The 55439-nt window shown below is 72.3% G+C and carries 55 protein-coding genes and 3 pseudogenes (1 of these 58 running past the window's edge); 25 read left to right on the top strand and 33 right to left on the bottom strand.

What is annotated here, in order from left to right; genetic code table 11:
* Positions 1-6, top strand: the 3' portion of a protein-coding gene (locus ACFC2L_RS13865; RefSeq protein WP_375824871.1) for a VOC family protein. Its footprint begins 435 nt before the window's first position; the window shows 6 of its 441 coding nt (coding positions 436-441); its start codon lies off the left edge, out of view; its stop codon occupies positions 4-6.
* Positions 7-19: 13 nt separating this feature from the next.
* Here the strand turns inward: ACFC2L_RS13865 and ACFC2L_RS13860 are convergent, their stop codons facing one another.
* From ACFC2L_RS13860 to ACFC2L_RS13840, 5 genes are all read right to left on the bottom strand, one after another.
* The gene (locus ACFC2L_RS13860) at positions 20-388 is read right to left on the bottom strand and encodes a DUF2200 domain-containing protein (protein ID WP_375824870.1); all 369 of its coding nucleotides are present in this window, start codon (positions 386-388) and stop codon (positions 20-22) included.
* A gap of 83 nt (positions 389-471) precedes the next feature.
* On the bottom strand, positions 472-1050 hold the full coding sequence (locus ACFC2L_RS13855) for a DUF6580 family putative transport protein (RefSeq protein WP_375824869.1): 579 nt from the start codon (positions 1048-1050) through the stop codon (positions 472-474).
* Positions 1047-1520, bottom strand: a complete 474-nt coding sequence (locus tag ACFC2L_RS13850; RefSeq protein WP_375824868.1) for a DUF4430 domain-containing protein — start codon at positions 1518-1520, stop codon at positions 1047-1049. The genes ACFC2L_RS13855 and ACFC2L_RS13850 overlap by 4 nt, the downstream gene beginning before the upstream one ends.
* A gap of 64 nt (positions 1521-1584) precedes the next feature.
* Positions 1585-2229, bottom strand: a complete 645-nt coding sequence (locus tag ACFC2L_RS13845) for a cation transporter (protein WP_375824867.1) — start codon at positions 2227-2229, stop codon at positions 1585-1587.
* A gap of 2 nt (positions 2230-2231) precedes the next feature.
* Positions 2232-4361: a type IIA DNA topoisomerase subunit B gene (locus ACFC2L_RS13840; protein ID WP_375824866.1), complete on the bottom strand. Its 2130-nt coding sequence runs from the start codon at positions 4359-4361 to the stop codon at positions 2232-2234.
* Positions 4362-4558: 197 nt separating this feature from the next.
* On the opposite strand from ACFC2L_RS13840, the gene ACFC2L_RS13835 reads away from it, so the two are divergent.
* Complete coding sequence (locus ACFC2L_RS13835; RefSeq protein ID WP_375824865.1) at positions 4559-4762, top strand: hypothetical protein; 204 nt, start codon at positions 4559-4561, stop codon at positions 4760-4762.
* A gap of 161 nt (positions 4763-4923) precedes the next feature.
* Here ACFC2L_RS13835 and ACFC2L_RS13830 read toward each other — a convergent pair.
* From ACFC2L_RS13830 to ACFC2L_RS13815, 4 genes and pseudogenes are all read right to left on the bottom strand, one after another.
* A pseudogene (locus ACFC2L_RS13830) lies at positions 4924-6102 on the bottom strand (IS30 family transposase).
* Between the two features lie 352 nt (positions 6103-6454).
* On the bottom strand, positions 6455-8020 hold the full coding sequence (locus tag ACFC2L_RS13825) for an RNA polymerase sigma factor (protein ID WP_375824864.1): 1566 nt from the start codon (positions 8018-8020) through the stop codon (positions 6455-6457).
* Positions 8021-8291: 271 nt separating this feature from the next.
* Positions 8292-8690 carry a universal stress protein gene (locus ACFC2L_RS13820; RefSeq protein WP_375824863.1) on the bottom strand — a complete coding sequence of 133 codons (399 nt, stop codon included), beginning with the start codon at positions 8688-8690 and terminating at the stop codon, positions 8292-8294.
* Positions 8691-8785: 95 nt separating this feature from the next.
* A complete protein-coding gene (locus tag ACFC2L_RS13815) occupies positions 8786-9967 on the bottom strand; it encodes a DUF4192 domain-containing protein (protein WP_375824862.1) in 1182 nt (393 codons plus the stop codon).
* A 152-nt stretch (positions 9968-10119) separates the two neighbouring features.
* Between ACFC2L_RS13815 and ACFC2L_RS13810 the strand changes: the two genes are divergently transcribed.
* Positions 10120-10692 (top strand): hypothetical protein, encoded by a 573-nt coding sequence (locus ACFC2L_RS13810; protein WP_375824861.1) that lies wholly within the window; start codon positions 10120-10122, stop codon positions 10690-10692.
* A gap of 55 nt (positions 10693-10747) precedes the next feature.
* Positions 10748-11926, top strand: coding sequence for a polyprenyl synthetase family protein (locus tag ACFC2L_RS13805; protein WP_375824860.1), 1179 nt, complete (start codon positions 10748-10750; stop codon positions 11924-11926).
* A 21-nt stretch (positions 11927-11947) separates the two neighbouring features.
* Here the strand turns inward: ACFC2L_RS13805 and ACFC2L_RS13800 are convergent, their stop codons facing one another.
* Positions 11948-12373, bottom strand: a complete 426-nt coding sequence (locus tag ACFC2L_RS13800; RefSeq protein ID WP_375824859.1) for an Rv2175c family DNA-binding protein — start codon at positions 12371-12373, stop codon at positions 11948-11950.
* A gap of 93 nt (positions 12374-12466) precedes the next feature.
* Here ACFC2L_RS13800 and ACFC2L_RS13795 point away from each other — a divergent pair, with 93 nt between their 5' ends.
* Positions 12467-14497, top strand: coding sequence for a PASTA domain-containing protein (locus ACFC2L_RS13795; protein WP_375824858.1), 2031 nt, complete (start codon positions 12467-12469; stop codon positions 14495-14497).
* 23 nt (positions 14498-14520) lie between these two features.
* Here ACFC2L_RS13795 and ACFC2L_RS13790 read toward each other — a convergent pair whose 3' ends face one another.
* The 3 genes from ACFC2L_RS13790 to ACFC2L_RS13780 all read right to left on the bottom strand — a co-directional run bounded on the left by ACFC2L_RS13790 (position 14521) and on the right by ACFC2L_RS13780 (position 18021).
* Complete coding sequence (locus tag ACFC2L_RS13790) at positions 14521-15870, bottom strand: class II 3-deoxy-7-phosphoheptulonate synthase (protein ID WP_375824857.1); 1350 nt, start codon at positions 15868-15870, stop codon at positions 14521-14523.
* Between the two features lie 13 nt (positions 15871-15883).
* Entirely contained in the window at positions 15884-17110 is a 1227-nt protein-coding gene (locus tag ACFC2L_RS13785; RefSeq protein ID WP_375824856.1) for a pyrophosphate--fructose-6-phosphate 1-phosphotransferase, read from the bottom strand.
* A gap of 125 nt (positions 17111-17235) precedes the next feature.
* A complete protein-coding gene (locus ACFC2L_RS13780; RefSeq protein ID WP_375824855.1) occupies positions 17236-18021 on the bottom strand; it encodes a lysophospholipid acyltransferase family protein in 786 nt (261 codons plus the stop codon).
* A gap of 57 nt (positions 18022-18078) precedes the next feature.
* Between ACFC2L_RS13780 and ACFC2L_RS13775 the strand changes: the two genes are divergently transcribed.
* A complete protein-coding gene (locus tag ACFC2L_RS13775; protein WP_375824854.1) occupies positions 18079-18708 on the top strand; it encodes a hypothetical protein in 630 nt (209 codons plus the stop codon).
* A 55-nt stretch (positions 18709-18763) separates the two neighbouring features.
* Here the strand turns inward: ACFC2L_RS13775 and ACFC2L_RS13770 are convergent, their stop codons facing one another.
* A complete protein-coding gene (locus tag ACFC2L_RS13770; RefSeq protein WP_253050031.1) occupies positions 18764-19711 on the bottom strand; it encodes an ROK family glucokinase in 948 nt (315 codons plus the stop codon).
* 260 nt (positions 19712-19971) lie between these two features.
* On the opposite strand from ACFC2L_RS13770, the gene ACFC2L_RS13765 reads away from it, so the two are divergent.
* On the top strand, positions 19972-21789 hold the full coding sequence (locus ACFC2L_RS13765; protein WP_375824853.1) for an AMP-dependent synthetase/ligase: 1818 nt from the start codon (positions 19972-19974) through the stop codon (positions 21787-21789).
* Between the two features lie 87 nt (positions 21790-21876).
* Here ACFC2L_RS13765 and ACFC2L_RS13760 read toward each other — a convergent pair whose 3' ends face one another.
* Positions 21877-23280, bottom strand: coding sequence for an NYN domain-containing protein (locus tag ACFC2L_RS13760; RefSeq protein ID WP_375824852.1), 1404 nt, complete (start codon positions 23278-23280; stop codon positions 21877-21879).
* 148 nt (positions 23281-23428) lie between these two features.
* Here ACFC2L_RS13760 and ACFC2L_RS13755 point away from each other — a divergent pair, with 148 nt between their 5' ends.
* Together ACFC2L_RS13755 and ACFC2L_RS13750 are read left to right on the top strand one after the other, a co-directional pair.
* Positions 23429-25273 carry a DEDD exonuclease domain-containing protein gene (locus ACFC2L_RS13755; RefSeq protein WP_375824851.1) on the top strand — a complete coding sequence of 615 codons (1845 nt, stop codon included), beginning with the start codon at positions 23429-23431 and terminating at the stop codon, positions 25271-25273.
* Positions 25267-25548, top strand: coding sequence for an Lrp/AsnC family transcriptional regulator (locus tag ACFC2L_RS13750; protein WP_087472312.1), 282 nt, complete (start codon positions 25267-25269; stop codon positions 25546-25548). Before ACFC2L_RS13755 ends, ACFC2L_RS13750 begins: the two co-directional genes overlap by 7 nt.
* A 40-nt stretch (positions 25549-25588) precedes the next feature.
* Here ACFC2L_RS13750 and trpD read toward each other — a convergent pair whose 3' ends face one another.
* Together trpD and ACFC2L_RS13740 are read right to left on the bottom strand one after the other, a co-directional pair.
* On the bottom strand, positions 25589-26686 hold the full coding sequence (gene trpD / locus ACFC2L_RS13745; protein ID WP_375824850.1) for an anthranilate phosphoribosyltransferase: 1098 nt from the start codon (positions 26684-26686) through the stop codon (positions 25589-25591).
* A 33-nt stretch (positions 26687-26719) separates the two neighbouring features.
* Positions 26720-27157, bottom strand: a complete 438-nt coding sequence (locus ACFC2L_RS13740; RefSeq protein WP_375824849.1) for a hypothetical protein — start codon at positions 27155-27157, stop codon at positions 26720-26722.
* A 319-nt stretch (positions 27158-27476) separates the two neighbouring features.
* Here ACFC2L_RS13740 and ACFC2L_RS13735 point away from each other — a divergent pair, with 319 nt between their 5' ends.
* From ACFC2L_RS13735 to ACFC2L_RS13715, 5 genes are all read left to right on the top strand, one after another.
* Positions 27477-28127 carry a heme-copper oxidase subunit III gene (locus tag ACFC2L_RS13735; RefSeq protein ID WP_087472315.1) on the top strand — a complete coding sequence of 217 codons (651 nt, stop codon included), beginning with the start codon at positions 27477-27479 and terminating at the stop codon, positions 28125-28127.
* A 73-nt stretch (positions 28128-28200) separates the two neighbouring features.
* A complete protein-coding gene (locus ACFC2L_RS13730) occupies positions 28201-28980 on the top strand; it encodes a c-type cytochrome (RefSeq protein WP_375824848.1) in 780 nt (259 codons plus the stop codon).
* Positions 28977-30038 (top strand): Rieske 2Fe-2S domain-containing protein, encoded by a 1062-nt coding sequence (locus ACFC2L_RS13725; protein ID WP_375824847.1) that lies wholly within the window; start codon positions 28977-28979, stop codon positions 30036-30038. The genes ACFC2L_RS13730 and ACFC2L_RS13725 overlap by 4 nt, the downstream gene beginning before the upstream one ends.
* Positions 30035-31798 (top strand): cytochrome bc complex cytochrome b subunit, encoded by a 1764-nt coding sequence (locus ACFC2L_RS13720; RefSeq protein ID WP_375824846.1) that lies wholly within the window; start codon positions 30035-30037, stop codon positions 31796-31798. The genes ACFC2L_RS13725 and ACFC2L_RS13720 overlap by 4 nt, the downstream gene beginning before the upstream one ends.
* A 190-nt stretch (positions 31799-31988) precedes the next feature.
* Complete coding sequence (locus tag ACFC2L_RS13715; RefSeq protein WP_053369073.1) at positions 31989-32615, top strand: superoxide dismutase; 627 nt, start codon at positions 31989-31991, stop codon at positions 32613-32615.
* A gap of 253 nt (positions 32616-32868) precedes the next feature.
* Here the strand turns inward: ACFC2L_RS13715 and ACFC2L_RS13710 are convergent, their stop codons facing one another.
* From ACFC2L_RS13710 to coxB, 3 genes are read right to left on the bottom strand one after another with little or no spacing between them, the layout of a single operon-like run.
* Complete coding sequence (locus ACFC2L_RS13710; RefSeq protein ID WP_375824845.1) at positions 32869-33267, bottom strand: cytochrome c oxidase subunit 4; 399 nt, start codon at positions 33265-33267, stop codon at positions 32869-32871.
* The gene (ctaD, locus tag ACFC2L_RS13705) at positions 33264-35087 is read right to left on the bottom strand and encodes a cytochrome c oxidase subunit I (RefSeq protein ID WP_375824844.1); all 1824 of its coding nucleotides are present in this window, start codon (positions 35085-35087) and stop codon (positions 33264-33266) included. The genes ACFC2L_RS13710 and ctaD overlap by 4 nt, the downstream gene beginning before the upstream one ends.
* The gene (gene coxB, locus ACFC2L_RS13700; protein WP_375824843.1) at positions 35087-36007 is read right to left on the bottom strand and encodes a cytochrome c oxidase subunit II; all 921 of its coding nucleotides are present in this window, start codon (positions 36005-36007) and stop codon (positions 35087-35089) included. Before coxB ends, ctaD begins: the two co-directional genes overlap by 1 nt.
* Positions 36008-36407: 400 nt before the next feature.
* On the opposite strand from coxB, the gene ACFC2L_RS13695 reads away from it, so the two are divergent.
* Both ACFC2L_RS13695 and ACFC2L_RS13690 read left to right on the top strand, forming a co-directional pair.
* Complete coding sequence (locus ACFC2L_RS13695) at positions 36408-37553, top strand: cysteine desulfurase family protein (RefSeq protein ID WP_375824842.1); 1146 nt, start codon at positions 36408-36410, stop codon at positions 37551-37553.
* 17 nt (positions 37554-37570) lie between these two features.
* Positions 37571-37813, top strand: coding sequence for a sulfurtransferase TusA family protein (locus ACFC2L_RS13690; protein ID WP_375824841.1), 243 nt, complete (start codon positions 37571-37573; stop codon positions 37811-37813).
* A 105-nt stretch (positions 37814-37918) separates the two neighbouring features.
* Here ACFC2L_RS13690 and erpA read toward each other — a convergent pair whose 3' ends face one another.
* Positions 37919-38269: an iron-sulfur cluster insertion protein ErpA gene (erpA, locus tag ACFC2L_RS13685; protein WP_047234275.1), complete on the bottom strand. Its 351-nt coding sequence runs from the start codon at positions 38267-38269 to the stop codon at positions 37919-37921.
* Between the two features lie 191 nt (positions 38270-38460).
* On the opposite strand from erpA, the gene ACFC2L_RS13680 reads away from it, so the two are divergent.
* Positions 38461-38889: a VOC family protein gene (locus ACFC2L_RS13680; protein WP_375824840.1), complete on the top strand. Its 429-nt coding sequence runs from the start codon at positions 38461-38463 to the stop codon at positions 38887-38889.
* A gap of 13 nt (positions 38890-38902) precedes the next feature.
* On the opposite strand, the gene ACFC2L_RS13675 is transcribed toward ACFC2L_RS13680, so the two are convergent.
* Positions 38903-40120: a glycerate kinase gene (locus ACFC2L_RS13675; RefSeq protein ID WP_375824839.1), complete on the bottom strand. Its 1218-nt coding sequence runs from the start codon at positions 40118-40120 to the stop codon at positions 38903-38905.
* 114 nt (positions 40121-40234) lie between these two features.
* Between ACFC2L_RS13675 and nadA the strand changes: the two genes are divergently transcribed.
* Positions 40235-41443 (top strand): quinolinate synthase NadA, encoded by a 1209-nt coding sequence (gene nadA / locus ACFC2L_RS13670; protein WP_375824956.1) that lies wholly within the window; start codon positions 40235-40237, stop codon positions 41441-41443.
* Positions 41444-41495: 52 nt separating this feature from the next.
* Complete coding sequence (locus ACFC2L_RS13665; protein WP_064316583.1) at positions 41496-42095, top strand: DJ-1/PfpI family protein; 600 nt, start codon at positions 41496-41498, stop codon at positions 42093-42095.
* 28 nt (positions 42096-42123) lie between these two features.
* Here ACFC2L_RS13665 and ACFC2L_RS13660 read toward each other — a convergent pair whose 3' ends face one another.
* The gene (locus ACFC2L_RS13660; protein WP_375824838.1) at positions 42124-42519 is read right to left on the bottom strand and encodes a DUF3817 domain-containing protein; all 396 of its coding nucleotides are present in this window, start codon (positions 42517-42519) and stop codon (positions 42124-42126) included.
* Positions 42520-42614: 95 nt separating this feature from the next.
* On the opposite strand from ACFC2L_RS13660, the gene ACFC2L_RS13655 reads away from it, so the two are divergent.
* Together ACFC2L_RS13655 and ACFC2L_RS13650 are read left to right on the top strand one after the other, a co-directional pair.
* On the top strand, positions 42615-43145 hold the full coding sequence (locus tag ACFC2L_RS13655; RefSeq protein WP_375824837.1) for an acyl-CoA thioesterase: 531 nt from the start codon (positions 42615-42617) through the stop codon (positions 43143-43145).
* A 49-nt stretch (positions 43146-43194) separates the two neighbouring features.
* On the top strand, positions 43195-44016 hold the full coding sequence (locus tag ACFC2L_RS13650) for a hypothetical protein (protein ID WP_375824836.1): 822 nt from the start codon (positions 43195-43197) through the stop codon (positions 44014-44016).
* 40 nt (positions 44017-44056) lie between these two features.
* Here the strand turns inward: ACFC2L_RS13650 and ACFC2L_RS13645 are convergent, their stop codons facing one another.
* Positions 44057-45472 carry a dipeptidase gene (locus ACFC2L_RS13645; protein ID WP_375824955.1) on the bottom strand — a complete coding sequence of 472 codons (1416 nt, stop codon included), beginning with the start codon at positions 45470-45472 and terminating at the stop codon, positions 44057-44059.
* A gap of 113 nt (positions 45473-45585) precedes the next feature.
* On the opposite strand from ACFC2L_RS13645, the gene ACFC2L_RS13640 reads away from it, so the two are divergent.
* The 3 genes and pseudogenes from ACFC2L_RS13640 to ACFC2L_RS13630 all read left to right on the top strand — a co-directional run bounded on the left by ACFC2L_RS13640 (position 45586) and on the right by ACFC2L_RS13630 (position 47151).
* A complete protein-coding gene (locus ACFC2L_RS13640; protein ID WP_375824835.1) occupies positions 45586-46176 on the top strand; it encodes a DUF3043 domain-containing protein in 591 nt (196 codons plus the stop codon).
* 46 nt (positions 46177-46222) lie between these two features.
* Positions 46223-46684, top strand: a pseudogene (locus tag ACFC2L_RS13635) (aldo/keto reductase); the annotation flags it as partial.
* Positions 46685-46953: 269 nt separating this feature from the next.
* Positions 46954-47151 (top strand): hypothetical protein, encoded by a 198-nt coding sequence (locus ACFC2L_RS13630; RefSeq protein ID WP_375824834.1) that lies wholly within the window; start codon positions 46954-46956, stop codon positions 47149-47151.
* 231 nt (positions 47152-47382) lie between these two features.
* On the opposite strand, the gene ACFC2L_RS13625 is transcribed toward ACFC2L_RS13630, so the two are convergent.
* The 9 genes from ACFC2L_RS13625 to ACFC2L_RS13585 all read right to left on the bottom strand — a co-directional run bounded on the left by ACFC2L_RS13625 (position 47383) and on the right by ACFC2L_RS13585 (position 54704).
* Positions 47383-47928: a hypothetical protein gene (locus ACFC2L_RS13625; RefSeq protein WP_375824833.1), complete on the bottom strand. Its 546-nt coding sequence runs from the start codon at positions 47926-47928 to the stop codon at positions 47383-47385.
* Between the two features lie 52 nt (positions 47929-47980).
* Entirely contained in the window at positions 47981-48577 is a 597-nt protein-coding gene (locus ACFC2L_RS13620) for a hypothetical protein (protein ID WP_375824832.1), read from the bottom strand.
* Positions 48578-48609: 32 nt separating this feature from the next.
* A complete protein-coding gene (locus ACFC2L_RS13615) occupies positions 48610-49434 on the bottom strand; it encodes an HK97 family phage prohead protease (protein ID WP_375824831.1) in 825 nt (274 codons plus the stop codon).
* An 84-nt stretch (positions 49435-49518) separates the two neighbouring features.
* Entirely contained in the window at positions 49519-50031 is a 513-nt protein-coding gene (locus ACFC2L_RS13610; protein ID WP_375824830.1) for a hypothetical protein, read from the bottom strand.
* Positions 50032-50078: 47 nt separating this feature from the next.
* Positions 50079-50270, bottom strand: coding sequence for a hypothetical protein (locus tag ACFC2L_RS13605; protein WP_375824829.1), 192 nt, complete (start codon positions 50268-50270; stop codon positions 50079-50081).
* Positions 50271-50405: 135 nt separating this feature from the next.
* A complete protein-coding gene (locus tag ACFC2L_RS13600) occupies positions 50406-51680 on the bottom strand; it encodes an AAA family ATPase (protein WP_375824828.1) in 1275 nt (424 codons plus the stop codon).
* Positions 51681-51687: 7 nt separating this feature from the next.
* Entirely contained in the window at positions 51688-52086 is a 399-nt protein-coding gene (locus tag ACFC2L_RS13595; RefSeq protein WP_375824827.1) for a hypothetical protein, read from the bottom strand.
* A gap of 490 nt (positions 52087-52576) precedes the next feature.
* Entirely contained in the window at positions 52577-53014 is a 438-nt protein-coding gene (locus ACFC2L_RS13590; protein ID WP_375824826.1) for a helix-turn-helix transcriptional regulator, read from the bottom strand.
* A 295-nt stretch (positions 53015-53309) separates the two neighbouring features.
* On the bottom strand, positions 53310-54704 hold the full coding sequence (locus ACFC2L_RS13585; RefSeq protein WP_375824825.1) for a recombinase family protein: 1395 nt from the start codon (positions 54702-54704) through the stop codon (positions 53310-53312).
* Positions 54705-54730: 26 nt separating this feature from the next.
* On the opposite strand from ACFC2L_RS13585, the pseudogene ACFC2L_RS13580 reads away from it, so the two are divergent.
* A pseudogene (locus tag ACFC2L_RS13580) lies at positions 54731-55294 on the top strand (aldo/keto reductase); the annotation flags it as partial.
* Positions 55295-55439: the final 145 nt, after the last annotated feature.

Below are 55439 nucleotides of genomic sequence, written 5' to 3'. Positions count from 1 at the left end.
GGCTGAGACCTCGCCGGCGCTACGAGGCGGCCGCCGGCTCGCCGCGCAGGATCGACGTCATCTTCTTGCCGCGCGCGACCTCGTCGACGAGCTTGTCGAGGTAGCGGATCTTCTGCATGAGCGGGTCGTCGATGTCCTCGACCCGGACGCCGCAGATCACCCCGGTGATGAGCGAGGCGTTCGGGTTCATCGCCGGTGCCCGGTCGAAGAACTCCTCGAGCGTGATCTCGTCCGCGATCGCCTGCGCCAGGCCGGCGTCGTCGTAGCCGGTGAGCCAGCGGACGACCTGGTCGAGCTCGTCCGTCGAGCGCCCCTTGCGCTCCACCTTGGTCACGTAGAGCGGGTAGATGCTCGCGAAGCTCGTCCCGAAGATCCGGTGTCCCGCCATGGGTGTCCTCCTCCTGCCGCGAACGAGCCGGTCGCCGGTTCGGCACATGCGGCTGTCCGGCACGGACCACGCTACCGCGCGGGTCAGGCGGGCCGGGCTGCGGCCATCCCGTGCGCCGTCTCGAGCCGGTCCACGAGCAGCGTGCCCGCCGCGACGAGCGGCACGAGCACCAGGTTGCCCAGCAGCATCGTGCGCAGGAACGGCAGGCCCGCGACGTAGCTCGCGACGAGCCCGTCCACGGAGGCCGGGTACCAGACGCCACGGCCCTGGAACCAGACGCCGAAGTTGGTCCACGCGAAGAACCACAGCGAGCCCGCGACGCCGAACGCGGCGCCCGCGCCGACCCGGCGCCACCCGGTCGTGTTCCGCGCGAGCAGCGAGCCCAGCCCGACCACGAGCCAGGCGCTCCACGTGAAGAGCGCGATCGCCGTGTTGCCGAGCACGACGTCGGACACGACCGTCACGGCCAGCGGCACGACGAACGCCCAGCGCGAGCGCAGCAGGAACGTCGCCGCGAACGTCGCGGCCGTGACGAGCTCGAGGTTGGCGGGCGCGCCCAGGTCGGCGCGCACGAGCCGCCAGACGACGGCGAGCGCCGCGAGCGCCACGACGAGCGCCGGGCGCCACCAACGGGTCACCATCGAGGCCTGCGAACCCGTCACGAGGTGAACGTCTCGAGCTTCCACGTGATCTCGTCCCCGTCCTTGGTCTCGAGGGATCCTGCTCCCACGGTAGCCATCTCGTCGTTCACGTACAGCGCCCAGAACTCGCTGTCCGGGTCGGCCGCGACGCCGTCGATCGCCGTGACGAACGCGTTCTCGCCCTCGCCGGTCACCTGGGCGGACGGGTCCGCCTCGAGCAGCAGGTCGAGCGCGGTGGCGCCGGCGCGCCCCTCGTACGAGAACTCGGGGGCGTCCTCGGCGTCGTCCGACTCGTCGTCGGACGCCTCGTCCGTCGCGTCGTCGGCCGGGGCGCTCGACTCCTCGCTCGCGGTCGACGTGGACGGCGACGCGGCGTCGGCGGCCGGCTCGTCGGTAGAGGAGCACCCGGCCAGCAGCCCCGCGGCGAGCAGGACGGCGGTCAGGGCGGTGAGCGGGCGCGCGGAGGCGTCGCGGAGAGTTCGGAGGGTCACGACGACAGCGTACGGAGCGTGCGCGGACGCGCGCCCGGACGCCCGCCAGTCGGACGACGCACCGTCATCCGATCTCCTCCCCCGCGACGGCCTTGGCGGCCAGCCGCTCCTCCTCGCTGACCTCCCAGACCTCGTAGGCGGAGTGGAGCGCGAGGAGGATGATCCCGCACCCGAGCACGAGGTCCGGCCAGCCGGAGCCGGTCCACGCGGTCACGAGCCCCATCGCGATGACGGCGACGTTGACGAGCACGTCGTTGCGCGCCGACAGGAACGCCGCCCGGCTGAGCGACCCGCCGTGGTGCCGTACCCGCACCAGGAGCCACGCGCACACGCCGTTGACGACGATCGCCCCGAGCGAGGCGAGGACGAGCGGCACGACGTGGGGCGCCGTCGGGTCGCCGAAGCGCTGCACGGCCTCCCACGCCGCGAAGAGGGCGGGACCGAGGATGAGCAGCGCCATGACCTTGCCCAGGGCCGCGCGCCGCGCGAGCGGGAAGCCCAGCGCGACGGCGATGAGCAGGTTGATCGCCGTGTCCTCGAGGAAGTCGACGCTGTCGGCGAGCAGCGACACCGACCCCGCCGCGAGCGCGACGGTCAGCTCGACGACGAAGTACGCCAGGTTGAGCGCCGCGACGACCAGGACGACACGACGCAGGCGGCGCGCGACGTCGGCCTCGTCGGACCGGCGCGCGTCCTGTCCGGCGGTCACCGTCAGACGTCGATGCGGGCGTGGTCCAGCTCGGCCGCCCCCGCGACGATGAACTCCTTGCGCGGCGCGACGTCGCTGCCCATGAGCAGCTCGAACACGCGCTCCGCCGCCTCGGCGTGCTCGGCCGTGACGCGACGCAGGGTGCGGTGGCGTGGGTCCATCGTCGTCTCGGCGAGCTGGTCGGCGTCCATCTCCCCCAGGCCCTTGTACCGCTGGATGTCGTCCTTGTAGCGGCGCCCGGCCTTGTCGAGCTTCTTGAGGGTCGCGGCGAGCTCGGCCTCGGAGTACGTGTAGATGTACTCGTTCTTGCGACGGCCAGCACCGATGACCTCGATCCGGTGCAGCGGCGGCACGGCCGCGAACACGCGGCCCGCCTCGACGAGCGGCTTCATGTACCGGTAGAAGAGCGTGAGCAGCAGGGTGCGGATGTGGGCGCCGTCGACGTCCGCGTCCGTCATGAGCACGATCTTGCCGTAGCGCGCGGCCTCGAGGTCGAACGACCGCCCGGAGCCGGCACCGAGGACCTGGATGATCGCGGTGCACTCGGCGTTGCGGAGCATGTCGCTCACGGACGCCTTCTGCACGTTGAGGATCTTGCCGCGGATGGGCAGCAGCGCCTGGAAGTCGGAGCTGCGCGCGAGGCGCGCGGTGCCGAGCGCGCTGTCGCCCTCGACGATGAACAGCTCGCTGCGCTCGACGTCGTCGCTGCGGCAGTCGACGAGCTTGGCCGGCAGGGACGACGTCTCGAGCGCGTTCTTGCGCCGCGAGATCTCCTTCTGCTTGCGTGCCGTGATGCGCGCGCGCATCTCCGCCACGACCTTGTCGAGCAGCAGCGCGGCCTGCGTCTTCTCGTCGCGCTTGGTCGACGTGAGGAGGGCGTTCAGCTCCTTCTCCACCACGCGCGACACGATGCCGCGCACGGGCGCGGTGCCGAGCACTTCCTTGGTCTGGCCCTCGAACTGCGGCTCCGCGAGGCGGACGGTCACGACGGCGGTCAGGCCCGCGAGGACGTCGTCCTTCTCGATGCGCTCGGAGGCGTCCTTCGTCGAGACCTTGAGGCGGCGCGCGTTGGTCTCGACGGACTTGCGCAGCACCTTGAGCAGGCCCTGCTCGAACCCGCCGAGGTGGGAGCCGCCCTTGGGCGTGGCGATGATGTTGACGAAGCTGCGGACCTCGGTCTCGTAGCCCGTGCCCCAGCGGAGCGCGACGTCGACCTCGCAGTCGCGCTGGACGGCCTGCGGCGTCATGTGGCCGCGGTCGTCGAGCACCGGGACGGTCTCGCTGAAGGACCCGGAGCCGGTGAGGTGCCAGGTCGCGGTGACGGGCGTGTCCGGCGCGAGGAAGTCGACGAAGTCGACCGACCCGCCGGTGTGCACGAACGTCTCCTCGTGCGGCCCGGACTCCCCCGGCGTCCCGGGGACGCCGCGCTCGTCGCGCACGGTGATCTCGAGGCCCGGGACGAGGAACGTCGTCTGGCGCACGCGCGTGACGAGCTCGTCGTAGGAGAAGACGGCGGTCTTGAGGAAGATCTGACGGTCGGCCCAGTAGCGCACGCGCGTACCCGTGACGCCGCGCTTCGTCTTCCCGACGACGGCGAGCTCCGACCCGGAGACGAACGGCTCGAACGGGGCGTCGGGAGTCGGGCCCGACTTCGGGTCCGTGAAGACGCCGGGCTCGCCGCGGTGGAACGTCATGCGGTGCGTCTTGCCGCCGCGGTCGACCTCGACGTCCAGGCGCGAGGACAGCGCGTTGACGACGGACGCGCCGACGCCGTGCAGACCGCCCGACGCGGTGTACGACCCACCGCCGAACTTGCCGCCCGCGTGCAGCTTGGTGAACACCACCTCGACGCCGGACAGGCCGGTCTTGGGCTCGATGTCGACGGGGATGCCGCGGCCGTCGTCCTCGACCGTCACGGACGAGTCGGCGTGCAGCACGACGAGGATCTTGGAGCAGTTCCCGGCGAGCGCCTCGTCGACGGAGTTGTCGATGATCTCCCACAGGCAGTGCATGAGGCCGCGCGAGTCGGTGGTCCCGATGTACATGCCCGGGCGCTTGCGCACGGCCTCGAGGCCCTCGAGCACGGACAGGTGCCGAGCGGTGTAGCTGGACTCAGCGGAGGTGGTCGTCACGGCGGCAAGCCTAGACGAGCGCGCCCACACCGTTGCGCTCCCCCGCCGCGGGCCCGCCCGGCTCCGGCCTCGGCACGCGACCCGGTACGGCTCGGCACGGACCTCGCACGGACCCGAGACGCTTCGCGGGTAGCGAACCCGGTGCCCCCACGGGACGAATCCTGAGGACCGGATGGTTTGATGTTCATGTGACTGCTATGACGACCACCACCGAACCGCTGACCGCGGCCGACCGCTGCGACCGCTGCGGGGCCCAGGCGTACGTCCGCGTGGTCCTGCCGAGCGGTGAGCTGCTGTTCTGCGGCCACCACGCGCGGGCGCACGCCGACGCCTACACCGACCTCGCGACGTCCATCCAGGACGAGACCGACAAGCTGCTCGCGGAGCACGGCGCGCGCTGACCCGCCGCTCGCACCGCCCGGCGCCGCGCCACGAGCGCGAGGCTGCCGGGAGCGCCGCGAGGACCGGCTCCACCGCCCGGTCCGGCGGCCCACGACCGACGACACGACGAAGGCCCCGAGGAGATCGGTGGTTTCTAGGGGTCCTCGCAACACCTGATGGTCTATGTGGCCGTCAGTAGATCACGCAGACGCTCGGCTGGGGTATCCCAGTCGAGCGTCTTGCGTGGTCGTCCGTTGAGCTCTTGGGCGACGTGGCTCGAGGTCCTCGGGGCCGAAGACCTTGAGGTCGGTGCCCTTGGGGAAGTACTGGCGTAGTAGTCCGTTGGTGTTCTCGTTGCTGCCGCGCTGCCAAGGTGAGTGCGGGTCGCAGAAGTAGACCGGCACGTCCGTGGCGATCGTGAACTGCTTGTGCGCGGCCATCTCGCAGCCCTGGTCCCAGGTCAGCGAGCCGCGTAGGTGCGCCGGCAGGGTCCCGATCAGCGAGACGAGCACGTCTCGCACCTCCTCGGCGGTGTGTGTGCCGGGCAGGTGACCCAGCATCACGTAGCGAGTGGTGCGCTCGACCAGGGTCACGATCGCGGACCGTGTCCCGGTCCCGACGATCAGGTCGCCTTCCCAGTGACCGGGCACCGCCCGGTCTTCGACCTCGGGCGGGCGTTCGGAGATCATCACCATCTCGTCCACGAACCGGGGCGTGCGCTGGCCGGGGCTGCGGTGGGGCTTGCGTCGGGTGCGTCCCGTGCGCAACGCGGTCGCGACCTCACGCTTCAGACCGCCGCGGGCCTGGACGTAGAGCGCCTGGTAGATCGTCTCTGTATCACCCGCATGCTCTCGTCGTCCGGATGCTCCGTGACCAGAGCGTGACAGATCTGCTCGGGCGACCACCGCATCGCGAGCTTCGCGGTCACGTACTCGCGCAACGGTCCAGGCCGGACGAGCTTGGATTCCTTGGGGCGCGGGCGGGACGCGACCCAAGCCCGCTGCGCCGTATACGGGCGATAGACGCCCTCCACGGACCGCGCATCGATCTCCCGCTTGATCGTCGAGGCCGGGCGACCCAACGCCCGCCCGATCGCCCGCAACGACGCACCCTCCCGGCGCAGGTCCGCGATCAGCTCCCGCTCGGTCAACGTCAAGAATCGTGGATCCAGTCCGGCTTCGAGGGCGGCCGCCGACAGCGCCTCGGACACATCGACATGAGTCGCCACCCCCGTGTTGTAGTCCACCCGACGACCATCGCGATACGTTCGCGAGCTGCGTGTCTTACGAACCCCGTGATCCCAGTCCCGCGCGGTGCGCTCGTTGACGCCGACCTGCTCGGCGGCACGCCGCCGAGACACACCAGCACGCCGAAGACGCGCGTACTCACCCCTGCCAGGATGCGGCCCATGACCGCCGACACCTGCCGAGCGGCGACCAGCCCTACGCACCCACCCCGCAGCGGTATGCCGGTTCACCCCGACCATGCGCGCCGCGACCGTCGTACTCCCGACGTCATCGAAGACCTCGAAGAATCTCGCCCTGAGCGCCCCACGCTCGTCCTGAAACGCCACGGTCCCCGCAACCCCCAGAAACTCTGGGTGTTGCGAGGACCGCTAGAACCGGCCGATCTCCTCGGGGCCTTCGTGCGTCTCGACGCTTCTCGCCGTCGGGCGGCCGGGCCGTGGGGGCCGGCCGCCCGAGGGCGGGACGTCAGTCGAGGTAGTCGCGCAGGACCTGCGAGCGGCTCGGGTGCCGCAGCTTCGACATCGTCTTGGACTCGATCTGGCGGATGCGCTCGCGCGTCACGCCGTAGACCTTGCCGATCTCGTCGAGCGTCTTGGGCTGCCCGTCGGACAGGCCGAACCGCATCGAGACGACGCCCGCCTCGCGCTCGCTGAGCGTGTCGAGCACCTGGTGGAGCTGCTCCTGCAGGAGCGTGAAGCTCACGGCGTCGGCCGGGACGATCGCCTCGGAGTCCTCGATGAGGTCGCCGAACTCGCTGTCGCCGTCCTCGCCGAGGGGCGTGTGCAGCGAGATGGGCTCGCGGCCGTACTTCTGGACCTCGACGACCTTCTCCGGGGTCATGTCGAGCTCCTTGGCGAGCTCCTCGGGCGTGGGCTCACGACCCAGGTCCTGCAGCATCTGCCGCTGCACGCGCGCGAGCTTGTTGATGACCTCGACCATGTGCACCGGGATACGGATGGTGCGTGCCTGGTCCGCCATCGCGCGCGTGATCGCCTGACGGATCCACCACGTCGCGTACGTCGAGAACTTGTAGCCCTTGGTGTAGTCGAACTTCTCGACCGCACGGATCAGACCGAGGTTGCCCTCCTGGATCAGGTCCAGGAACAGCATCCCGCGGCCCGTGTACCGCTTGGCCAGCGACACCACCAGACGCAGGTTCGCCTCCAGCAGGTGGTTCTTCGCCCGCTTGCCGTCGTGCGCGATCCACTGCAGCTCACGCTTGAGCTTGCGGTCCAGGTCGTCGCCCTCGGCCGCGAGCTTCTCCTCCGCGAACAGGCCGGCCTCGATCCGCTTCGCGAGCTCGACCTCCTGCTCCGCGTTCAGCAGCGCGACCTTGCCGATCTGCTTGAGGTAGTCCTTGACGGGGTCCGCGGTCGCACCCGCGGTCACGACCTGCTGGACCGGCGCGTCGTCCTCGTCGGCGTCCGACACGACGAAGCCCGTCTCCTCGGGCTCCTCGGTCGCGGCACCGGCGGCGGGCTTCTTCGTGCCCGTGTCCGCGGCCGCGTCCTCGTCGTCCTCGGTCACGTCGATCTCGAGGTCCTCGACCTCGACCTCGGCGTCGTCCTCGTCGTCGTCCTTCTTCTTGGCGCGCGCGGGCGTCGCCTTCGCCTTGGCCGGCGCCTTGGCCGCGGTCTTGCGCGCGGCGGGCTTCGCGGGGCCGGTGGACGGAGCGGCCTCGGCCGCGTCGCCCTCGGCGGCCGGGGCGGCCTTGGTGGCGGTCGTCGTGCGCTTGGTCGCCGACGCGGACTTCGCCGCCGCGGGCTTGGTGCGCGCCGTCGTCGTGCTGCGCGGCGACGCCGCCGCGGCGACCTTCGTCGTGGTCGGGATGTCGACCTCGACGCCGGCGCCTGCGAGCGCGCGGAAGACCGCCTTCAGCCGCTTGGCGTCGTTGACGGCGGCCTGCTCGCACGCGGTGCGGAAGCTCTCGGCGTCGACGCGACCGTTCGCGCTGCCGCGCCGCAGGAGCTCCTGCAGGGCGGGGTGCTCGAACTCTCGCGGGAGTGCGGAAATCGGGGTTGAGGGCGCCACAAACCGACCTTTCGGCAATCATGGGGGGCGGTAGGGCCGCCGGAGCGGGGACGTGAACCGTGAAGTGCGGGCTTCTCGTGGACTCTCACGGTGAGTCGTCGGGCTCTAGCGGATACCTATATTGTACCGGCGATCCGTGCACCGGACGCCGCGACACGAGGTGAGGTCGGACCTGACCGCCTCGCGGCCGGCCCGCGCACCACGTCTCGGCGACGTCCGACACCCGGGTCCTGGCCTGTACAACGGCCGGGCACCCGCGAAGATTCCCTGCTCAGGCCCCCGCACGCTCGGGCTTGACGGCGAGCACCGGGCAGGGCGCGTCGAGCAGGATGCGCTGCGCGTTCGACCCGAGGATGAGCTTGCCGACCGGGCTGCGACGGCGCAGGCCGATGACGATGAGGTCCGCCGAGGACCGCTCGGCGGCGCTCACGAGGTCCTCGGCGAGGTCGGACGTCCCCCGCTCGCGGCGCAGCGTCGTCCCCGTCCCCTCGAGCCGCTCCTCGACCCGGCGCAGGTCGTCCTCGTGCGCGGCGACGAGCTCGGGCGTCGAGGTCGACGCCTCCGTGACGACGACCACGAGCTCGGTGCCGCGGCGGACGGCCTCGGTAGCCGCGCTGTCGAGGGCCTCACGACCCTCGGGCGTGCTCAGGTGCGCGACGACGACGCTCATGTGTCCTCCGGGAACGGATCGTGGGCGCGGTCGGCCGCGGGCGGCGACCGCAGGTCGTGTTGCGGTCGAACCTACCCGAACCCGCGCGCCGCGGCTCACACGTCGGCGCGGATCCAGCCCGGCGCGACCCCCGCGTCGAGCGCGCTCGACAGCAGGAGGGCGAGCCGGTACGTCGGGTCCTCCGCGAGGGCCTCCTCGAGCCGCCGTCCCGCCCTGCCGCCGTCCCCGTGCCACCAGGCGACGAGCGCGAGGAGCGTGAGCGCCGGGGCGGTGCTCCCGCGCGGCGCGTGGGCCACGACCGCCTCGAGCACGGCGCGGGCGGGGCCGGTCACGTCCGGGTCCGGCGCCAGCCCCGCCGCCGGGTCGACGATCGACGCGATCGCGTGCGCCGTCCCGGCGTCGACGTCGCCGCCACGGACCGTGCGGTCGGCGAGGTCGCCCGTCCCGGGCACGAGCGAGACGAGCACCGCGTCGCGCACCGGGACCGCCTCGAGCCCGGCCGCGAGCCTGCCGAGGACCGTGGCGGGAGGCAGCCCGGTACCGGTCCCCGCGCCCAGGGCCTCACCCCCGGCGCGGTCCTGCTCGTGCGCGACCGCGCGGGCGACCGCCGCGCGCCACTCGGCCAGGCTCTCGACACGTCGGGCGACGGCGCCGGCGTCCGGGTCGGCCCAGGTGCCGGGAGCACCACCCTCGCGAGCGCGGTCCCGCACGCGGCGTGCGGCGCGCGCCGCACGCCGCCGCGCGTCGGCGCCCGCGCGCGGGATGCGCAGCGCCTCCTCGCGCGAGTCCGCGAGCGCGGCCCCCGCGAGCACCATGTGCGCGCCCACCTCGCTCGACTCGAGCTCGCGCAGCGGACGACCGCCCGGCGGGCAGCACTCGTCCTCGGCGCAGTCGAGCGCGTACCAGCCGCTCGGCGACACGACCCAGACGTCCACGGGACCGTGGTGCGGCTCGACCGCCTCCCGGCAGTGCTCGACGGCGGCCCGCGCGACGGCGGTCCCGACCCCGCCGGACCGCAGCGGCGCGTCCGTGTACACGACGAGGACGACGCGCTGCGCGCCGTCGGCGGCGAGGTGCCCGACGACGGAGCGCGCGAGCTGCGGGCCGTGCTCGAGGTCGGCGACGTCAGCCACGTCCACCCGGACGACGAGGCCGACCCGACCGCGCGGCGGTCGCAGCCCGACGAGGACGACGCTGTCCTGGGGACGGTAGCCGAGCCGGTAGGGGACGTAGGCGAGGAGCTCGCGCGGGCCCTGGGCCCGGATCAGCGTGGTCATGAGGCCCATCCCAGCCCGTCCCGGCGGCTCGCGGGGCGAGCGCGCGAACGCCTGTGGACGCCCGGTGCCCGGTCCCGACCCGTCGCTCCGCCTGTGGTCCACCCCCGAGGCAGGTGGTGGCTCGCGGACGCCCGGGTGGCTACGGTGTGCGCGTGCCACCACGAACCCGAGCCCGCGCGCGGCGAGCGGACACGTCCGCCCACGCGTCCGCCGTCGTCCTCGCCGTGGCGCTGCTCGGCACGACGCTCGCGGGCTGCCAGGCGGGCCCGGACGACGTCCAGGGGGCCACCGGGCCCCGTGACACGCCTGCGTCCCCCGCCGAGGAGGCTGCCGGCGCCCCCGGCACGCCGCTGCCCGACTACGACGCGGACTCCGCCGTCGGGGACCTCGTGGAGGGCTTCCCGGCAGAGCTCGTCACGGTCCCCGCGGGCGCCCAGGTGCTCGCGAGCTCGGCCCGGCCGTCCGGGGACGGCACGCTGGTCGACGTCACCCTCAACCTGCGCTCGGACGAGCCCGTCGACGCGCTCACCGCCTACTACACGGAGGCGCTCGGCGCCGCCGGGTTCGCGGTGTCGCCCTCGAGCGTCCCGAGCGCGCTCACCTCCCTCACGACGTTCGTCCGGACGCCGGCCCCCGAGTCCCCCACCGAGTCGCTGGCCGTCGGCGTGTTCGACGACGAGACCGAGCGACTGGTGACGATCAGCGGGCAGGTCGCGGCCGGCTGACGGGTCCTCCCGTGGGACGACGCCGCCGAGGCGCCGCACCGCATAGGCTGCCCCCGTGCCGAACCCGTCGCTGCCGACCTCGTCCTCGCCCGAGCCCCACGTCCCGGGGGCCTCTCGGAGCGTCACCGACCCGAGCCCGAGCGCGCTCGTCGACCGGGAGGGCGTGCGCGCCGGGGTCGACGAGGCCCTGCACGTCTCGACCGCCGCGCTGCGCGAGGAGCTCTCCTCCACGCACCCCGACGCCGACCCCCTCGCCGACGCGACGGACGAGCTGCTCGCCGGTGGCAAGCGCCTGCGGGCGGCCTTCTGCTACTGGTCATGGCGCGCGCACGGCGGCGACCCGGACGGCCCGCACCGCGCCGTCGCGCTCCGCGCGGGCGCGGCGCTCGAGCTGTTCCAGGCCGCTGCGCTCTTCCACGACGACGTCATGGACGCCTCCGACACCCGGCGCGGGCGTCCGACCGCGCACCGCGCGTTCGGGGCGCGGCACCGCGGGCTCGGCTGGTCGGGCGACGCGGACCGCTACGGAGAGAACACGGCGATCCTGCTCGGCGACCTCGCGCTCATCGCGAGCCACCGCGAGCTCGGCGACGCGCTCGACGCCCTCCCCGCCGACGTCGCGACCCGGTCGCGCGTCGTCTTCGGTCGCATGCAGACCGAGGTGATCGTCGGGCAGTACCTCGACGTGCAGGCGCAGGTGCTCCCCTGGGGCGACGACCCCGCGGCCGACGAGGAGCGCGCACGGGCCGTGATCCGGTCGAAGTCCGCGCGGTACAGCGTCGAGCACCCCATCGCGCTCGGTGCGGCGCTCGCCGGGGCCGACGAGGACGCCGTGGCGGCGACGAGCGCGTTCGGTCTGCCCGTGGGCGAGGCGTTCCAGCTGCGCGACGACGTGCTCGGCGTGTTCGGGGACGCGCGTGTCACGGGCAAGCCCGCGGGCGACGACCTGCGCGAGGGCAAGCGCACGGTGCTCGTCGTGCGTGCGCTCGCCGCCGCGACGCCCGCGCAGCGCGACCTCCTGCTCACGCACCTGGGCGACCCGGACCTCGACGCGAGCACGGTCGAGGACCTGCGCGCCGTGCTCGTCGACACCGGCGCGCGCGACGCCGTGGAGTCCCTCATCGCCGAGCTCACCGACCGCGCGTCGTCGGCCCTCGCCGACGCCGGGCTCGCCGAGCCCGGGGCCACGATGCTCGGGCTGCTCGCGCAGGCCGCGGTCGAGCGCACCGCCTGACGCCGCCGCCTCGGGACCGGGTCAGAGCTCGGACTGCGCGACGCGGCGCACCCGCGCCTTGTGCCCGCTCAGGAGCGTGTCGAACGGGGGCTCGCCCAGCTCGTCGTTCGGGCTGAACAGCCACTCGAGGATCCCGGCGTCGTCGAACCCGGCGTCGGTGAGCACCACGATCGTGCCCTGCAGGCTCGACAGGACGCCCACCCGGCCGCTCTCGTCCGGACGGCCGGCGTTCGCCGGGTCGACGAGGTGCAGCGGCACGAGGAAGCGGGCCGGGATCTGGAACGTCGTGCGCTCGCCGCGCTTCACGCCGACGACGCGGCGCTCCTGCACGATGCGGCGCACCTTGCCGACGTCGGTACCGAGCGCCTCGGCGACGTCGGGGAGGGTCAGCCACTCGCCGACCAGGTCGTCGAGGGTCGGGCGGGGGCTGGGGTCGCGGTCGGTCACCGGGCAAGCCTACGGCGTGCCTCCACACGACACCCACGCCGTGCGCGCCCGCGCTCACCGGATCGCGACGTCGGGCCACCTAGACTCTCTCCCGTGGCCACCGTGACGACCGATCCCCTCGTCGGCCGCCTGGTCGACGGGCGGTACGAGGTCGTCTCGCGCATCGCGCGAGGCGGCATGGCGACGGTGTACCTGGCCGTCGACCGGCGGCTCGAGCGCGAGGTCGCGCTCAAGGTCATGCACGCCCACCTCGCCGAGGGCGCGTCCGGCGCCGACTTCGTCTCGCGCTTCCGCCGCGAGGCGCGCGCGGCGGCCCGCCTCACGCACCCCGGCCTCGTCGCCGTGTACGACCAGGGGCTCGACGGCGACACGAGCTACCTCACGATGGAGTACGTGGCGGGCTCGAACCTGCGCCGCGCGATGCTCACCGAGCGCACCCTGCCGCTGGGCCGCACGCTCGACGTGCTCGAGGACGTCCTCGACGCGCTCGCCGCCGCCCACCGCGCCGGGCTCGTGCACCGCGACATCAAGCCGGAGAACGTGCTCCTCGACACCGAGGGCCGGCTCAAGGTCACCGACTTCGGGCTCGCGCGCGCGGTCAACGAGGTCACGGCGACGACGACCGGCACCATCCTCGGGACCGTCGCCTACCTCTCCCCCGAGCTCATCGCGACGGGCGCGTGCGACGCGCGGACCGACGTCTACGCCGTGGGCATCCTCGCGTACGAGATGCTGCTGGGCACGGTCCCGCACACCGGCACGACTCCCATCCAGGTCGCGTTCCAGCACGTCAACAACGACGTACCGCCGCCCTCGGACGTCGCCCCGTGGATCCCGCCGGAGGTCGACGACCTGCTGTGCGCGCTCGCCGCGCGCGACCCCGCCGACCGCCCCGCCGACGCCGGCGCTGCGCTCGCGCTCGTGCGCTCGGTCCGCGCGGCGCTCGACCCGGCCGACCTCGAGCGGCGCGTCGACCCGCCCGCGGGCGCGACCGTCGACGGACCCCCGGCCGAGGGCCCCGGGCCCGGCCCGACGACGGAGCACCGGTCCGCGGCGACCGCACCCCTCGCCGCGCTCAGCCTGCAGGACCGCGAGGCCGCCGGCCTCACCGAGCCGCTCGCCGTAGGGCACGTCGTCGTCCCGACGACGCGGCCGGGCCCGCCGCCACCTCCCGCTCCCCCGGTCACGGCGCGACGCCGCGGGCGAGGCCGGGCGGTCGTCTGGTCGCTCGTCGTCCTGCTCGTCCTCGCGGGGGCCGGCGGCGGCGCGGCCTGGTGGTTCTCCTCCGGGCCGGGCGCGTACACGCAGGTCCCCGGCGGGCTCGTCGAGGCGTCCCGGACCGAGGCCGCCGCGATCCTGGACGGGGCGGGCCTCGACCACACGGTCGAGGAGCGTTACGACGACGCCGTGCCGGAGGGCGCCGTCGTGGCGACCGACCCGGCGTCCGGCGAGGACGTACGCAAGGACGGCAGCGTGCAGCTCGTCGTGTCGAAGGGCGTGCGGATGCTCACGGTGCCGACCGGCCTGGTGGGCGCGACGCAGGAGGAGGCGACCGCCGCGATCGAGGGCGCCGACCTGACCCTCGGCGACCCCGTCCCCACGCCGCACGACGAGGTGCCGTCGGGCCAGGTCATGGCCGTGAAGGACCCCGACGGCAACGTCATCGAGGAGGGCGCCACGATCCGGCACGACGTCCCGGTCGTGCTCACGGTCTCGTCGGGCCCGGCGCCCGTCGTCGTGCCGCAGGTCACGGGCTCCGAGAAGGACGCCGCGGTCCAGGCGCTGGAGGACCAGGGCCTCGTCGCCGCGGTGACGGAGGAGTACTCCGAGTCCGTCGCCGCGGGCCTCGTGGTCCGCCAGGACCCCGAGCAGGGCACCGACGCGCACCGGACGGACACGGTGAACGTCGTGGTGTCGCTCGGTCCCCCGCTCGTCGAGGTGCCCAACACCTACTCGATGAACGTCAAGGCCGCCGAGAAGGCGCTCACCGACGCGGGGTTCACGGTCGAGGTCCGGCACCCCCAGGGCATCAGCCCGCTCAACATCGTCTACGCCCAGGACCCTCCGGGCGGCGACGGTCGCACCGCCCCGAAGGGCTCGACGATCGTCATCAACGTCTTCTGACGTCGACTCCCGAGCAGTGCCGCTCAGCGGCGAAGCATCTCCGCGACCTGGAACGCCATCTCCAGCGACTGCTGGTGGTTGAGGCGCGGGTCGACGAGGGTCTCGTAGCGCAGGGCCAGGCCCGCGTCGTCGATCTCCTCGCTGCCGCCGAGCACCTCGGTCACGTCGTCGCCCGTGAGCTCGACGTGCAGCCCGCCCGGGACGGTCCCCGCGGCGCGGTGCACCTCGAAGAAGCCGCGCACCTCGTCGAGGACGTCGTCGAACCGGCGCGTCTTGTAGCCGCTCGCCGACGTGATGGTGTTGCCGTGCATCGGGTCGGTGACCCACGTGACGGGCACGCCGGCCCGGGACACGGCCTCGACGAGCGGGGGCAGCGCGTCACGGACGTTCCCCGCGCCCATGCGCGTGACGAACGTCAGGCGGCCCTCGACGTCGTCCGGGTTGAGCCGGCGCGCGAGCTCCAGCGCGACCTCGGGCGTCGTGGTCGGCCCGAGCTTGACGCCGATCGGGTTCGCGACGCGCGACAGGAAGTCGACGTGCGCACCGTCCAGCTGGCGCGTGCGCTCGCCGATCCACAGGAAGTGGGCCGACGTGTCGTACGCGTCGCCCGTGCGCGTGTCGCGGCGCGTGAGCGCGCGCTCGTAGTCCAGGACGAGGGCCTCGTGGCTGACGAAGAACTCCACCGTGCGCAGGGCGTCGAAGTCGGCGCCGCACGCGTCCATGAAGCGGATCGCGCGGTCGATCTCCGACGCCGTCTGCTCGTAGCGCGCGTAGGCCGGGTTCCGCATGAAGCCGCGGTTCCACTCGTGCACCTGGCGCAGGTCGGCGAAGCCCCCGCTCGTGAAGGCCCGCACGACGTTCCACGTCGCCGACGAGATCTGGTACGCCTGGACGAGGCGCTCCGGGTCGGGCACGCGCGCCTCGGGCGTGAACGCGTGGCCGTTGATCATGTCGCCGCGGTAGGCGGGCAGCGTCACGCCGTCGCGCGTCTCCGAGTCGGAGCTGCGCGGCTTCGCGTACTGCCCGGCCATCCGGCCCATCTTCACGACGGGCATGCTCGCGCCGTGCGTGAGGATGACCGCCATCTGGAGGATGGTGCGGATCTTGTTGCGGATGCGGTCGGCGTTCGCCTCGGCGAACGTCTCGGCGCAGTCGCCCCCCTGCAGGAGGAACGCCTCGCCCCGCCCGGCCGCGGCCAGGCGGGAGCGCAGCGTGTCGGCCGCGGCGGGCACCACGAGCGGCGCGGAGGCCGCCAGCCGGTCCCGGACGGCGTCGAGCGCCGCCTCGTCCGGCCACGTCGGCTGCTGGAGCGCGACGAGCGTGCGGAAGTGGTCGAGCCCGGCGTCGGTCCCCGGCTCGCTCGTGGTGGTCATCCCGCTCCCCGGATCAGTGCGCGGCGGGTGCCGCGGCGACGAGCGGCTGGCCGATGCCGCCGAGCAGCTCGCCGAACCACTGCTGCGTGACGTCGAACGCCTTGCCGCCGGCGATGCGCGGGAACTCGATCGCGCGCAGGCGGTCGCCGTTCTCCTCGTCGTGCCCGATGACGCCCGACTCGCCGCGCAGCGCGCACTCGACCGCGAGGTCGGTCATCGACTTGATGAGGCGCAGGTCCTCGGCGTTCGCGGCCGCGGCGCGCGAGTAGTAGCCGGACTTCTGGACCATGACCTTCTCGGCGCCCAGCTTGTCGGCGAACTGCTTGGCGAACCACTGGCCGGGGTTGACGGTGTCGAGCTTGACGTGGCCGAACGGGTCGCGCTGGACCTCCTCGCCCGCCGCCTCGAGCTGCGCGACGATCTCGTGCATGCCGGCGCCCTCGGACAGGAAGATGTTGACGTTGCCCTGCTCGTCCATGATCGCCTTGAGGCGCTCGGCCTCGGCGTCGATGTCGAGCGCGAGCTCGGGCAGGAACACCGCGTGCACGTCCCAGCGCTCGCGTGTCAGGCCGAGGGCCGGGGCCCACTCCTGCGCGTCGAGCCACTTGCGGTACTCCGCCGCGGACGCGGCGGTGAGCCACCCGCAGTGGCGGCCCATGACCTCGTGCACGATGAGCATGCGCGGGCCCGAGCGGTGCTCGCCGATGACGTTCGCGGCGAAGCCCGCCGCCTCCTCGGCCGCGGTCCAGGCGCCGAGCGACTGACGGATCGGGATCACGTCGTTGTCGATCGTCTTGGGCAGGCCCACGACGGTGAGCTCGTAGCCGTTGTCGTGCAGGTACGCGGCGAGGTCGGCCGCCGTCGTGTTGGTGTCGTCGCCACCGATGGTGTGCAGGACGTCGACGCCGTCCGCCTTGAGCTGCTCCGCCGCGACCTGCAGCGGGTCCTGGCCCTCCTGGACGAGGCCGCGCTTGACGCAGTCGGCCGCGTTCGTCAGCTTGACGCGCGAGTTGCCGATCGGCGAGCCGCCGAAGCGGTGCAGGATGCCCGCCTGCTTGCGGCCCTCCTCGTCCACGACGATCTTCGTGCCCGTCAGGAGGCCGTGGTAGCCGTACTGGTAGGCGATGATCTCGATCTCCGGGTCGAGCTCCGTGTACCGCTCGATGAGGCCCCCGACGGCGGAGGACAGGCACGGGGCGAAACCGCCCGCGGTGAGGAGGGCGACGCGACGAACCGACATGTGAACTCAGAACCTCTCGTAGGACGGATCCTGGCCGGACGGACGCGGTCCGGCGGGGTGGCGGCGACGGCGGCGGGCACGTGCCCCGCGAGGGGCACCGTGAGCGAAGTGCGACCGGCCGTCGCTCAGTCTACTGACGCCGCGCCGGGCTCCGGCGGCGGTTCCGGGACCTGGACGTCGGGGGCCGGACGGCCGCCGGGCGCCCCGCCCGCCTCCTCGGACTCGGTGTGCCCCGCGGCGAGGCGCGCCTTGGCCGTCGCGGCGTAGATGTCGACGTACTCCTGGCCGGACAGCCGCATGATCGCGTACTGGATCTCGTCGGCGACGGCGCGCAGGATGAAGCGGTCGTTCTCCATGCCCCGGTAGCGGGAGAAGTCGAGCGGCTCGCCGACGACGACCCCGATGCGCATGGGCTTGGGGATGACCTTGCCGATCGGCTGGGCGATGTTCGTGCCGACCATCGCGACCGGGACGACGGGGGCGCCCGACTCGAGCGCGAGGCGCGCGACGCCCGTCTTGCCGCGGTACAGCCGCCCGTCGGGGCTGCGCGTCCCCTCGGGGTAGATGCCGAACAGGTCGCCCTCGCGCAGGACGCGCAGACCGGTCTCGAGCGCGGCCTCGCTCGCCTTGCCGCCCGACCGGTCGACGGGGATCGTGCCGACCCCGCGCATGAACCCGGCCGTCAGGCGCCCCTTGACCCCCGTGCCCGTGAAGTAGTCGGACTTCCCGAGGAACTGGACCTTGCGGTCGAGCACGAGCGGCAGGATGAAGGAGTCGATCACCGCGAGGTGGTTGCTCGCGAGGATCGCCCCGCCCTCGTCCGGCACGTGCTCGACGCCCCGCGTCCAGGGACGGTACAGGAGCCGCAGGATCGGGCCGACCATCACCTGCTTCATGAACCAGTAGAACAACGTTCCTCCTCGCGGGGTCCCGGCGCGGGACGTGCATCCGACTCTAGAGTGATTCCTATGGCCGCACCGAACGCCCAGCCGGACTCCCCGCAGCCCGACGACGGACCCGAGCCCACGCCCGACGACGCGTCGCGGGGTCCGGAGCACCCCGAGCCCGACGACGAGAGCGCCCGGCAGGGCGACGCGCCGCGCGAGCCGGCGCTCGACGTCGAGGCGCAGTGGGCCGGCATCGTGGCCGAGCTCTCCGACCTGTCCGACCTTGACGACGACGCGCGCGGGCCCGAGGACGGCGGCGGGCCCACGGACGGCACCGACGGGCCGTCGCCCGCGCCGCGCGAGGGCCGCGACGTGCTCGGGTCCGTGCCCGTCGCGCCCTGGGTCCGCACGAGCGGTCCCCGCGACTGGCCGACGACGCCGGAGGTCGAGGACCTCGAGGAGGCGGAGAGCCACTTCGTGCCGCCGGACCCGCCGCTCGTCCTGGGCCGCGACCCGCTCCTCACCATGGCGTGGGCCCTGGTCGTCGGCGTGCCGGTGCTGCTGCTCGTCGTGCTCGTCGTGGTGCGCCCGTACCCGGTGATCGTCGCGCAGGTGGGCGGCGGGGCGTTCCTCGCCGGGCTCGCGATCCTCCTCTGGCGCATGCCGCACCGCCGCGAGGACGACGACGAGGGCCCGGGCGCCGTCGTCTGACGCCCGGGCCCCGTCAGGACCAGGTGGTCGCCGGTCCGCGTCCGAGTACGGATGCTCAGCGGCGCGCGAGGTCCGCCGCGCCGACGATCCCGGCCTCGTTGCCGTGCTCGGCGAGCTCGATGCGCGCCTCGGGGCGATGCCCGCGCGCCGAGAGCTGGTCCGCGAACGCGCGGCGCACCGGCTGGAGCAGCAGGTCGCCTGCTGCGCCGACGCCACCGCCGATGACGATGAGCTCCGGGTCGAGCAGCGCCGTCACCGAGGCCGCGCCCTCGCCGATCCAGCGGCCGAGGTTCGCGAGCAGCTCGACCGCGAGGTCGTCGCCCTCCTGGGCGGCCTGCGTGATCTGGGGGCCGTTGAGCTTCTCCGGGTCGCCGCCGCAGATCTCCAGGAGGCGGGTCGCGCGGTCGGGCTGGGCGATGAGCGCGTTCTGCCCGTCGCGCACCAGGGCGCGGCCGGACGCGTACTGCTCCCAGCAGCCCTCGTGGCCGCAGCCGCAGTAGTGCCCGCCCGGCACGACGCGCATGTGCCCCACCTCGGCTGCGACGCCCCACTTGCCGCGCACGAGCTCGCGGTCGACGACGATCGCGCCCCCGAGCCCGGTCCCGACCGTGAGCATGAGCATGTCGGTCGCGTCGCGCGCGACGCCGAACTGGAACTCCGCCCAGCCCGCCGCGTTGGCGTCGTTCTCGACGACGATCGGCACGTCGGTGCCCCCGATGAGCTCGCGCACGTTGCGCGCGAGCGGGTACTCGCGCCACGCGATGTTCGGGGCGAAGAGCACCGACGTCCGGTCGGGGCTGACGAAGCCCGCCGCGGCGAGGCCCATCGCGCCGACCTCGTGCTCGGCGGTCAGCTCGGCATACACGTCGGCGATGGCACGGTCGATGCTCGCGACGTCGTCGGGCTCGGTGTCGCGGCGCGTCTGGACGAGGATCTCGCCCTTCTCGTCGACGACCCCGGCCGCGATCTTCGTCCCGCCGATGTCCACACCGATGGCGTGCATGTCCCGTCCTCACTCGCTCGGTAACCGCTGACTAACCGCTGGCTGGAAGCCTCACGCTGCAGGTGCTGCCCGTCGCCGGGCGACGCACGACCACGGCTCGCGACCCCGCGCCCGGGTGGTCCTGCCGGAACTCCGCGCCCGCGCGAAACGTTGCGCAAGCAGCGCACAGCACCTGAAGCCTACCGACATCGGCAGGTCCCGGGCACACACCGCCACTGGGTAGGGTTCTCCCACCGTCGACTACTGCCACTGGAGCCAGAATGGACGAGATCAGCGCCCCACGGATCGTCGAAGTCGATCCGTCGAAGAACCTCAACGACCTGCTCGCGAGCCGAGTCGCGGCCGACCCGGCCGCGCCGCTGGTCGAGCGCCGCGCCGGCGCCGACGGCACGTGGCAGGCGCTCAGCGCACGGGACTTCGACGCCGAGGTCGTCGCCGTGGCGAAGGGGCTCGTCGCGCGCGGGATCCAGCCGGGCGACCACGTGGGCATCATGTCGCGCACGCGCTACGAGTGGACGCTCCTGGACTGGGCCACGTGGGCGGCCGGCGCGGTGCCGGTGCCGCTGTACGAGACGTCGAGCGCGGAGCAGGTCCAGTGGATCCTGTCGGACGCCGACGTCCGGCTGCTCGTCGTCGAGACGGAGGCGCACGCGGCGACCGTGGGCGAGGTGCGCGACCAGGTCCCGGCGCTCGGCGACGTCCTCGTGATCGACTCGGGCGCCGTGGCGACCCTGACGGCCGACGGGGCCGACGTGGAGGACGCCGAGATCGCGCGGCGCCGCGGCCTGGCGAACCTCGCCGACGTCGCGACGATCATCTACACGTCGGGCACGACCGGGCGCCCCAAGGGCGCGGAGCTCACGCACCAGAACTTCTACTCGCTCACCGTGAACGCGGTGGCCGCGGTGCCGGAGGTGTTCGGCGAGCCGGGCGGTCGCACGCTGCTGTTCATGCCGCTCGCGCACGTGTTCGCGCGGTTCATCGGCGTGCTGGTCGTGGCCGGCGGGACGGTCCTGGGCCACACGCCGGACACCAAGACGCTGCTCGACGACCTCGGCACCTTCAAGCCGACGTACATCCTCTCGGTGCCGCGCGTGTTCGAGAAGGTCTACAACTCGTCCGAGCAGAAGGCCGCCGCGGGCGGCAAGCTCAAGATCTTCCACTGGGCGGCGGCCACGGCGATCGCCTACTCGCGCGCCCTGGACGAGCCGTCGGGCCCGGGCATCGGGCTGCGCCTGCAGCACAAGGTCGCCGACGCGCTCGTGTTCAAGAAGCTGCGCCACGCGCTCGGCGGCCGCGCGAAGTACGCGGTGTCCGGCGGCGCGCCGCTCGGCGACCGGCTGGGGCACTTCTACCGCGGCATCGGCGTGCGCATCCTCGAGGGCTACGGGCTCACCGAGTCGACGGCGCCGACGAGCGTCAACCGCCCCGCGACCACGAAGATCGGGACGGTGGGCGAGCAGCTCCCGGGCTGCGGGGCGCGCATCGCCGAGGACGGCGAGATCCTGCTGAAGGGCGACCACATCTTCCGCGGCTACCACAACAACGAGCAGGCCACGGCGGACGCGTTCGTCGACGGCTGGTTCCGCACGGGCGACCTCGGCTCGCTCGACGCGGACGGGTTCCTGCGCATCACGGGCCGCAAGAAGGAGATCATCGTGACCGCGGGCGGCAAGAACGTCGCCCCCGCCGTCCTCGAGGACCGCATCCGCGCCCACGCGCTCGTCTCGCAGTGCGTCGTCGTCGGCGACCAGAAGCCGTTCATCGGCGCGCTCGTCACGCTCGACCCCGAGGGGCTGCCGGGCTGGGCGAGCATGCACGGCAAGGAGGCCATGTCGATCGAGGACGCGGCCAAGGACCCGGACGTCCTCGCCGCGCTCGACGCCGCCGTGACGCGCGCCAACCAGGCCGTGTCGCGCGCGGAGTCCATCCGCAAGTTCACCGTGCTCACCACCGACTTCACGGTCGAGAACGGCTACCTCACGCCGTCGCTCAAGGTGAAGCGGAGCGAGGTGCTCAAGGACTTCGCGGCCGACGTCGAGGCGATCTACGTCGACGGTCCCGCCCCGGTCCGCTGACGTCCGTCTCCCCGGGACCACCCGCACGGCGGGTCCATCCGCACGGCCCTCCACGGCAACCCGCCGGGAGGGCCGTGCGGCGCCGCGTCAGCGGCGGGCGAGCCGCGCGAGGAGCGCCTGCGCCGGGACGCACACGGCACCCATCGCCTGCACGTCGTCGGACACCGCACGATCGCTCGTCACGACGACGACCGGACGGCCCGCGGGCTCGGCGGCGACCAGGCGCCGGATGAGGTCGTCGGCGATCTCTCCCGACGAGAACAGCACGCGCACGCCGCGCGGGGCGTGCACGGGGCGGACGGCGGTGTCCGCCCCGTCGAAGCAGACCGTGACCTCGGTTCCCCCGGCCGCTACGCGCAGGAGCCCGCTGAGGAGCCGGTCGCGCTGCTCGGCGAGCGTGAGCTCCCCGAAGCCGGTCTTGGTCACGTTGTAGCCGTCGACGACGAGGTGGGTGCGCGGGACCGACAGGAGGTCGCCGAGCAGCGCGGGGTCGTCCGCCGCGCGCCCGCGCGACCCGGGCCTCGGCCGTAGGGTCGCGTCCGGCAGGGCAGCGGCGACGTCGTCGGCCGGGGTCGTCGTGGCAGGCCCCAGCGCGAGCTCGCGCCGGAGCCCGGCCGCCGCGTCGACCACCGTGTCGAGCAGGAGCCGCGCGCGTGCCGTCGCGACGTCGGCCGCCGACGTCCGCGCCCGACGCGCCTCGTCCCTCTCCGCACGCGCCCGGGCGAGCTCGACCCCCGCGGCGCGACGCTCCTCGCGCGCGTCGCGCAGCGCCCCCTCCGCCTCCGCGCGCTCGGCCGCCGCCGTCTCGCGGGCCGCCCGGGCCTCCGCCCGCGCGCGGTCGGCGTCCGCCCGCAGCCGCCGCTCGGCGCGCCGCGCGCCCGCGAGCTCCGCCGTCGCCGAGTCAGCGCGTGCCACGGCGTCGCGCGTCTGCGCCCGCAGCTCCTCGACCTGCGCGGCCAACCGGTCGCGGTCGCGGCGCAACCGGGCGACCTCGCTGCGCTCCGAGCGCTCGGTCCGCAGCGTCGTGTCGAGCGCGCGGGCGCTCTCGACGGTCGCCTCCCAGCCGTCCGGGCGCAGCAGGAAGGCTCCGGCGGCACGCTCGCGGACGAGGGCGGGCGAGGTGGCCTCCGCGTCGGCCCGTGCCGCGACGACGTCGTCGCCCGCCGCCGCCGCGCGAGCCTCGGGCGGTCCCTGGTCGTCGAGGACCGGCACCTCCGGCGGTGCGCCCGTCCCGCTCCCGTGCTCGCGCGACCAGGCGGCGGCGACCGCGTGCCGGAACCCGGCGTCGTCGACCAGGGCGCGCCACAACGGCGCCGCCCCGGCCGACGCGCGCCGGCGCGGGGCGAAGGCCTTGACCCGCTGCAGGGCCACGGGGACGAGGACCGGGTCGAGCGTGCCGAGCACGTCCGCGGCGGCCTCGACGAGCAGCGCGCGCACCGCCGGCGGGACGCCGCCGTCAGGTCCCTCCTCGTCCGACCTCTCGGCCACCATCCCCGCCTCCTGCATGTCTGCCGTCGGAGCACCGTCGGACATTTCGTCCCCGATCGTCCCGATTCCCGAGCACCACCCTATGCCGTGCCGAGGGCGTCGCCGCGGGACACGACGAACGGTGTCGGTGGCCGTCGCTAACCTCGCCGCCATGTCGTCCGGACCCCTCCTCACCTCCTCCCGCGAGGGGTCCGTGCCGCGGGGCGTGCCCGTCCAGCCCACGCTCGACGACCTGGGGACGCCCCTGCGCGACGTGACGTTCGTCGTCGTCGACCTGGAGACCACGGGCGGGTCGCCCGCGGGCGCCGGCATCACGGAGATCGGCGCCGTGAAGGTGCGCGGCGGCGAGGTGCTCGGCGAGTTCCAGACGCTCGTCGACCCCGGCGTGCCCGTCCCCGCCTTCGTCGCCCGGCTCACGGGGATCACCTCGTCCATGGTCGCGACGGCGCCGCGCATCGAGGCCGTGCTGCCGAGCTTCCTGGAGTTCGCCCGCGACGCCGTGCTCGTCGCGCACAACGCCCCGTTCGACATCTCGTTCCTCAAGGCCGCGTGCCGGGCCGCGGAGTACGAGTGGCCCGGGAACCAGGTGCTCGACACCGTCCCGCTCGCGCGCCGCGTCGTGACGCGCGACGAGGCCCCCAACCACAAGCTCGCGACCCTCGCCGCCCTGTTCCGGGCCACGGTGACGCCCGAGCACCGCGCGCTCGCCGACGCGCGCGCCACGGTGGACGTCCTGCACGCGCTCCTGGCGCGGCTCGGGCCGCTGGGCGTCACCCACCTCGAGGACCTGGCGGGCGCGACGGACCCCGTCCCCCAGGACGTCCGGCGCAAGCGGCACCTCGCGGACGGACTCCCGGACGCGCCGGGCGTCTACCTCTTCCGCGGGCCCGGGGACGAGGTCCTCTACGTCGGCACGTCGACGTCGATCCGGCGCCGCGTCCGGTCCTACTTCACCCGCTCGGAGAAGCGCAGCCGCATCACCGAGATGGTGCGCGTCGCGCACGCCGTCACCCCGGTCGTGTGCGCGACGCCGCTCGAGGCGCAGGTGCGCGAGCTGCGCCTCATCGCGGAGCACGCGCCACGCTACAACCGGCGGTCGCGCCACCCCGAGCGCATGACCTGGGTCCGGCTCACGGACGAGACGTACCCGCGCCTGTCCGTCGTGCGCGACGTGCGGGCCCCGGCCGCCCACATCGGGCCGTTCGCGTCCAAGCACCAGGCCCAGGCCGCCGTCGACGCCCTCCACGACGCGTTCCCGCTGCGCCAGTGCACGCGCCGGCTCCCCGTCGTCGCCTCGCCGGGGGCCACGGCGTGCGTCCTCGCCGAGATGGGACGGTGCTCGGCCCCGTGCACGACCGCCGAGCGCGACACCGGCTACGCGGCCGTCGCCGACGGCGTGCGGGAGGCGTTCGAGTCGGACCCGTCCCACGTCGTCGCGGAGCTCGGGCGCCGGATCGTCGCGCTCTCGCGCGACGAACGGTTCGAGCAGGCAGGAGAGCTCACGCACCGGCTGCGAGCCTTCCTCACGGGCGCCGCGCGAGCCCAGCGGCTCGCCCCGCTCGCGGCGTGCGCCGAGCTCGTCGCCGCCCGCGCGACAGACGCGGGCGGGTGGGAGATCGTCGTGGTGCGGCACGCGCGCCTGGCCGCGACCGGGGTGAGCGAGCCCGGCGTCGACCCGTGGCCGCTCGTCGACGCCCTCGTCGCGACGGCGGAGACCGTCGCGCCGCCCGTGCCGCCCGCCCCGGCGAGCCACCCCCACGAGGCCGAGATCCTGCTGTCCTGGCTCCAGGAGCCGGGTGTGCGGATCGTCGACGTCACCGGCCCGTGGGCGTGCCCGGTCCGGTCCGCGGGGTCGCACGTGGACCTCGCCGCCACGGCGCGCGACGTCGCGCGCCACGCCGACCCGGGCGACCGCCCCGACCTGTCGCACGCGGTGCCCGGCGTGACCGTAGAGTGGTCGCCAGTCGACGACCCGACCCCGGAGGAACCATGCTGACCGCCATCGTCCTGATCGACACCGAGCCCGACCGCATCCCCGAGGTCGCGTCCGAGGTCGCGGACCTCCGCGGCGTCAGCGAGGTCTACTCGGTCACGGGCAAGGCGGACCTGGTCGCGATGGTGCGCGTCCAGGAGCACGACCAGCTCGCCGACGTCATCGCGGACCGCATCAGCAAGGTCCCCGGGGTCGTGCGCACGGAGACGTTCATCGCGTTCCGCGCCTACTCGAACGTCGACCTCGAGCAGGCGTTCGCGCTCGGCCTCGACGACTGACGGGCCGCCCGGCACCGCCGGCCGGCCCGCCGTCGCGGGGTCAGTCCCGCGCCGCCGCCTCGGCCCAGCGCGCGAGGACCTCACGGGCCGCGCCCGTGTCCACGCTGCGCGCCGCGATCTCGTAGGCGGCGCGGAGCCGCTCGGCGAGCGTCCCCTCCGCGGTCCCGGGCAGCGTGCCGTCCGCGACGAGCCCGGCGGCCGCGTTGAGCAGCACCGTCTCGCGCACCGGCCCGGCCTCGCCCGCCAGGAAGCGACGCGCGACGTCGGCGTTGTGCGCCGCCTCGCCACCGCGCAGCTCGGCGATCGTCACCGGCGCGAGGCCCAGGTCCGCGACCGGGTCGAGCCGCTGCTCGGTCACGACGCCGTCGCGCACCTCCCAGACCGTCGCCCCGCCCGTCGCCGCGAGCTCGTCGAGCCCGTCGTCGCCGCGGAACACGAGCGCCGAGGTCCCGCGCCCCGCCAGCACCCCGGCGATGAGCGGCGCCATGCGCGCGTCCGCGACACCGATGGCGGCCGCACGCGGCTGCGCGGGGTTCGTGAGCGGGCCGAGGACGTTGAACGCCGTCGGGATGCCGAGCTCCTTGCGCGCGACGCCCGCGTGGCGCATGGACGGGTGGAAGACCATCGCGAAGCAGAACGTGATGCCCGCCTCCTGCACGATGCGGGCCACGCGCTCGGGGCCGTGGTCGAGCCGGATGCCCAGCTCCTCGAGCACGTCCGCCGCGCCCGACGACGAGGTCGCGGCACGGTTGCCGTGCTTGACGACCCGCACGCCCGCGCCCGCGATGACGAGCGAGGCCATGGTCGAGATGTTGACCGTGTGCGCGCGGTCGCCGCCCGTGCCGACGATGTCGACCGCCGGACCGTCCACGGAGAACCGGCTCGCGTGGGCCAGCATCGCGTCCGCGAGGCCCGTCAGCTCGGCGACGGTCTCACCCTTCGCGCGCAGCGCCACGAGGAAGCTCGCGAGCCGCACGGGCGACACCTCGCCCGACATCACCTGGTCCATCGCCCAGCCGGTCGAGTCGGCGTCGAGGTCGTGCCCCGCGACGAGCTCGGTCAGCAGGCCGGGCCACGTGAGCCCCGTGCCCGTCGAGTCGCTCGTGGTCGAGGCGGCGGGGTGCGGGGTGGCGGTCACGGGTGGCCCTTCGGCTGGACGGTCTCCTGTCGGCTACCGCGTGCCGGCGGCACGCAGCAGGTCGGCGACGGCGCGCTGGAGGGCGACCGCGTCGAACGGCCGGGGCACCGCGTCGTCGGCGAGCGACCACGATGCTAGCCAACCGTCCTGCGGCCTGCCGGTGAGGACCAGGACGGGCGGGCAGCGGTAGACCTCGTTCTTGAGCTGGCGGCACAGACCCATGCCGCCGGCCTTGTCGGCCTCCCCGTCGAGGACGAGCAGGTCCCAGCCGCCCGCGTCCGCCGCGGTCACGACGGTCGTCGGCGTCGCGACCTCGAGCCACTCGATGTCCGGCTGACCCGCACCCAGCCGCCGACCGACGGCGAGACGCACCTGCTCGCGCACCGTCACGTCGTCGCTGTAGAGGAGGATGCGCGGCGCGCGCGGGGTCACGCTCGTGTCCCCGTGCGTCGTCGTCACGGTCGTCGTCATCGTCGTCACCGTCGCCTTCGTGGTTTCCCTCAGGGTGGTCCGGGAGGGGCGCGCCACGGCACCGCGGCGCGCACGTCCCGACTGGCATCTTGGCACGTCGGAGCGGATCGCAGCACCCCCTCGCGCGGTACCCGCGCCGACCGGCGCGGGACCCGGGACCAAGGGCCCTGGCCGCCCTCGGGCGCATGCCAGTTTCATGGCACTTAGCAGCGATCCGTCACCAAGTGCAGGTCTCCGTGGGAAGATCTGGAGACATTGTGAGATTCACCGCCTCCGGGCGGCCGTCTGCGTGCCGCGAAGCGGCCGTTCGTCGGCCATAATGGCTCCTGTGTCGACCGCAACGGCTGCCCCCCACGCCCATCAGCACGTGAGCGTCAACCGACCGAACCCCGTCTCGGTCGGGACGATCGTGTGGCTGGCCAGCGAGCTCATGTTCTTCGCCGGCCTCTTCGCTATGTACTTCACGGTCCGCGCCGTGATGCCCGCCGACGAGTGGGCCCTGCAAGCGGACAAGCTCAACCTGACCTTCGCGGCGATCAACACGACCGTCCTGGTGCTGTCGTCGGTGACGTGCCAGATGGGCGTGTGGGCCGCCGAGCGCTTCCAGCCCGTGCGCACCGGCTCGATCTTCCAGGTGAACCGCTGGGGGATGAACGAGTGGATGACGCTCACGTTCCTCATGGGCGCGTTCTTCATCGGTGGTCAGATCTTCGAGTACGCCGAGCTCGTCGAGCACGGCGTCTCGATCTCCTCGACGCCCTACGGGTCCGTCTTCTACATCACGACCGGCTTCCACGGCCTCCACGTCGTCGGCGGCCTGATCGCCTTCCTGTTCCTTCTCGGCCGCTCGTTCTCGGCCAAGAACTTCGGGCACCACGAGGCCACGACGGCCATCGTGACGTCCTACTACTGGCACTTCGTCGACGTCGTGTGGATCGCGCTGTTCTTCGTGATCTACATCTTGCGCTGACGACACGCCCGGGGTCCGCCCCGGCCCGCCCACCCGCCCCCTGCTCCCCCACCTGCGAGACGAGGATCATTTCGTGAAGGCACTCGCCGCCCGCAGACACCACCGCCTCGCGCCGGTCGTGCTGCTGCTGCTGGCGCTGCTGGTCACCGGTGGCGTCTACGCCGCCTTTGCACCGACTCCGGCCAACGCCGAGACCGCCAGCACCGAGGACATCGAGACCGGCCAGAAGCTGTTCCAGGCCAACTGCGCCACGTGCCACGGCCCGAACGCCGAGGGCTCGGACACGGCTCCGTCGCTCGTCGGCGTCGGCGCCGCGTCGGTCGACTTCCAGGTGTCCACCGGCCGCATGCCCATGCAGATGGACGGTCCGCAGGCCATCCAGAAGCCTCGCCAGTTCGACGAGGAGCAGACGGCGCAGCTCGCCGCCTACGTCGCCTCGCTCGGCGCCGGCCCGGCGATCCCGACGGACGAGCAGGTCGACGCCTCGCTCGGCGACGTCGCGAACGGCGCCGCGATCTTCCGCACCAACTGCGCGATGTGCCACAACGCCGTCGGCGCCGGCGGCGCCCTCTCCGAGGGCAAGTTCGCGCCCCCGCTGTGGGAGACGTCGGAGCGCAACATCTACCAGGCGATGCTCACCGGCCCGCAGTCGATGCCGGTCTTCAACGACGCGACCGTCACGCCCGAGGAGAAGCGCGACGTCATCGCGTTCCTCGAGTCCCAGCGCGAGGGCTCGGCCGGTGGCCTGTCGCTCGGCTCGCTCGGCCCCGTCAGCGAGGGTCTGTGGGCCTGGATCGTCGGAATGGGCCTCCTCATCGGGGCCGCAGTGTGGATCGGAGCGAAGTCCTCGTGAGCGACTACCAGAGCCCCCGGTCGCCCGAGTCCTCGCACCGCGAGGTCGGGCACCGCGAGGAGCACGGCACCCTCGAGACGTTCCCGGACCCGGGTCTGCCGGAGCACAAGAGCCGCATGGCCGACCGCGACCCGAAGGCGTCCAAGCGCGGCGAGCGCCAGGTCGCGACGCTCTTCGGCCTCTCGGTGATCGGCACGATCGCCGCGCTCGTCGTGTACTTCGTCATCCCGCCGGACGGGACCACGGCCGGCGTGCGCCTGTCGACGCTCTCGCTCGGCGTGGCCATCGCCTTCGCGCTGCTCGGCATCGGCCTGGGTGCCGTGCACTGGGCGAAGGTGCTCATGTCCGACCACGAGAAGGTCGACGAGCGCCACCCGATCGCGAGCGACGCGGAGACCCGCGCCGGTGCGATCGCCGAGCTCGAGGCCGGCGCCAAGGACTCGGGCATCGCCCGTCGCGGCGTCCTCAAGGGCGCGGTGATCTCCGCGCTCGCGCTGTTCCCGCTCACCATCGCCGTCCCGCTCGTCGGGAGCGTCGGCGGCGACTGGAACGTCTCCAAGTTCAAGCACACGCTCTGGAAGCCCGGGACGCGCCTCGCGATCGACCCCTCGGGTCGGCCCATCAAGGCGGCGGACGTGACGATCGGCTCGGTCGTGCACATCATCCCCGAGGCCTCCCAGGAGGAGATGCAGTCCCACGAGTGGATCACGGAAAAGGCCAAGGCCGTCGTCCTGCTGGTCCGTCTCGACCCGCGCGACATCGTGTCCGAGCAGTCCCCTCCCGGAGAGAGCTGGTCGTACGACGGCATCGTCGCGTTCTCCAAGATCTGCACGCACGTCGGCTGCCCCGTGGCGCTCTACGAGCAGCAGACGCACCACCTGCTGTGCCCGTGCCACCAGTCGACGTTCGACGTGGCCGACAGCGCGAAGGTGGTCTTCGGGCCCGCGAAGCGGCCCCTGCCGCAGCTGCCGATCACCGTTGATGACGAGGGCTACCTGGTCGCCCAGAGCGACTTCCACGAGCCCATCGGCCCGAGCTTCTGGGAGCGTCTGAAGTGACCACCAGCACCGGAACCGCCGCACCCAAGGCGGCCGCACCGAAGGCAGCCGCGCCGACGACCCCCGCCGGCAAGGCCGCCGACTACCTGGACCAGCGCACCGGCATCGGCGTCGCCGTCAAGGAGTTCGCGCGCAAGGTCTTCCCCGACCACTGGTCGTTCCTCCTCGGCGAGATCGCGCTGTACTCGTTCGTCGTCCTGATCCTCACGGGCATCTTCCTCACCATGTTCTTCGTGCCGAGCATGTCGCTCGTCACGTACCACGGCGAGCCCGCGTCGATGAACGGCGTGCTCATGTCGGACGCGTTCGCGTCGACGCTGCACATGTCGTTCGAGGTCCGTGGCGGCCTGCTCATGCGGCAGATCCACCACTGGGCCGCGCTGATCTTCCTCGCCGCGATCGTCACGCACATGATGCGCGTGTTCTTCACCGGCGCCTTCCGCAAGCCGCGCGAGGTCAACTGGCTCGTGGGCATGCTGCTCATGATCATGGGTCTCGCCGCCGGGTTCTCGGGCTACTCCCTCCCCGACGACGTCCTGTCCGGCAACGGCCTGCGCATCACCGACGGTGTCGTGAAGTCGATCCCGCTCATCGGGTCGTACCTCTCGTACTTCATCTTCGGCGGCGAGTTCCCGGGCGAGCACATCATCCCGAGGCTCTTCACGGTGCACATCCTGCTGGTGCCGGGCCTGATCCTCGCGCTCGTCGCGCTCCACCTCTTCTTCGTCGTGCTGCACAAGCACACGCAGTACCCCGGTGGCGGCCGCACGGACACGAACGTGGTCGGCTACCCGCTGTTCCCGGTGTACGTGGCCAAGGCCGGCGGCTTCTTCTTCGTCGTGTTCGGCATCCTCGCCCTCATGGGCGGCACGATGGCGATCAACAACGTGTGGAACTACGGTCCGTTCGACCCGTCACCGGTGTCCGCGGGAGCCCAGCCCGACTGGTACATGCTGTTCCTCGAGGGCTCGCTACGACTCATGCCCGGCCAGGCGGAGTTCGTGACGTGGGGCGACTACACCGTGCCCCTCAACGTCCTGATCCCGGCCGTGGTAGTCCCGGGCCTGCTGTTCACGTTCCTGTTCGTCTACCCGTTCCTCGAGGCCGCGGTGACGAAGGACAAGCGTGAGCACCACGTCCTCGACCGTCCGCGCAACGTCCCGGTCCGCACCGGTCTGGGCGTCGCCTTCCTCACGGCGTTCATCATCCTGGCGCTCGCCGGGTCGAACGACCTCATCGCCACGCACTTCCACATGTCGATCAACACGATCACGTGGGCGTTCCGGATCCTCTTCTTCGTCGGCCCGTGGTTCGCGTTCTGGATCACCAAGCGCATCTGCCTCGGCCTGCAGCGCAAGGACCGCGAGCTCGTGCTCCACGGTCACGAGACGGGCCGGATCGTGCGGTTCGCGCACGGCGAGTACATCGAGGTCCACCGCCCGCTCGACGAGCAGGAGCGCTGGCTCCGGGTCAACTACCAGGCCCACGAGCCGCTCGAGATCGAGCCGGCGACGGACTCCCGCGGGGTGCGCCGCAAGGGCTACAAGAAGGACAAGCGCCTCCAGCGCCTGTCGCGGTTCTTCTACGAGGACCGGATCGAGCCCGTGACGCCCGCCGAGCTCGCGGCCGCGCACTCGCACGGTGAGCACGACGCGCTCGAGGGCGAGAGCCACGAGCAGATCGAAGCCGGTGCCGCCACCGTCGGTGGTGGGCGCGACTTCGTGGAGCCGGAGAAGGGCGCCGACGAGCGTCGACCCTGAGGTTCCTGCACAGTAGGACGATGACCCGCGACCAGTCCCCTCATCGAGGTGGACAGGTCGCGGGTCGTCGTCGTCTCGGCACCCGGGCGCGGACGCCCGCGTCCGCCTGAGAGTGCCGAGACACCGCCAGTTCACCGCACAGCGGCCGCTGGACCCCTTCCGGCGGCCCCGGTACCAGGAGGTCCTCCGGATGCCCGTCTACACCCTGCCCGAGCTGTCCTACGACTACGGTGCGCTCGAGCCGCACATCTCCGGGCGGATCATGGAGCTGCACCACTCCAAGCACCACCAGGCCTACGTCACCGGCGCGAACACCGCCCTGGAGAAGCTCGCCGAGGCCCGCGAGACCGGCGACTTCGCCGCGATCAACCTCCACGAGAAGAACCTCGCGTTCAACCTCGGCGGCCACGTCAACCACTCCGCCTTCTGGACCAACCTCTCCCCCGAGGGCGGCGGCGAGCCCACCGGCGAGATCGGCGCCGCGATCGACGAGCACTTCGGCTCCTTCGACGCCTTCAAGAAGCAGTTCGCCGCCGTCGCCGCCGGCGTCCAGGGCTCGGGCTGGGCCATCCTCGCCTGGGACTCCATCGGCTCCAAGCTCGTCACCGTCCAGCTCTACGACCAGCAGGGCAACCTCACCCTCGGCCTCACGCCGATCGTGCTGCTCGACGTCTGGGAGCACGCCTACTACCTCGACTACCAGAACGTGCGCGCCGACTACGTCACCGCCTGGTGGAACCTCGTCAACTGGTCCGACGCCGAGGCCCGCCTCCAGCGCGCCAAGACCCAGACCGCCGGGCTCATCGTCCCCGCCTGACGACACCCACCCGGGGCCTAGGCCCCGGGGGCGAGCACGACCCTGCCCGCCCGCGAACACGACATGAGGGCCGTTATCCGGTGGATAACGACCCTCATGTCGTGTTCGGCAGCCTGACGGCGGCGGCGTCGGGCTCAGTCCGGGGTCACGCAGAGGTGTCGTCCGACGTTGTCCGGAAGGTCGACGAACGACGAACGGCCCGGTCCCTGTGGGGACCGGGCCGTTCGGACGTCCCGAGGGGACGTGGAGTCGATCAGTGGGCGTGCTGGCCGCGAGAGAACTCGAAGACCCAGCCGACGAGGGCGACGGCGCTGAGCGCGAACCCGACGTAGACGAGCCACCAGCCGACGGCGAGGCCGAGGAAGACGATCGCGGCCGAGCCGGCGATCGCGAGCGGCCACCAGCTCCACGGGGCGTAGACGCCCTGGTCGCCGGCACCCTGCTCGATGAGGCCCTCGGGGTCATCCTCGGGCCGGGCGTCGATGCGCTTCGCGGTCAGCGCCAGGTAGGCACCGATCATCCCGGCCAGGCCGGCAGTGAGCAGCAGCGCGGCGCTGCCGACGGGCTCCCAGTGGCTCCAGAAGCCGTAGACGAGCCCCACCACCGCGAAGAACGGCGCCAGCAGGATGAACAGCTTGTACTCGACCTTCACTTCCCGGCCTCCTCGTCGGTCGTGCCAGTGCGCGGTTCGTCGACGATCGTGGTCGTCGTGGAGTCGCTCGCGGTCTCCGCACCGCTCAGGCGGTCGAGCGCGACGCTCTTCTCACCGCGGCGGTCCGCCTCGCCGTAGACCTGCTCGAGGACGTTCGGGTTCGGCTCCGCGTGGTCCATCGCCGCGACCTCGGGGTGGTGCAGGTCGAACGCGGGCGACTCGGAGCGGATGCGCGGTAGCGACGTGAAGTTGTGGCGCGGGGGCGGGCAGGACGTCGCCCACTCGAGCGAGCGGCCGTAGCCCCACGGGTCGTCGACCTCGACCTTGGGCGCGTTGCGCCAGGTCGTGTAGACGTTCCAGAGGAACGGCAGCGTCGACGCGGCGAGGATGAACGCACCGACCGTCGAGACCTGGTTCTCCCACGTGAAGCCGTCCGACGGCGCGTAGTCCGCGTAGCGGCGCGGCATGCCCTCGACGCCCAGCCAGTGCTGGATGAGGAACGTCATGTGGAAGCCGATGAACAGCAGCCAGAAGTGCAGCTTGCCGAGGCGCTCGTTGAGCATCCGGCCGGTGAACTTGGGCCACCAGAAGTAGAAGCCCGCGAACATCGCGAACACCACGGTGCCGAACACGACGTAGTGGAAGTGCGCCACCACGAAGTAGGAGTCGGAGATGTGGAAGTCCATGGCCGGGCTCGACAGGATGACGCCCGTCAGACCGCCGAAGAGGAAGGTCACGAGGAAGCCGATCGACCAGAGCATCGGTGTCTCGAACGTGAGCTTGCCTCGCCACAGCGTGCCGATCCAGTTGAAGAACTTCACGCCGGTCGGGACGGCGATGAGCATCGTCATGAACGCGAAGAACGGCAGCAGGACCGCGCCGGTCACGTACATGTGGTGGGCCCACACCGTGACGGACAGCGCCGCGATGGCGATCGTCGCGTAGACGAGGCCCTTGTAGCCGAAGATCGGCTTGCGGGCGAAGACCGGGAAGATCTCGGACACGATGCCGAAGAACGGCAGCGCGATGATGTACACCTCAGGGTGCCCGAAGAACCAGAACAGGTGCTGCCAGAGGATCGCTCCCCCGTTCTCGGGGTTGAAGATCTGGGCACCGAGGCGCCGGTCGGCGCCGAGCGCGAAGAGCGCGGCGGCCAGCGGCGGGAACGCCATGAGCACGAGGAGGCTCGTGATGAGCGTGTTCCACGTGAAGATCGGCATGCGGAACATCGTCATGCCGGGCGCGCGCATGGTGATGATCGTGGTGATGAAGTTGACGGCACCGAGGATGGTGCCGAAGCCGGCGAGCGCGAGGCCGAACACCCACAGGTCTCCCCCGAGACCCGGACTGAACGTCGTGTTCGACAGCGGCGCGTAGGCGAACCACCCGAACGAGGCCGCGCCCTGCGGCGTGAAGAAGCCGGCCGAGGCGATGAGCCCGCCGAAGAGGTAGAGCCAGTACGCGAACATGTTCAGTCGCGGGAACGCGACGTCCGGCGCACCGATCTGCAGCGGCATGATGACGTTGGCGAACCCGGCGAACAGCGGGGTCGCGAACAGCAGCAGCATGATCGTGCCGTGCATCGTGAAGAGCTGGTTGTACTGCTCCTTGCTCTGCACGAGCTGGATCCCGGGCTCGAAGAGCTCCGCGCGGATCACGAGGGCCATGAGGCCGCCGATGCAGAAGAAGATGAACGACGTGATCAGGTACATGTACCCGATCGTCTTGTGGTCGGTGGACGTGACCCACTTGATCACGGTCCGACCGAGGGTCTGGCGCCGAGGGGCGAGACCGGGGATGACTTCGGCCTGCGCGACCATCAGTGCTCACCCTCCGTGCTAGCGGGGACGGGGTTCGGGTCCTGGAGGCGGCTGAATCCCTCGACCGGGATCTGGCCCTCCTGCCCCTTCTCGCGGAGCGCCTCCATCTGCGCGTCGAACTCGGCGCGGTCGACGATCTCGACGTTGAAGAGCATCCCCGAGTGGTGCTCGCCGCAGAGCTCGGCGCACTTGCCGGCGTAGACGCCCTCGCGCTGCGGGGTGACCACGAACTCGTTGGTGCGGTGCGGGATCATGTCGAGCTTGTAGAGGAACGCGGGGATCCAGAACGAGTGGATCACGTCGCGCGAGTCCAGGACGAAGCGGACGCTCTCCCCCGCCGGCAGGTACAGCGTCGGCAGGGCCTCCGACGTGCCGGGCGCGCCGTCGATCTCCGCGTCCACCGTCATGGTGCCGCCGACGTCGGCGAGGTGCTGGCCGGTCTCGTAGACGTCCTCGTCCACGTAGTTGAAGTCCCAGCTCCACTGCTTGCCGATGACCTGGACGGTCATGTCCGTCTCGACGTCCTTGTCCACGATCGCGGTCATGTCGCGGTCCGTGTAGAAGAACAGGACGAGCACCATGATGATCGGCACGGCCGTGTACATGATCTCGAGCGGCAGGTGGTACCGCGTCTGGACCGGGAGCCGGTGGTCGTCCTTGCGCTTGCGGTAGGCCGCGACGCACCACAGCATGAGGCCCCACGTGATGACGCCGACGATGAGGGCGGCGATCCACGAGCCGGTCCACAGCGACGTGATCCGGGCGGTCTGGTTGGTCACCTCCCCGTCCTCGTAACCGGGCAGGAACCCGCGCTGGACCGTGTCGCTGGCGCAGCCGGACGCCACCGCAGCGACGGCGACGGCGAGGGCCGTCGCCCGCAGGATGGTGCGCCGTGTGCGGCTAGGGGGTTGCGAGTGCAAGGGGGGCCTTTCACGTCACGTCCTGCCCGAACCCGTCTTTACGAGCCCAGCACAGGACCTTCGTCCTCGACACACGAAGCCTAGCGCGGGATTCCGCCCTTCGTGGCCCGGAACGCGCGACGGGCGGGCGAGATGCGGCACACGTCGTCGCCGGTCAGGGTGGGTTCACCACACCCGCGCCGGGTCTGTCAGATCCTTGCCACACCGACGCTCCGCCCGGCAGGGCGGTACCGTGCCGGTGGAGCGTCCGGGCTCGCACCGACGCCCCGTCGCGGTCCGCGCGAGCGCAACGATCCGACGCCCCGCGGGAGGCCCGCGACGCGCCACCCTGGCGCGGTCGACCGGATCCCCGGCCCGCGCCGCGCCATCGCGGCCCGACCGCCAGCGCCCTGGAGACCATGTGACACACACCACCCCCGCCCGGCGGGCCCGGCTCGACAACGGCGGGCGCGCGCCCTGGCACCCGCTCGCGCGCGAGGCCTTCGACCGTGCGCTCGACGACGGCTGGGCCGACCCCCGCCGCCTGCACGCGGAGGGTCGTCGTGCCGCCGCGCTGCTCGACGGCGCGCGCGAGGCGGTCGGTGCCGCGCTCGGCGCTCGGACGGAGGAGGTGCACTTCACGCACACCCACACGGCGTCGCTGCACGCCGCCGTCGCCGCGCTGGCCGGGGCACGCGCACGCACCGGCCGACGGGTCGTCGTCGGCGCCGTCGAGCGTGCCGCCGTGCTGCACGCGGCCGAGCACGGCGGGCTCGAGCGCGAGGTCGTCGGGGTGGACCGCACCGGCCGGGTCGACGCGGCCGCGATGTCCGACGCCGTCGCGCGCCCGGGCGTCGCGCTCGCCGCGCTCCAGCTCGCCAACGGCGAGGTCGGCACGCGCCAGCCCGTCGGGGCGGTGCACGACGCCGCGCGCGCGGCCGGGGTCCCGCTCCTCGTCGACGCGGGGGCGAGCGTCGGTCACGACGAGGTCCCCGCGTCGTGGGACGCGCTCGCCGCCGACCCGGCCGACTGGGGTGGGGGTCCCGGGGTCGGGGTGCTCGCGGTCCGCTCCCGCGTCCGACGGCGCAGCCCCTCCCCGGAGGACCCCGACCCGTGGGCCCCCGGCGGGGTGTCCGTGCCCGCGGCGTTCGCGGCCGCCGTCGCGCTCCAGGCGGTGCTGGCGGACCGGGAGGCCGAGGACGCGCGCCGCCGCGCGCTCGTCGACCGGGTCCGCGCGCGCGTCGCCGAGATCCCCGACGTCGAGGTGGTCGGCGACGCCGCCGACCGCCTGCCGCACGTGGCGACGTTCTCGTTCCTCTACGTGGACGGCGAGGCGCTGCTCACCGACCTCGACCGCGAGGGCGTCGCCGTCGGGTCGGGGTCCGCGTGCACGTCGAGCACGCTCGAGCCGTCGCACGTCCTCGCCGCGATGGGCGTGCTCACGCACGGGAACGTGCGCATCGCGCTCGACCGGTCGACGACCGAGGCAGACGTCGACCGGCTGCTCGACGCGCTGCCCGGGGCCGTCGCGCGCGTGCGCGCGACGCTGGGGGTGCAGGGCCTGTGACGGGCGACGCTCCCGACGTGGTCGACGCGCGCGGGCTGCGCTGCCCGCTGCCGGTGATCCGGCTCGCCGCGGCGGCGCGCGACCGGCACGCGGGCACGCGCCTCACGGTGTGGTCGACCGATCCCGCCGCGCGCCTCGACGTCCCGGCCTGGGCTCGGATGCGCGGGCACACGCTCGTCGGCGAGGAGGCGCTCCCTCACGCGCGCGACGACCACGACGAGGACGACGCCTGGGCGATCACGGTCGAGCTCGGCGCCTGACGTGTCGTCGGGCTCGCGGCCGGGACGACGCGAGCCCGGCCACCCGCGGTGCGGGTGGCCGGGCTCGTGCGGTCCAGGACGGCGTGCGCGGGGCACGCCGCGCGGTCAGCTGAAGGAGCCGCCGCAGGCGCAGGCGCTGCCCGCGTTGGGGTTGTCGATCGTGAAGCCCTGCTTCTCGATCGTGTCCGCGAAGTCGATCGTCGCGCCCTCGAGGTACGGGACGCTCATCTTGTCGACCACGACCTCGACGCCGTCGTAGTCGCGCAGCGCGTCGCCGTCGAGCACGCGCTCGTCGAAGTAGAGCTGGTAGATCAGGCCGGAGCAGCCGCCGGGCTGCACCGCGACACGCAGGCGCAGGTCGTCGCGACCCTCCTGCTCGAGGAGGGTGCGGACCTTGTCCGCGGCCCCGTCGGTCAGGTTGACGCCGTGCGTGGCAATGTCGGTGGTCTCGCTCATCTCGTCTCCGCGCTGTCGGGGGCAGTGCTGCCCCGGTGGTGGCCGGCTTCTACGGACCTCTCGAGAGAGATCCCGTCAGGTCCTCAACACCACTCGTGCCGGTCGTGTTCCCGAGTCTACGACCACCCGGCGGCGTACGGTCGAACGGAGCCCGCGCCGCACCGGTGGCGCGGCCCGCCGACGGGAGACGCATGGACCAGTCGTTGCACTTCGTGACGGTCGCGACGCGCGACCTGGATGCCGCGCGGGCCTTCTACGGCGCGCTCGGCTGGACCGCGCAGCTCGACGTGCCCGGCGAGATCGTCTTCTATCGCTCGGCGGCGGGCCAGCTCCTCGGCTTCTTCGAGGCGTCGGCCTTCGCGCGCGACGCCGGCACCCCGGACGCTACCCCGGCCACGACGGGCCTCACGCTGTCGCACAACGTGGGGTCCCGGTCCGCGGTCGTCGAGCTCGTGCAGGCGATGGTCGCCGCGGGCGGGACCGTCCGCAAGGAGCCGCAGGAGGGCGAGTTCGGCGGGGTCTTCCACGCTCACGTCGCCGACCCCAACGGCCTGGTGTGGGAGGTCGCGCACAACCCGGCCTGGTCCGTCCGCGCGGACGGGAGCGTCGACCTCGGCTGAGGAGCCGCTGGCGTCAGCGGTGCGACCAGGTGCGCGCGACGCGCTCCACGAGGGCGCGCGCGTCACCGTCGCCCCACGCGTACGCGCCGCTGAGCCCCGCGGCGGCCTGCTCGCGGCGCCCGGCGACGACCGCGCGCGCCACCACGACGACGGGGAGCGCGTGCTGGGCCGCGCGGGAGGCGACCTCGTGCACCGTCCCGTCCCCCAGCTCGTGGGCCCCGAGCTCGTCCGCGAGCACGACGACGACGTCCGCGCCCGCGAGGCGCGCGTCGAGCCCCAGGTCGTCGGCGACGACGCGCCGCCCGGGCACGAGCCGCCCGCCCAGGGCCGCGACCGCGTAGGCGAGCCCGCCGCCGCTCCCCGCCCCCGGCAGACCCACCAGGCGACGGCCCGCCGTCGACGCGGCGAGGAGGTCGCGACCCGCGAGCGCGCGGCCGGCTCCCCCGGCCTCCGCCGCATGGTCGACGGCGGACGCCACGCCGTGCGCGACCGCGCCGAGCGCGCGCTCCAGGTGCTGGGCCACCACGGGGTCCACGCCTCGGGCGTCGAGCGCCGCGCTCGCCCCGTGCAGGCCGAGCAGCGGGACGTCGGACGCGACGGCCGCCACGAGGTCGGCGCCGCCGAGCGCGGCCCGCGCGGCGCGCACGACGTCGGTCGGGACGACGGTCCGCGGGTCGCGGGCGAGCGACGGCGCCCCCGCGAGCGCCAGCAGCGCCCCGAGCCCGGCGTCGTGGCTCGTGCTCCCGCCGGTGGCGAGGACGACCCGCCCGGGCTCCCCGTCGGGTCCGCGCGCGGCGTCGGCCGCGAGCGCCAGGAGGTGCCCGACGGCGGTCGAGGACCGGGCGGGCACGGTCGCCGCTCCCGCGTCTCCCTCGAGCACCTCGCCGGGGCCCGTGGCGGGCACCTGGGAGGCGTCGACGTAGACGGTCCGGCGCGTGCCCGTGCCGTCCCCGCTCGGCGTCCGACGGCGGACCGCGACCGGGACGTCGTCCCCGTCCGGCCCCGGGACCGCTCCGGCGAGGACCTCGGGCGCGACGGGCGCGACCGCCTCGAGGAACGCGGGCCCGGACGCGGCGAGCGCCACCGTCTCGACCTGGGCGTGCGGCGCCCACCGACCGGCGACGTCGTCGAGCGTCGGCCCGGCGGGACCGGGTGGCGACGGGGCGTCCGCGGCCGGCCAGGCGCCGTCGGGCGCGGGGGGGACGGCGGACCCGGTGAGCAGCACGCGCATGCCCGGATTGTGCCAGGGCGGGCGCCCGTCCGGCCCCCGCGGGACGCCCGCTCGGCCGCGGCGGCGCTGTGCGACGATGGTGCCGTGAGCACTGGTAGCACCTTGCTGTCGTCCGTGGACGAGCCGAACACCTCGCGCCAGGGCGGGTTCGCCGAACCCAGCCCTTCCGCCCTGCTCCTGCTGGGGCAGGGCCGTGACCTCGCGTCCGAGCGCGGGGTCGAGTGCGTGGGCGAGCTGCCCGCGCCGAGCGACCCGGACCTCGTGGAGCGCGCCCGGGTCGCGCGTGCCGCGCTGGGCGAGCGGGCGTTCGTGCTCGGTCACCACTACCAGCGCGACGAGGTCATCGACTTCGCCGACGTGACGGGCGACTCGTTCAAGCTCGCGCGCGAGGCCGCGGCGCGGCCCGAGGCGGAGTTCATCCTCTTCTGCGGCGTGCACTTCATGGCGGAGAGCGCGGACATCCTCACGTCCGACGCGCAGCAGGTCGTGCTGCCGGACCTCGCGGCCGGCTGCTCGATGGCGGACATGGCGGCGATCGACCAGGTCGAGGACGCGTGGGACGTGCTCGAGGAGGTCGGCATCGCCGACTCGACGATCCCCGTGACGTACATGAACTCCTCGGCCGCGATCAAGGCGTTCACGGGTCGGCACGGCGGCACGGTGTGCACGTCGTCGAACGCGGAGGTCGCGCTCCGCTGGGCGTTCGACCAGGTGGGCGGGGTGGACGGCACGGGCAAGGTGCTGTTCCTGCCCGACCAGCACCTGGGCCGCAACACGGCCGTGCTCAAGCTCGCGATGTCGCTCGACGACTGCGTCGTGTTCGACCCGCGCAAGCCGAACGGCGGCCTCACGGACGCCGAGCTGCGCGACGCGCGGATGATCCTGTGGCGCGGGCACTGCTCGGTGCACGGGCGGTTCTCCGCGAAGAACGTGAGCGACATGCGCGCCGCGGTCCCGGACGTCAACGTGCTGGTGCACCCCGAGTGCAAGCACGAGGTCGTCACGGCGGCGGACTTCGTCGGGTCGACGGAGTACATCATCAAGATGCTCGACGCCGCGGAGCCGGGCTCGTCGTGGGCGATCGGGACCGAGCTCAACCTGGTGCGCCGCGTCGCGCGCGCCCACCCGGACAAGCAGGTGCACTACCTCGACTCGACGGTGTGCTTCTGCTCGACGATGAACCGGATCGACCTGCCGCACCTCGTGTGGGCGATGGAGTCGCTCGTCGCGGGGCGCGTGGTGAACCGGATCGTCGTGGACGCCGACGACGCGCACTGGGCGCGCGTCGCGCTCGACCAGATGCTCGCCCTGCCGGGCATCTAGCGCCGGACGGGGGCGAGGTCCCTCGAGCAGCCGGGGGCACGCGGAGGTAGGCATGAGCACCGGGAACGGCATGAACGTCGGCATCTTCGTGTTCGACGAGGCGGAGGAGCTCGACGTCGCCGGGCCGTTCGAGGTGCTGTCCGCGTGGGCCGAGCACTCGGCGCTCAAGCCGCACGTGTCCACGTTCTCGTGGGACGGCGGCGGCGTGCGGCTCGCCAAGGGCCTGCGGCTGCTCCCCGACCGCTCAGCGGACGACGTCGGGCCCCTGCACCTGCTCGTCTACCCCGGCGGCTGGGGGACGCGCTCGCTCCTCGCGGACCGCGTGCACCTCGAGTGGCTGCGCGCGATGCGCGCCCAGACCCCGGTCATCGCGAGCGTGTGCACGGGCTCGCTCGTGCTCGCCGCGGCGGGGCTGCTCGCGGGGCGGCCCGCGACGACCCACTGGGAGCACTACGACGAGCTCGCCGAGATCGACCCGAGCATCGTGGTCGACACCGAGGCGCGGTTCGTGGACGACGGCGACGTCGTCACGTCCGCCGGCGTGTCCGCGGGGATCGACATGGCGCTGCACCTGGTCGCGCGCCTGGAGAGCGACGACGTCGCGCGCGCCGTGCGCCGCGGCATCCAGTACGACCCCGACCCGCCGGTCTGAGGCGCGCGTCGTCGCGACGCCCGCGGGATCAGGCTCCGGCGACCTCGGTCCGGCTCGCCGGGTGCGTGTAGCGGCCCGAGCGGTGCGCCCAGACGTCGAAGACGACGGTGCAGAACGGCGGGATCGTCGCGGCCAGGGCGAGGAACGTCGTCCAGAGCGACCAGCGGACGCGCACGGCGACGAGCAGGGCGAGCGCCACGTAGACGAGCACGAGGGCGCCGTGGACCGGGCCGAAGATCTCCACGCCGCGCTCCGTGGTCCCCGCGACCCACTTGAGGTACATCCCGACGAGCAGCCCGGCCCAGGAGAACGCCTCGGCGATCGCGACCGCGCGGAAGGCGCGGACCTGCCACGGGTGCGCCGGCGCGGGCGACCCGGTGTCGGCGGTGGCGGTGGGGCGAGGGGCGGGGCTCGTCGTCGTCACGGCGCGCATCCTCGCACACGCAGATGACAGGGCCGCCCGGGACTCCTGCGGCGGAGGTACCTGATACCGCTGGTGCGAGGTAGTAGCCTGCCCGGGTGACCCGCCAGATCCAGCTCCTCGTCGCCAGCACGCTGCCCCGCAAGGCCGTGCCGGGCCGCGGCGTCCTCGAGCCGTCCGTCACCCGCATGCGTGTGCACCCGGGCGACCTCGACTTCTACCTGCACGTCAACAACGGTGTCTACCTGCAGATGATGGACGTCGCGCGCAGCAACTTCATCGCCGACCTCGGCGGGTTCCCCCTGCTCAAGGACAAGGGCTGGTACCCCGTCGTCGCCGCGTCGACCATGAAGTACCGCCGCTCGCTCCAGCTGTGGGACCGCTTCGAGATCGCGACGCGCGTCCTGGGCTGGGACGAGCGCGTCGTCTACCTGGAGCAGGTGTTCTCGCGCGGCGGCGACCTGTGCGCGCGCGGCCTCGTCGCGGGCAGGTTCCTCGCGCGCGGGTCCGGCGACCGGATCGCCGCGCCCGACGTCGTCGGGCTCCTGGGCGGCGACGTCGTCTCTCCCGAGCTCCCGGACGACGTCGCCCGGTGGTCCCGGGCGGTCGACGTCGCGCACCGCGGCTGACCACCCGGCACCCTGGTCCCGCGCGGGGGTCGGGTGCTTCGATGGCTCGGTGACCGACCGAGCACCTGACCCCGATCCGCACCCGGACCGCCCCGCCACCGACCCGTTCGACGCGACCATGGTCCCGGCCCTGCCCTGCCGGGACATCGACGAGCTGCGCGACTTCTGGACCGCGCTCGGCTTCGACGTGACCTACCGCCAGCTCCGGCCCAACCCGTACCTCGCGGTGCGCCGCGGCGGCGTGGACATCCACTACTTCGGGCTCGACGGGATCGAGCCGCAGGACAGCTACAGCACGTGCATCGTCGTCGTGGAGGACACGGCGCCGGTCTTCGAGGCGTTCGCCGCGGGGCTGCGCGCGCGCTACGGGCGGCTGCCGCTCACGGGCTTCCCGCGGATCACCCGCCCACGGCGGCGCGCGAACGCGGGCGGCACGACGGGCTTCAGCCTCGTGGACCCCGCCGGCAACTGGGTCCGCGTGATGCGCCGCTCCCCCGCCGCGGCGGCGCCGACCACGGACGCGGCCGGGGCGTCCGCCGTCGACGCCTACGCCGCCCGCCCCGCGGGGCGGCTCGCGCGGGCGCTGGACGACGCCGTCGTGCAGGCCGACTCGCACGGCGACCCCGTCCAGGCGCGCAAGATCCTCGCGGGCGCGCTGCGGCGCGCCGGGGACGACGCCGACGCCGCCGACCGCGTGCGCGCGCTCACCTACCTGGCCGAGCTCGCCGTCCGCGCGGGCGACCCCGACGCGGCCCGCACGCACCTCGACGACCTCGACGCGCTGGTGGGCGCCCTCGCCCCGGCGGTGCGCGACGCCGTCGGGACGACCCTCGCCGAGGCCGCCGACCTGCGGGCGGCGCTCCCCGGCTGACCGGGCGAGCGCCGCCGCGCGCGGACCGCGCGGTCCCGGGTCAGGCGGCCGCGCCGCCGAGCCGGGCGAGCAGGAGCGCCTCGGCGAGCACGACCTTCTCGAGCTCGCCGAGGTGCACCGACTCGTTGGCGCCGTGCGCGCGCGAGTCCGGGTCCTCGACGCCCGTCACGAGGATCGCCGCGTCGGGGAAGACCTCGAGCAGGTCGGCGATGAACGGGATCGACCCGCCCACGCCGATGTCGACCGGGTCGGTGCCCCACGACGTCGCGAACGCCCACCGCGCCGCCCGCATCGCGTCGGAGTCGCCGGGGGCGAGGAACGGCTTGCCCTGCTCGCCGTCGCGCACGGTGACCCGGGCGCCGAGGGGCGCGTTCGTCTCGAGGTGCGTGCGGAGCGCGGCCATCGCGGCGGCCGGGTCCTGCCCCGGTGCGAGCCGCACCGAGAGCTTCGCGGTCGCGCGGGGCGTCAGGGTGTTGGACGCGTGCGCGACGCTCGGCGCGTCGAGACCGATGACGGCGATCGCGGGCTTGGTCCAGAGCCGCCCGGCGATGCTGCCCTCCCCCGCGAGGACCGTGCCGTCGAGGAGCGACGAGTCGGCGCGGAAGTCGGCCTCGGCGTAGTCGACCGTCGGCTCGGCCGCCGTGACCAGCCCGGGCACGGCGACGTTGCCCGCGTCGTCGTGCAGCGTCGCGACGAGCCGCGCGAGCAGCGTCACGGCGTCGAGCACGGGACCGCCGAACATGCCCGAGTGCACCGCGTGGTCGAGCACGGCGACCTCGACCTCGCAGTCGACGAGGCCGCGCAGCGACGTCGTGAGCGCCGGCACACCGATCTTCCAGTTCGACGAGTCCGCGACGACGATGACGTCCGCCGCGAGCAGGTCGCGGTACTGCGTGAGGAAGGGCAGGAACGTCGGCGAGCCGACCTCCTCCTCGCCCTCGACGAACACCGTCACGCCCACCGGCAGCTCGCCCAGCTCGGCGAACGCCCGGAGCGCGCCGAGGTGCGCCACGACGCCCGCCTTGTCGTCCGCCGCGCCGCGTCCGTACAGGCGCCCGTCGCGCTCGGTCGGCTCGAACGGGTCGGACTCCCACGCGGCGGCGTCGCCCGGGGGCTGCACGTCGTGGTGCGCGTACAGGAGGACGGTCGGGGCGCCGTCGGGCGCAGGACGGCGCGCGACGACGGCGGGCGCACCCTCCGTACCGTCGGCGGCCCGGGCGCGCAGCACCTGGACCTCGGGCAGGCCGGCGTCGCGCAGGAGCGCTGCGACGGCGTCGGCGCTCGCCGCGACGTGCGCCTGGTCGAACGCGGCGTTCGACACGCTCGGCACGCGCACCAGGGACTCGAGGTCCGCACGCAGGGCGGGGAACAGGCGCGCGACGGTCTCGCGGAGCGTGGTCGCGAGATCGGGGCCGGGCGCGGTACCGGGCGTCGTGCCCGGCGCGGTGCCGGGCACAGGGACGGTGGGTTCGGGTGAGTTCGTCACGACGAGCACCGTACGACACCGCGCGCGGGCCGGTCCTGGGGGGGCGGCGTCCGGCACTGCCGCGGCTCGACTACGCTGGTGGGGTGTTCTCCCGCAACAAGCCCGCCGCGACGCCCGCCCCCGACCCTGTCGAGCAGGCGGCCGAGATCGAGCAGGCCGGCAAGGGCCGCCCGACGCCCAAGCGCAAGGTCTCCGAGGCCGCGAACAAGCGACCCCTCGTGCCGAACGACCGTCGCGCCGCCGCCAAGTCCGCGCGGGAGAAGCAGCGCGAGATGCGCGACCGCCAGTACCAGGCGATGCAGACGGGCGACGAGCGCTACCTGCCGCCGCGCGACAAGGGCCCGGTCAAGCGCTACGTGCGCGAGTTCGTCGACGCGCGCTGGAACCTCGGCGAGTTCTTCCTCCCCGTCGCGCTGGTGTTCATCGTCTTCTCGTTCCTCACCGCGCAGAACCAGGACCTCGCGTTCCTCACGGTGATGACGCTCTACGTCATCGTGCTGCTGACGGTCGTGGACGGCTTCATCATGTGGCGCCGGCTGCGCAAGCGCCTGCTCGCGAAGTTCGGCGAGATCCCCAAGGGCACGACGATGTACGCCGTCATGCGGGCGTTCCAGCTGCGCCGGGCGCGCCTGCCCAAGCCGACGCACAAGAAGCACGGCGTCTTCCCGGAGTGACCCGGAGCGGTTCCTGAGGCAACCGTCCGGCGGTTAGGTTGAGCCCATGGTCGACTACCGCTACCTCGGCAACTCGGGTCTCAAGATCTCCGAGATCACCTACGGCAACTGGCTCACCCACGGCTCCCAGGTCGAGAACGACGTCGCGACGGCGTGCGTCCACGCGGCGCTCGACGCCGGCATCTCGACGTTCGACACCGCAGACGTCTACGCGAACACGAAGGCCGAGCAGGTCCTCGGCGACGCGCTCAAGGGACAGCGTCGCGAGTCGCTGGAGATCTTCACGAAGGTCTACTGGCCGACCGGCCCCGGCGGCCCCAACGACACGGGCCTGTCCCGCAAGCACGTCATGGAGTCGATCAACGGCTCGCTCCAGCGCCTCGGCACCGACTACGTCGACCTCTACCAGGCGCACCGGTACGACACGGAGACGCCGCTCGAGGAGACGATGCAGGCGTTCGCGGACATCGTCCGGCAGGGCAAGGCCCTGTACATCGGCGTCACGAAGGGTTGTTAGGCGCCTTACGCCTACGAACGGTCCTATACGCCCGTGAGCAGCGGTGACACGGTATGCGCGGATCGTTGGAGTTCCAGCACTTCGGTCGCGACAGGCGACCGCCCTCGACGAGGGAGCATGCCGAAGATGCCCACACTCTCCGTGACCGAGGTCACGCGCGGCTGAGCCGACGAAAGAGCTAGCAACTCCCCCGGCCCCAGAAACGCCCCCAGCAGACCCGCCTACCGTGACGCGCTCACGACCGACCACGGAGGCATCCCATGGACACGATCACCACGACACAGGCGGACCGCATCGCAGCCCGCCGCGCACGCATCGTCGCGAAGCACCGCGCCGACGCCAACGCCGCCGAACAGTCCGGCGACCACGAGGGCGCAGCAGCACTCCGCACGCTCGCAGACTCCGCACACCGCGCCTACACGCGCGCACGCGTCGACGCCAGGATCGGACGCGCATAGCGTCAACCCCTGCGAGGCGTCACACGGCGCCACTTCTCGATATCCCGCGATCACATCGGCGTAGATCGCGGGATTCGTCATGTTCGGGAGGGGTTCGACGCAAAACCCGAACACAAACGGGAAACAGATGCTCTGGCAGACGGCGATCTCAACTCAAAAAACTAGCAAGTCTTGAAATCCGTTTGCGGTCGTCGAAATGACATCGCGAGATAGATCCGTAATTCTGGTCGACTACGCGCCGTCGGAGGAGAGGTCCTCCTGCATGTGGTAAACGAGCAACTCGTATGTGGCTTGAAGGTCGGACAGTCGTTGTGGAGTTGATTTCGACCAGCCGTCGCCCGCGTCGAGCGCCCGGAGTTCCGTTTCGAGAGCTTGTGCCTCATAGCCGATTTGCGCGCGCCCGACGACTCGAACCGTTGCGAATGCCGCAGCGCTGTCGTGCCACAGGGTGTCGGAGCGACCGATCGGTCCAAGGTGAGACAGCGAACGGTCCAGTGTTAGCTCGTCCTCGTTGGTCCCTCGCCTGATGAGTTTGTCCACCCAGCGACCCGCAACCGTCGCTAGTTCGGCATACGCGACGCGGCGTTCGTCGAGCAGGTGGGCTCGGCGCGCGGCTTCGATGTCACGGTCTGCCTGCTCGCTTCGTTCTGCCGCTGCTCGCTTGTCGCGTCGGTCCTGGGCGCGCAGGTTGGCGAGCGTGCCCCAGAGACCGGCGATGATGCCTGCGAGGCCGAGCACGCCCGAGACGACGAGGGGCAACCACTCGCGTAGTTCCATGGTGCGGAGCGTAACCGTCTGCTCCACCGGCATCCATCCATGCGGTCGCGCCTCAAACTGGGATGTCGAAGCCGAGGTCACGACGCATCATCGCGAATAGGTCGCGCTGAATCTCAAGCCTTCGCGTTTCGCGTACGCTAAATTCCTCGTCGCTCAACCTCTTCGGAGCATTGTGAATAATTGCCCCAGCTTTCGGGTTCTCGCTGAAGAGTATGTCCATGGAAGACGTCTCCTCGTACGTACGCCAAACATGACGCGTGTACTCGCGAGCGAGGTCGGTAATGGCCTCTGGAGCGAGGAACTCCAACTCTCGAAGCGCAGACCTCATCCCGTCACGCGCCGCGAGCGCTCGATCGACGCTCTCGAAAATACGCTTGGACGTCTTGTTCCACGGCAATTGAGTCATGCGCCAGTAGAGTTCGTCGAAGTCATCCATTGCTCCGCGTAGTTTCGTATACGCTTCCCGCTTTAGGTCGAGCCAGTGTTCCTTCCGTCGATCCTGCCTGCTCCTCCCCTCATAATCCAGTGCGTCGAGGCGTCGTTGACTCTCACGCTCATCCTCGCGGCGACCAGATGTGCGGACGACGTAGATGCTCACAAGCGGGCTGACGATCACGGCGACCAACGCAATCCAGTTCGCAGCGTTCATGACGGGGAGCGTACCCGCCGACGGACCGGCCGCTACCGCCAGGGCAGATCGTCGGTGTGGAGGTCCCAGACCTGCCGCTGCTCTGCGATGCTTGCGCCCTTGCGTCGTGCGCGCTCGACCATGACACGCGCCTTGGCGTTCCATCGCCCGTGCAGCATGGCTTCCATCTTGACGTCTCGCTGGAGCTTGGCGTCTTCGTCGGCTCTGATCTGGGCCGGGGTGCGTGGCGGGATTAGGAGTTGGTCGCGGCTGGGTGTGACGCGCGGGGCCGTGTGTCGTGGCCGGGTCGTCTTCGTCGCGGTAGCGGCGCGCAGGGGAAGGACCATGCGTGGCGTGGTCGTGAGGGGGACGTCGTTGCCGTTCTCGGTCATGCCGATGATGACGGCGCCGTCATAGGCGGGCAGGTCGACCAGTGAGACGTGCGCGAGGTCGGCGCGCGTGACTTCGCGGATACTGCCCGGCAGGTCGCGGAATTGGCCGTTGAAGAATCCGATGGAGACGCCGCCGTAGGTTCCTTCGCGCGTGTTTTCGAATGCGGACCGCCCTTCGGGCGTGTTGAAGAATCGGAAGGTGCCGAAGAGTCCCGCCTCGGTTTCGGTGAAGAATGTGGCGCGCGCGACGGGGCGGCGCTTCTCACCGTCGAGGTGGGAGTCTGTGAGGCGGATTCTTCCCCAGTGCGCGGGTCCGGCGTTGACGAGGTGCGCGAACGCGTCGTCTGCGAACTGTTCGCCCTTGTGGCCGGGAATGTCGACGGCGTACGTGACTTCGCCGTACGGGACGCACAGGACGTCGAGGGTGCGGACGGGCGGGGTCGTGCTCGTGCCGGTGGCGGGTGGCCGGTCCAGGGTGACGGTCATGATGCTTCGCCTCTCGTGACGGTCGGGCATTGCCGGTCTGTTCGGTTGTTCCCTGGTCCAGAGAATGCGTCCCGTCACGTGGAGCTAGGCGACGACGCCGACGATGTCGCGGTTCGCCCAGTCGTCGGCGAACGCGGCAGCCGCGGCGGCGCGTGTACGGCCGTCGGGTAGCACGGTCGCGCCGAGCATCGCGACGGTGAGGACGGGCGCACAGTCCGCGCACGCGTGCACGACCTCAGGCACGGCCCGGGATACGCGAGTGTCGTAGCGGCGACCTGTTCGGACCTTGACCATCTGGTACGACTCGAGACGCTGCCCGCACACGGGACACGGGGTCTTGCGTGCTTCGTCCTGGGCGGCGCGGAGCTTGCTCGTCTGGTGTTGGTGCGCGGCGCGGAGCCGGTGCATGTGCGCCCACTTTGTGTAGGGCGCGACGCCGACGCCGCGGGGAATGGCCGTGGCGTGCATTTCCTCGGTCGCTTCGGTTGCGGCGTAGACCGCGCGCAGATGCGGGGGTACCCAGAACGGGTCGTGCTCGTCGGCGCGCCATTCGGTGCCCGGGTATCCAGCCGGTGGGGTAATCGTCTTTGTGCTCATGAGTGAATCTTCTCCTCATTCTCCGGATTGGGCGAGGGTCGGGTTTTCTATTCCGCGAGTCCGTGCGCGCGGAGTATGGCGAGAGTCGGGCAGGATTCTTCGTGCCTGATCCAGACGTCGAGAATTCCCGAGTCGTTCGGGTTCTCGGTGACGATGTCGTGCGAGTTGCAGTCGGGGCAGCCGGTGATACCGGCTTCGAGTGCGCGCCGGGTGGCGTCGTCGTGACTGCTCGTGCTCATGGGATGAGTCCTGTTCGTCGTCGGGAGTGTAGGAGCTTCGGGTGCTTTCTGATCCGCCCTGCACCCCTAGGGGGGTGTTGTTTCTGTCGTTTTGTAGTTTTCGGGAGACAACAAAACAACACTTACAACACACCCCTAGGGGGGTGGGGGCGGTGCGGCGTAGAGTCCGCGCTCCGCGTGCGTGAGTACCTCGCGCTCGACGGCGCGTCGTAGATACGTCCCGGCGGTCTTGGCGTCGATCCCAACTGCTGCTGCGACCTCGGCGGGTGTCACAGGCCCGTCGGCGGCGAGCACGTGAGCGATGACGTCGCGTGACCGTGAACCGACCCCGGCTGTCGCTCGGACTGCGGCTGCGGCTGCGGCGGCGTCTGCGAGGTCGCCGTCTCGCAGCGTCCACCGGCCCTGGTCGATGTCGACGGCGTACTCGTGTTCGGGCACGTCTCGGCCGGTGACTTTCAGCAGCGCGGCGGTCTCGTTGCGCTTGCGGTCCAGAACGACGATGAAGTCGGCTGCCCCGGCCAGGCCGTGCGTGCCGGACACGGCGTCCACGAAATCCTCGCTCGACGCCTTGCGGTCGTGGTGAACGATGATGACGGCCGAGCCGGGGTGCTCGTCGGCTAGCCGCTTGAACGTCCCAACCACTCGGTAGTCACGTTCATAGGCGGACTCGCCGCCCAGGGCGGGCGGCATGACCTTACCTAGCGTGTCGATGATGACGACGCCGCGCGGGTACTGGTCGAGCCAGGTCGCGACGAGGCCGCGCACGTCGGCGGGCGGGGGCGGGATCGTCACGTAGTCGAATCCGTCGGGGATGGGTTGTCCGTCGAGCAGGCGTCTGCACCGGTCTTGGATGCGCCGGTCGCTGTCCTCCATCGCGAGGTAGAGGACACGGCCTTGCTCGACGCGGACGCCGCCGAGCGCGGTGCCGCCGTAGGCGATGGCGAGCGCGATGCCGAGCGCGGCCCATGACTTGCCTGCCTTGGGGGCGCCGATGAGCAGGCCCAGCCCTTCCGGCATGATGCCGTCCACGACGAACCGTAGCGGCGGGAACTTCCTTCCGTTGAGGTCGGCGCCGTGCTTGACGAGGCTGAGCAGGCGGTCCCGTTCCGCTGCTGGCAGGCTCGCGGCGTACGTCTCGACGGTGGAGGTCTCGGTCTCGACGGTGGTTTGGGCGGCGGTCGGTGCGGACGCCGCCACCCTGTCCCGGGTAACCGACTGAACCGTCAGAACCGACGAACCGGCAGCCTCGGTGCTCGCCGGGACGGGTACGCGCACGAGGGGTTCGCCGGCCTGTCGGGGTTGACCGTCGACCGGTACGGGTCCGGGATCGGACCACGGGTCGTCGTCGCGTCGTCGCGGCAAGCTCCCGATCGGTGTTCCGTACGGGAGGGGTGACGTCTGGTCGTTCATGGGCTGCTCACCTGGTCTCGTCGTCGGTGCTCGGGGAGCGTGGCCCTGGTCCGGACAGGAACGGCGGCAGGCTGGACGCGATGCGTAGGACGCGTCCGATCCCGGCCGCGGTCGAGCAGCGCAGCACGGCCAGGCGCAGGTCCGCGCTCTCGGGTTCGGGCAGGGTGTCGGCCTCGTCGAGCGCCGCCGTGAGCGTGTCGAGCACGAGCAGCCGCGCGCTGCCGGTCGTGTCGGGCAGGAACGTTCCGTGTTGCCGGACGTGCCAGCCCTGCCCGGGGATGAACCGCAGCCGGTCGCCGTGCTGGTCGAGCAGCCGGTACGCGATCCGGTCCGCGCCGGTGCGTCCGGTGTCGTGCGCGCGCCAGACGTCCTCACGCGTCCGTTCCGCTTTCTTCCGGGGCGTCACGACCTGCTCCGTCGCCGTGCCTGCGTCGTCGCAGCGTGCGCCCGCATCGATGCCTCGATGGGCGCGAGGACCTGACGACCACGGGCCGCACGCTCGCGGTCGCCCCGGCGCTCGCAGACCTCAACCCAGGACGGCCCAGAGGCGATCTGGGCGACCCTACGGCCCGTCTCGTACATCGTGACTTGCCGGGGCGTGAACAAGTCTGTAGCGGCGATCCACGGCGCCCTGGGGCGGTCCTCGCGGTCGTGCTTCCCGACGCCCAACAGCCGGTTTAGCTCCTGGTGCGCGCGTCGCCGGTCGTCGATGCGCCGCGCCTTCGCGCTCGCCCGTGCGGCCGCCCGGTCCCTCTCCGTCCGTGAGGCACGGATCGCGGCTACCGTGACAGGCGGAGCGTCGCGACCGCTCATCGCGCGCTCAACGGGAATGATGTCCTGGGTTCGGCGGGCCGGAACTTTCTCAGCCGGTGAGTTCCGGTCCGCCGTCCCGCCTGTCACGACGCACCGCCCGTCGACTCGTCAAAGTTGAAGCCAGCCATTCGCAGCGCCGCAATCTGACTCGGGTTGAGCGGCGGGGCCTCCGCGACGGTCTCCCGGAGCCATTCTTGATACTTCGGCGACGAGCGCCACGCTTCGATTTCTCGGTCCTGCTTGCTCATTTTTTCGACGGGCGCGAAGGCGTCGCCCGACGCGATGGCAGCCGAACGCGTCTCGACATTCACGGGCGTTTTCGTGTGTGCGTCGAGCCACGCCGAAACGCTGGCCCGGGAGTACAGCGGGCGACCTCCTACACGGACGACGGGAGGGCCACTGCCCTCGCGCTCCCAACGGGCGACGGTGCCCGGAGACTTGCGGACGAGCGCGGCGAACTCCGCCCGCGTCATCATCACCTCTTGCGAGATATCGGCTACGTCGAGTCGCGTCGCTCCCATGACTTCCCCTCCGCTTTCGTAATGGCTATCGCACGGATTTGCGCTGGGTCGATCATGCGCGTCCGGCGACGACCATTCAAGAGTGGGAGATTCGATGCTCGGGGTCCCCGAGAGCCGACGCGAACGTAAACGACGTCATACGACGTTCGGTAGCGTCAATTGGAGTGCCAGGAGGTGCCAGAGGGCGTCAGCCATCACGCTTCGTTCACGAAACATTCACACACGCAGCCGCGATCTGACGGGAGACGCCGCGCGCGCTCGACCGTCCCGCGGTTGTGGATATGTGGATAACCCGTCAGATCGTCCAGTCAATGTCGACGTGACGTCGCGGATCGTCATTCGCCGCGCCACCCTTGACGCTCCCCCGGCCGATCACGACCACGCGCGGCACCATCACCGACCGCACCGCGTCACGCCGCTGGGCGAGGTCCATGCTGTTCCACACGGCGGACGCGTCCCCGCCCGTGAGCGCGAACGCTGGGTGCGTCCCCGTCGTTGCGCTCACCCGGCGAGCGATGTCGTCCATCTCCGCCGTCAACCGCTCCGACTGCTCGCGCACGGCGTCCGCGCCCAACAGCCCTTCCGCGAGCAGCGCCGCGAGGTCATCGCGGCGATGACGACGCTCGTCGTAGTCGGCGCGCAACGCGTCCACGTCCACTCCCACGGGAGCGAGCAGCGCGGCCGCGTCGGGTGCGCTCATACGCGCCAGCAGGGCATCCGTGACCGCGACGTCGACCACAGCACACTTACGCGTCAGGTGATACTCGGGGCACCTGTAGACCGACCAGCGCCTCTCCCCGGACGACGCACCCGCCCCCTTCAGCGGAGCGTCGCACACTCCACACCGCGCGATGCCCGAGAGCAGGTGCTTAGCGGCGTTCGACCTCGTGCTACGTCGCGACGGGTCCGTCAGCAACTCCACCAACCGCTGGTGCGTCTCGTCGTCGAGAATCGCCGTCCAGTCACCCTCTCCGACATCGTCCCCGAGATACACGTTCCGTCCCGCGTGACGAGGATTGAGGAAAACGCGCCGCACATACCCGTTACGCCACGGCACCCCGCCCGTCGTCAGTAGCCCGCGCTCATTCCAGTCACGAGCGACCGACGCGAGCGACGCGCCCCCAAGGACCGCCGCCGCGCCCTCCCGGATCGCTTGCGCTTCCGCATCCACGATGACGACCGCGCCGTCCGCGCCCCGGTCGTACCCGAACGGGCGACGAAGCCACCGCGCCACCCCCTGCGACGCACGCTGACGGTTCGCCGCTCGCTGGCGGGCACTCTTCCGCTCGACTTCGGCGCGGGCGAACGACGCCATGACTCGTGCCATCAGTCGTCCCGTGTCGGTCGAGAGGTCGACGTCGCCCGTCACGGTCGCGAACTTGATACCCGACGTCTCCGTCACGGCGATGACGTCTTCCAGGTCGATGATGCGACGCGTCAGACGGTCCATGTGCCACACGATGACGTAGTCCGTCGCGCCCGACCGGATGCGGTCCAGGAGCGTTGAGTACGCGGGACGAGCGACCCCGGTCGATGCGCTCACGTCGTTGTCGATCAGCTCCTCGACGACGTCCCAGCCCCGCGCCTCGGCGAGCGCGCGGCACTCTGCGATCTGACGAGCCACAGCCGCGCCCTCTCCTGCACGATCGAGCGACTGTCTGGCGTAGATGACTGCACGATTCCTCTTCATAAACGTAAGGCTACTAGTGACCATTCGGCGTGTCCGAGTGGACCGCCGACCAGATCCGCGCCGGCGCCGCGCTCGCGAAGGAGCTGGGCTTCCAGCTCATCTCCTCCCAGCCGCAGTACTCGATGCTGTGGCGCGTCATCGAGGACGAGGTCGTGCCGACCTCGCGCGAGCTGGGGCTGTCCCAGATCGTCTGGTCCCCGATGGCCCAGGGGGTGCTCTCGGGCAAGTACCTGCCCGGCCAGGCGGCCCCTGCGGGGTCGCGCGCGGCCGACGAGAAGGCAGGCCGCGGCGGCATCAGCCAGTTCATGTCGGACGACGTCCTCACGCGCGTGCAGGGCCTCAAGCCGGTCGCGGACGAGCTGGGGCTCACCATGCCGCAGCTCGCCGTCGCGTGGGTCCTGCAGAACGACAACGTCGCGGCGGCCCTCGTCGGCGCGTCGCGGCCCGAGCAGGTCGCCGAGAACGTCAAGGCGTCGGGCGTCACGATCCCCGCCGAGCTCCTGGCGCGCATCGACGACGTCCTCGGGGACGCCGTCGAGCGCGACCCGGGCAAGACCGCCGAGAACGCGCCGCAGACGCGCGTCGTCTGAGTCCGGCGCCCGCGCGCGGCGACGGCCGACAGCGTCGTGGTCGGCGGCAGCCTCGCCAGCGTCGACGACCACCCGTGGGTCGTCGCCCTCGGCAGCCGCGACCGGTTCGGCAGCGAGCGCTCCGGCCAGTTCTGCGGCGGGGTGG

The sequence above is a fragment of the Cellulosimicrobium sp. NPDC055967 genome (genome assembly GCF_042269845.1).
Lineage (GTDB): Bacteria > Actinomycetota > Actinomycetes > Actinomycetales > Cellulomonadaceae > Cellulosimicrobium.
This window is presented reverse-complemented; position numbering and strand designations above follow the sequence as displayed.

Bases quoted from the DNA above. Each gene is read 5' to 3' on its own strand.
- ACFC2L_RS13680 (WP_375824840.1), top strand. From the start codon at position 38,461: ATGGACCAGTCGTTGCACTTCGTGACGGTCGCGACGCGCGACCTGGAT.
- ACFC2L_RS13835 (WP_375824865.1), top strand. From the start codon at position 4,559: ATGACGACCACCACCGAACCGCTGACCGCGGCCGACCGCTGCGACCGC.
- ACFC2L_RS13815 (WP_375824862.1), bottom strand. From the start codon at position 9,967: ATGACCACGCTGATCCGGGCCCAGGGCCCGCGCGAGCTCCTCGCCTAC.
- ACFC2L_RS13630 (WP_375824834.1), top strand. From the start codon at position 46,954: ATGGACACGATCACCACGACACAGGCGGACCGCATCGCAGCCCGCCGC.
- ACFC2L_RS13675 (WP_375824839.1), bottom strand. From the start codon at position 40,120: ATGCGCGTGCTGCTCACCGGGTCCGCCGTCCCCCCCGCGCCCGACGGC.
- ACFC2L_RS13605 (WP_375824829.1), bottom strand. From the start codon at position 50,270: ATGAGCACGAGCAGTCACGACGACGCCACCCGGCGCGCACTCGAAGCC.
- ACFC2L_RS13585 (WP_375824825.1), bottom strand. From the start codon at position 54,704: ATGAAGAGGAATCGTGCAGTCATCTACGCCAGACAGTCGCTCGATCGT.
- ACFC2L_RS13590 (WP_375824826.1), bottom strand. From the start codon at position 53,014: ATGGGAGCGACGCGACTCGACGTAGCCGATATCTCGCAAGAGGTGATG.
- ACFC2L_RS13735 (WP_087472315.1), top strand. From the start codon at position 27,477: ATGGCTCCTGTGTCGACCGCAACGGCTGCCCCCCACGCCCATCAGCAC.
- ctaD (WP_375824844.1), bottom strand. From the start codon at position 35,087: ATGGTCGCGCAGGCCGAAGTCATCCCCGGTCTCGCCCCTCGGCGCCAG.
- ACFC2L_RS13755 (WP_375824851.1), top strand. From the start codon at position 23,429: ATGTCGTCCGGACCCCTCCTCACCTCCTCCCGCGAGGGGTCCGTGCCG.
- ACFC2L_RS13600 (WP_375824828.1), bottom strand. From the start codon at position 51,680: ATGAACGACCAGACGTCACCCCTCCCGTACGGAACACCGATCGGGAGC.
- ACFC2L_RS13740 (WP_375824849.1), bottom strand. From the start codon at position 27,157: ATGACGACGACCGTGACGACGACGCACGGGGACACGAGCGTGACCCCG.
- ACFC2L_RS13860 (WP_375824870.1), bottom strand. From the start codon at position 388: ATGGCGGGACACCGGATCTTCGGGACGAGCTTCGCGAGCATCTACCCG.
- ACFC2L_RS13750 (WP_087472312.1), top strand. From the start codon at position 25,267: ATGCTGACCGCCATCGTCCTGATCGACACCGAGCCCGACCGCATCCCC.
- ACFC2L_RS13615 (WP_375824831.1), bottom strand. From the start codon at position 49,434: ATGACCGTCACCCTGGACCGGCCACCCGCCACCGGCACGAGCACGACC.
- ACFC2L_RS13610 (WP_375824830.1), bottom strand. From the start codon at position 50,031: ATGAGCACAAAGACGATTACCCCACCGGCTGGATACCCGGGCACCGAA.
- ACFC2L_RS13715 (WP_053369073.1), top strand. From the start codon at position 31,989: ATGCCCGTCTACACCCTGCCCGAGCTGTCCTACGACTACGGTGCGCTC.
- ACFC2L_RS13765 (WP_375824853.1), top strand. From the start codon at position 19,972: ATGGACGAGATCAGCGCCCCACGGATCGTCGAAGTCGATCCGTCGAAG.
- ACFC2L_RS13785 (WP_375824856.1), bottom strand. From the start codon at position 17,110: ATGTCGGTTCGTCGCGTCGCCCTCCTCACCGCGGGCGGTTTCGCCCCG.
- ACFC2L_RS13760 (WP_375824852.1), bottom strand. From the start codon at position 23,280: ATGGTGGCCGAGAGGTCGGACGAGGAGGGACCTGACGGCGGCGTCCCG.
- ACFC2L_RS13625 (WP_375824833.1), bottom strand. From the start codon at position 47,928: ATGGAACTACGCGAGTGGTTGCCCCTCGTCGTCTCGGGCGTGCTCGGC.
- erpA (WP_047234275.1), bottom strand. From the start codon at position 38,269: ATGAGCGAGACCACCGACATTGCCACGCACGGCGTCAACCTGACCGAC.
- ACFC2L_RS13770 (WP_253050031.1), bottom strand. From the start codon at position 19,711: ATGCACGCCATCGGTGTGGACATCGGCGGGACGAAGATCGCGGCCGGG.
- ACFC2L_RS13775 (WP_375824854.1), top strand. From the start codon at position 18,079: ATGGCCGCACCGAACGCCCAGCCGGACTCCCCGCAGCCCGACGACGGA.
- ACFC2L_RS13790 (WP_375824857.1), bottom strand. From the start codon at position 15,870: ATGACCACCACGAGCGAGCCGGGGACCGACGCCGGGCTCGACCACTTC.
- ACFC2L_RS13620 (WP_375824832.1), bottom strand. From the start codon at position 48,577: ATGAACGCTGCGAACTGGATTGCGTTGGTCGCCGTGATCGTCAGCCCG.
- ACFC2L_RS13665 (WP_064316583.1), top strand. From the start codon at position 41,496: ATGAGCACCGGGAACGGCATGAACGTCGGCATCTTCGTGTTCGACGAG.
- ACFC2L_RS13820 (WP_375824863.1), bottom strand. From the start codon at position 8,690: ATGAGCGTCGTCGTCGCGCACCTGAGCACGCCCGAGGGTCGTGAGGCC.